The 57,671-nt window shown below is 45.3% G+C and carries 39 protein-coding genes, 2 pseudogenes and 1 other annotated feature (1 of these 42 running past the window's edge); of the genes and pseudogenes, 25 read left to right on the top strand and 16 right to left on the bottom strand.

The features are described from left to right. The 17 genes from murE to L3V35_RS20305 form a co-directional block, all read left to right on the top strand. Window positions 1–1,438, top strand: the 3' portion of a protein-coding gene (murE, locus tag L3V35_RS20385; protein WP_237300551.1) for a UDP-N-acetylmuramoyl-L-alanyl-D-glutamate--2,6-diaminopimelate ligase. The gene continues 47 nt to the left of window position 1, outside the view; 1,438 of the gene's 1,485 nt are visible here — the last part of the coding sequence; its start codon lies beyond the left edge, outside the window; it ends in the stop codon at window positions 1,436–1,438. Further along, a complete protein-coding gene (murF, locus tag L3V35_RS20380) occupies window positions 1,438–2,811 on the top strand; it encodes a UDP-N-acetylmuramoyl-tripeptide--D-alanyl-D-alanine ligase (RefSeq protein WP_054547820.1) in 1,374 nt (457 codons plus the stop codon). The genes murE and murF overlap by 1 nt, the downstream gene beginning before the upstream one ends. Continuing rightward, entirely contained in the window at window positions 2,808–3,890 is a 1,083-nt protein-coding gene (gene mraY, locus L3V35_RS20375; protein ID WP_054547819.1) for a phospho-N-acetylmuramoyl-pentapeptide-transferase, read from the top strand. Before murF ends, mraY begins: the two co-directional genes overlap by 4 nt. 57 nt (window positions 3,891–3,947) lie before the next feature. Further along, on the top strand, window positions 3,948–5,264 hold the full coding sequence (murD, locus tag L3V35_RS20370) for a UDP-N-acetylmuramoyl-L-alanine--D-glutamate ligase (protein WP_237300550.1): 1,317 nt from the start codon (window positions 3,948–3,950) through the stop codon (window positions 5,262–5,264). Between the two features lie 22 nt (window positions 5,265–5,286). Next, window positions 5,287–6,483, top strand: a complete 1,197-nt coding sequence (gene ftsW, locus L3V35_RS20365) for a cell division protein FtsW (protein WP_102462685.1) — start codon at window positions 5,287–5,289, stop codon at window positions 6,481–6,483. A gap of 12 nt (window positions 6,484–6,495) precedes the next feature. Next, the gene (murG, locus tag L3V35_RS20360; protein WP_237300585.1) at window positions 6,496–7,557 is read left to right on the top strand and encodes an undecaprenyldiphospho-muramoylpentapeptide beta-N-acetylglucosaminyltransferase; all 1,062 of its coding nucleotides are present in this window, start codon (window positions 6,496–6,498) and stop codon (window positions 7,555–7,557) included. 13 nt (window positions 7,558–7,570) lie between these two features. Beyond that, complete coding sequence (gene murC, locus L3V35_RS20355; protein ID WP_017084769.1) at window positions 7,571–9,031, top strand: UDP-N-acetylmuramate--L-alanine ligase; 1,461 nt, start codon at window positions 7,571–7,573, stop codon at window positions 9,029–9,031. Between the two features lie 191 nt (window positions 9,032–9,222). After that, the gene (locus tag L3V35_RS20350; RefSeq protein ID WP_017087509.1) at window positions 9,223–10,002 is read left to right on the top strand and encodes a cell division protein FtsQ/DivIB; all 780 of its coding nucleotides are present in this window, start codon (window positions 9,223–9,225) and stop codon (window positions 10,000–10,002) included. Continuing rightward, the gene (gene ftsA, locus L3V35_RS20345) at window positions 9,995–11,263 is read left to right on the top strand and encodes a cell division protein FtsA (RefSeq protein ID WP_004729844.1); all 1,269 of its coding nucleotides are present in this window, start codon (window positions 9,995–9,997) and stop codon (window positions 11,261–11,263) included. The genes L3V35_RS20350 and ftsA overlap by 8 nt, the downstream gene beginning before the upstream one ends. Before the next feature lie 31 nt (window positions 11,264–11,294). Further along, on the top strand, window positions 11,295–12,524 hold the full coding sequence (ftsZ, locus tag L3V35_RS20340; protein ID WP_017084771.1) for a cell division protein FtsZ: 1,230 nt from the start codon (window positions 11,295–11,297) through the stop codon (window positions 12,522–12,524). Between the two features lie 96 nt (window positions 12,525–12,620). Beyond that, entirely contained in the window at window positions 12,621–13,538 is a 918-nt protein-coding gene (gene lpxC, locus L3V35_RS20335) for a UDP-3-O-acyl-N-acetylglucosamine deacetylase (RefSeq protein ID WP_017080243.1), read from the top strand. A 388-nt stretch (window positions 13,539–13,926) separates the two neighbouring features. Then, window positions 13,927–16,653: a preprotein translocase subunit SecA gene (gene secA, locus L3V35_RS20330; protein WP_171308558.1), complete on the top strand. Its 2,727-nt coding sequence runs from the start codon at window positions 13,927–13,929 to the stop codon at window positions 16,651–16,653. Window positions 16,654–17,027: 374 nt separating this feature from the next. Beyond that, window positions 17,028–17,426, top strand: a complete 399-nt coding sequence (gene mutT, locus L3V35_RS20325) for an 8-oxo-dGTP diphosphatase MutT (protein WP_061024525.1) — start codon at window positions 17,028–17,030, stop codon at window positions 17,424–17,426. 92 nt (window positions 17,427–17,518) lie between these two features. Continuing rightward, window positions 17,519–18,343 carry a 4-hydroxy-tetrahydrodipicolinate reductase gene (gene dapB, locus L3V35_RS20320; protein WP_081009011.1) on the top strand — a complete coding sequence of 275 codons (825 nt, stop codon included), beginning with the start codon at window positions 17,519–17,521 and terminating at the stop codon, window positions 18,341–18,343. Between the two features lie 503 nt (window positions 18,344–18,846). Continuing rightward, on the top strand, window positions 18,847–20,004 hold the full coding sequence (gene carA, locus L3V35_RS20315) for a glutamine-hydrolyzing carbamoyl-phosphate synthase small subunit (protein ID WP_017072829.1): 1,158 nt from the start codon (window positions 18,847–18,849) through the stop codon (window positions 20,002–20,004). A gap of 16 nt (window positions 20,005–20,020) precedes the next feature. Further along, entirely contained in the window at window positions 20,021–23,251 is a 3,231-nt protein-coding gene (gene carB, locus L3V35_RS20310) for a carbamoyl-phosphate synthase large subunit (protein WP_017077692.1), read from the top strand. Between the two features lie 206 nt (window positions 23,252–23,457). Further along, entirely contained in the window at window positions 23,458–24,237 is a 780-nt protein-coding gene (locus tag L3V35_RS20305; RefSeq protein ID WP_017080245.1) for a TSUP family transporter, read from the top strand. Here the strand turns inward: L3V35_RS20305 and L3V35_RS20300 are convergent. The 11 genes from L3V35_RS20300 to gltB (L3V35_RS20250) all read right to left on the bottom strand — a co-directional run bounded on the left by L3V35_RS20300 (window position 24,188) and on the right by gltB (L3V35_RS20250) (window position 42,283). Then, window positions 24,188–25,033 (bottom strand): LysR family transcriptional regulator, encoded by an 846-nt coding sequence (locus tag L3V35_RS20300; RefSeq protein ID WP_017080246.1) that lies wholly within the window; start codon window positions 25,031–25,033, stop codon window positions 24,188–24,190. The genes L3V35_RS20305 and L3V35_RS20300 overlap by 50 nt on opposite strands. Window positions 25,034–25,167: 134 nt before the next feature. Further along, window positions 25,168–25,749 carry a flavodoxin family protein gene (locus tag L3V35_RS20295; RefSeq protein WP_237300549.1) on the bottom strand — a complete coding sequence of 194 codons (582 nt, stop codon included), beginning with the start codon at window positions 25,747–25,749 and terminating at the stop codon, window positions 25,168–25,170. A 244-nt stretch (window positions 25,750–25,993) separates the two neighbouring features. Then, window positions 25,994–26,611 carry a TRIC cation channel family protein gene (locus tag L3V35_RS20290; protein ID WP_004734978.1) on the bottom strand — a complete coding sequence of 206 codons (618 nt, stop codon included), beginning with the start codon at window positions 26,609–26,611 and terminating at the stop codon, window positions 25,994–25,996. A gap of 74 nt (window positions 26,612–26,685) precedes the next feature. Next, window positions 26,686–27,555, bottom strand: coding sequence for a vitamin B12 ABC transporter substrate-binding protein BtuF (btuF, locus tag L3V35_RS20285; protein ID WP_017080248.1), 870 nt, complete (start codon window positions 27,553–27,555; stop codon window positions 26,686–26,688). 1 nt (window position 27,556) lies between these two features. Then, window positions 27,557–28,510 carry a cobalamin biosynthesis family protein gene (locus L3V35_RS20280; RefSeq protein ID WP_237300548.1) on the bottom strand — a complete coding sequence of 318 codons (954 nt, stop codon included), beginning with the start codon at window positions 28,508–28,510 and terminating at the stop codon, window positions 27,557–27,559. A 10-nt stretch (window positions 28,511–28,520) separates the two neighbouring features. Further along, on the bottom strand, window positions 28,521–29,216 hold the full coding sequence (gene mtnN, locus L3V35_RS20275) for a 5'-methylthioadenosine/S-adenosylhomocysteine nucleosidase (protein WP_017072837.1): 696 nt from the start codon (window positions 29,214–29,216) through the stop codon (window positions 28,521–28,523). A 127-nt stretch (window positions 29,217–29,343) separates the two neighbouring features. Next, window positions 29,344–29,772 (bottom strand): DUF1499 domain-containing protein, encoded by a 429-nt coding sequence (locus tag L3V35_RS20270; RefSeq protein ID WP_054547811.1) that lies wholly within the window; start codon window positions 29,770–29,772, stop codon window positions 29,344–29,346. A 171-nt stretch (window positions 29,773–29,943) separates the two neighbouring features. Further along, entirely contained in the window at window positions 29,944–31,356 is a 1,413-nt protein-coding gene (locus L3V35_RS20265) for an FAD-dependent oxidoreductase (RefSeq protein ID WP_171314933.1), read from the bottom strand. Between the two features lie 16 nt (window positions 31,357–31,372). Continuing rightward, entirely contained in the window at window positions 31,373–35,836 is a 4,464-nt protein-coding gene (gltB, locus tag L3V35_RS20260) for a glutamate synthase large subunit (protein WP_171314935.1), read from the bottom strand. Window positions 35,837–36,266: 430 nt separating this feature from the next. After that, window positions 36,267–37,736 carry a glutamate synthase subunit beta gene (locus L3V35_RS20255; RefSeq protein WP_004734985.1) on the bottom strand — a complete coding sequence of 490 codons (1,470 nt, stop codon included), beginning with the start codon at window positions 37,734–37,736 and terminating at the stop codon, window positions 36,267–36,269. Beyond that, complete coding sequence (gltB, locus tag L3V35_RS20250; RefSeq protein WP_237300547.1) at window positions 37,736–42,283, bottom strand: glutamate synthase large subunit; 4,548 nt, start codon at window positions 42,281–42,283, stop codon at window positions 37,736–37,738. The genes L3V35_RS20255 and gltB (L3V35_RS20250) overlap by 1 nt, the downstream gene beginning before the upstream one ends. A gap of 530 nt (window positions 42,284–42,813) precedes the next feature. On the opposite strand from gltB (L3V35_RS20250), the gene L3V35_RS20245 reads away from it, so the two are divergent. The 4 genes from L3V35_RS20245 to L3V35_RS20230 all read left to right on the top strand — a co-directional run bounded on the left by L3V35_RS20245 (window position 42,814) and on the right by L3V35_RS20230 (window position 48,636). Beyond that, on the top strand, window positions 42,814–43,767 hold the full coding sequence (locus tag L3V35_RS20245; RefSeq protein WP_017087516.1) for a TIGR01212 family radical SAM protein: 954 nt from the start codon (window positions 42,814–42,816) through the stop codon (window positions 43,765–43,767). A gap of 91 nt (window positions 43,768–43,858) precedes the next feature. After that, on the top strand, window positions 43,859–45,610 hold the full coding sequence (locus L3V35_RS20240; protein ID WP_017077703.1) for a diguanylate cyclase: 1,752 nt from the start codon (window positions 43,859–43,861) through the stop codon (window positions 45,608–45,610). Window positions 45,611–45,761: 151 nt separating this feature from the next. Further along, a complete protein-coding gene (gene arcB / locus L3V35_RS20235; RefSeq protein ID WP_054547807.1) occupies window positions 45,762–48,185 on the top strand; it encodes an aerobic respiration two-component sensor histidine kinase ArcB in 2,424 nt (807 codons plus the stop codon). Between the two features lie 7 nt (window positions 48,186–48,192). Next, window positions 48,193–48,636, top strand: a complete 444-nt coding sequence (locus tag L3V35_RS20230) for a hypothetical protein (protein ID WP_004734990.1) — start codon at window positions 48,193–48,195, stop codon at window positions 48,634–48,636. A gap of 204 nt (window positions 48,637–48,840) precedes the next feature. On the opposite strand, the gene arcA is transcribed toward L3V35_RS20230, so the two are convergent. Together arcA and L3V35_RS20220 are read right to left on the bottom strand one after the other, a co-directional pair. Further along, window positions 48,841–49,557, bottom strand: coding sequence for a two-component system response regulator ArcA (gene arcA, locus L3V35_RS20225; protein ID WP_004741534.1), 717 nt, complete (start codon window positions 49,555–49,557; stop codon window positions 48,841–48,843). A gap of 372 nt (window positions 49,558–49,929) precedes the next feature. Next, window positions 49,930–50,088, bottom strand: a pseudogene (locus L3V35_RS20220) (ribonuclease activity regulator protein RraA). Window positions 50,089–50,135: 47 nt separating this feature from the next. Between L3V35_RS20220 and L3V35_RS20215 the strand changes: the two are divergent. Continuing rightward, window positions 50,136–50,621, top strand: a complete 486-nt coding sequence (locus tag L3V35_RS20215) for a putative 4-hydroxy-4-methyl-2-oxoglutarate aldolase (protein WP_004734993.1) — start codon at window positions 50,136–50,138, stop codon at window positions 50,619–50,621. A gap of 29 nt (window positions 50,622–50,650) precedes the next feature. Here L3V35_RS20215 and L3V35_RS20210 read toward each other — a convergent pair whose 3' ends face one another. Continuing rightward, complete coding sequence (locus L3V35_RS20210; RefSeq protein WP_237300546.1) at window positions 50,651–51,127, bottom strand: ribonuclease regulator; 477 nt, start codon at window positions 51,125–51,127, stop codon at window positions 50,651–50,653. A gap of 316 nt (window positions 51,128–51,443) precedes the next feature. Then, window positions 51,444–51,562 (top strand) — a sequence feature (Thr leader region). Between the two features lie 29 nt (window positions 51,563–51,591). Between L3V35_RS20210 and thrA the strand changes: the two genes are divergently transcribed. Genes thrA through thrC form a run of 3 tightly spaced genes read left to right on the top strand, consistent with a single transcriptional unit; the run spans window position 51,592 to window position 56,305 of the window. Further along, a complete protein-coding gene (thrA, locus tag L3V35_RS20205; RefSeq protein ID WP_054547806.1) occupies window positions 51,592–54,051 on the top strand; it encodes a bifunctional aspartate kinase/homoserine dehydrogenase I in 2,460 nt (819 codons plus the stop codon). Between the two features lie 17 nt (window positions 54,052–54,068). Beyond that, complete coding sequence (gene thrB, locus L3V35_RS20200; RefSeq protein ID WP_237300584.1) at window positions 54,069–55,025, top strand: homoserine kinase; 957 nt, start codon at window positions 54,069–54,071, stop codon at window positions 55,023–55,025. Beyond that, the gene (gene thrC / locus L3V35_RS20195) at window positions 55,022–56,305 is read left to right on the top strand and encodes a threonine synthase (RefSeq protein WP_004734997.1); all 1,284 of its coding nucleotides are present in this window, start codon (window positions 55,022–55,024) and stop codon (window positions 56,303–56,305) included. Before thrB ends, thrC begins: the two co-directional genes overlap by 4 nt. Before the next feature lie 78 nt (window positions 56,306–56,383). On the opposite strand, the pseudogene L3V35_RS20190 reads toward thrC, so the two are convergent. Both L3V35_RS20190 and L3V35_RS20185 read right to left on the bottom strand, forming a co-directional pair. Further along, a pseudogene (locus L3V35_RS20190) lies at window positions 56,384–56,554 on the bottom strand (autonomous glycyl radical cofactor GrcA); the annotation flags it as partial. Between the two features lie 109 nt (window positions 56,555–56,663). Further along, window positions 56,664–57,482: a hypothetical protein gene (locus tag L3V35_RS20185; RefSeq protein WP_237300545.1), complete on the bottom strand. Its 819-nt coding sequence runs from the start codon at window positions 57,480–57,482 to the stop codon at window positions 56,664–56,666. Between the last annotated feature and the right edge of the window lie 189 nt (window positions 57,483–57,671).

Here is a 57,671-nt window from a genome sequence, read left to right as displayed (position 1 = left end):
CTTTGGTTCACCTGAACTGGAGTCGATTGCTGTTGAGCAATTGGAGCTAGATAGCCGAGCCATCAAGGAAGGTGATATTTTTGTTGCCGTAGTCGGACATGCTGTTGATGGCCGTCGTTTTATCGACAAAGCGGTCGCACTGGGAACTCATGCTGTTATTGCACAGGCCGATGCTGAAAAGCCTCATGGTCTGATTGAATGGTTGGATACTGTCCCTGTTATTTACATTAACAACCTTAACTTGGTGCTATCTGAGTTAGCTGGTCGTGTTTACTCGTCTCAAGCGACTAAGTTGATTGGTGTTACCGGCACCAATGGCAAAACCACCATCACCCAATTGATTGCTCAATGGCTTGATCTCGTCGGGCAACGTTCTGCGGTAATGGGCACGACAGGTAATGGTTTCTTAGACAAATTAAAAACCGCAGCGAATACCACAGGCAGTGCCATCGAAATACAGCGTACGCTGAGTGAATTAGCTGCAGAAAAAGCGGTGTATACCGCAATGGAAATATCTTCTCATGGTTTGGTGCAAGGTCGAGTAAAGGCTTTGGACTTTGAGGCTGGTGTATTTACTAACTTGAGTCGTGATCATCTTGATTACCATGGCACGATGGAAGAGTACGCTCTGGCTAAGAAGAGCTTGTTTACTCAACACAAATGTAAGCACGTAGTGATCAATGTGGATGACGAAGTGGGTAAAGCTTGGATGCCGGACTTATCCAATGCCATTGCAGTCTCACTGTTACCGCTAACGGGCTATCAACAGTCGGTGTGGGCATCTGATGTCGCTTATGCAGAAACCGGTATCAAGCTCTCTTTCGATGGTAGTTGGGGACAAGGGAAGCTTTCTGTTCCACTGATTGGTCAGTTCAACGCATCAAACGTACTGGTTGCTTTTGCTACTTTGCTTTCTTTGGGTATCGAAAAGCAAATCTTGGTCGACACTGCGCCTCAGCTTCAACCTGTGATTGGCCGTATGGAGCTTTTCCAAACTCCGAACAAGGCAAAAGTGGTTGTCGATTACGCTCATACGCCCGATGCGTTAGAGAAAGCATTGGCAGCACTGCGCGTGCATTGCTCCGGTAAACTTTGGGCAATCTTTGGTTGTGGTGGAGATCGCGACACTGGTAAGCGCCCAATGATGTCTGCGACCGCAGAGCAGTTCGCCGATAAAATCATTATTTCAGATGATAACCCTCGTAGCGAAGAACCGGCACTGATTGTCAAAGACATGCTTGGTGGCTTAAGTAAACCTGAAGCTGCGTTTGTCGAACACGATCGCTATCAAGCCGTTAAGTTTGCGCTTGAGCAGGCAGGCAGCGATGACATTATTCTTCTGGCTGGTAAAGGCCATGAGGATTACCAAGTATTGAAAGATAAAACGGTACATTACTCAGACCGAGAGTCTGCGCTTCAACTTTTAGGTATTTCATAATGATTGATGTATCACTTGAGCAAATCTGCTCCGTGGTCAGTGGTGAGCTGATCAAAGCGGGCAACTCGAACAATAACGTAATCAATGCAGTTTCAACGGATACTCGTACCGTTGAAGAAGGCGCCTTGTTTGTCGCTATCGTTGGAGAGCGTTTCGACGCGCATGACTTTTGCCATCAAGCCGTTGAGGCAAACGCGAGCGCGTTGTTAGTCGAACGAAAACTTGACCTAAATATTACTCAAGTTGTTGTCGAAGACACTAAACTTGCTTTAGGTGAACTAAGTGCTTGGATTCACAAACAATGTGACGTGCCAACGATGGCGATTACAGGCAGCTGTGGCAAAACGACCGTTAAAGAGATGGTGGCGAGCATTTTACAGCAGCGTGGCAAGGTGCTGTTTACGGCGGGTAACTTCAATAATGATATTGGTGTGCCTTTGACCTTGTTACGCAGTGAACCCAATGATGACTATGCAGTGATCGAATTAGGCGCTAACCATATTGGTGAAATTGCCTACACCACTCAGCTAGTGAAGCCACAAGTTGCCTTAGTTAATAATGTAGCCGCGGCTCATTTAGAAGGCTTTGGTTCGATTGATGGTGTGAAGCAAGCGAAAGGTGAAATTTTTCAGGGGCTTGCTGCTGGTGATACTGCTATTGTTAATTTAGAGAGCAACGGTGGTGACTTTTGGAATGAAGTACTTGCGGATAAAACGGTTCTGACATTTTCTGAAAGTAACCATGAAGCTGATTATTTTGCTGAAAATATCGAAATCAACGACCAAGGCGAAGCTTGCTTTGATATGCAAACGCCACTAGGTGTTACAGCTGTTGAACTTGGTATTATTGGTCAGCATAACGTGGCGAACGCGTTGGCAGCTGCAGCGTTGAGCATCCAATTTGGTGCAACGCTTGATGAAATAAAAAGTGGTTTAGCGAATCTTATCTCGGTTAAAGGGCGAGTTGAGGTTCAACAATTAAGTCAGAATATCAAGCTGATAGATGACAGTTATAATGCCAGCGTACCCGCGATGAAGGCGGCAGCCAAACTGCTGTCGAGCTTCAAAGGTCAACGTTGGTTGATTTTAGGTAATATGGCTGAATTAGGCGACGAAAGTCTTGCACTTCACCGTCAAGTCGGTGAATATGCTGCCCCATTCGCTTTTGAGCATGTACTCACTTACGGTGATGATACCAAGGTGATTAGTGAGGTCTGTAACGGTACCCACTTTGCAACGCATCAAGCGATGATCGCGCACATAGAGCAGCACTTACGCTTGCCAGAAAACGCGTCACATACCTTGTTGGTAAAAGGCGCGAATAGTGCAGGAATGAGTAAAATAGCCGCTGCTTTAAAGGAGAACTTTTCATGATAATTTGGCTTGCAGAGCTACTACAGCCACACCTTTCTTTTTTCCGTTTGTTCGAATACCTATCGTTTCGTGCAATCGCGAGTATTTTGACGGCGTTATGCCTGTCGCTGTGGATGGGACCTCGTTTAATTGAGCGTCTGCAAATGCTACAAATTGGCCAAGTTGTTCGTAATGACGGCCCTGAATCTCACTTTAGCAAACGTGGTACACCAACCATGGGTGGCGTGATGATCCTAGCTGCCATTATTATTACAGTATTAATGTGGTCTGATCTTTCTAACCCTTACGTTTGGGCGGTATTAGTGGTACTTGCTGGTTATGGCGCGGTCGGTTTTGTTGATGACTACCGTAAAGTGGTTCGTAAAAACACCGATGGCTTGATTGCTCGCTGGAAGTACTTCTGGCAATCTGCGATTGCATTGGTTGTGGCATTTGCTCTGTATGCTCACGGGCACGATACTGCAGCAACTCAATTAGTGGTTCCTTTCTTTAAAGATGTGATGCCACAGCTTGGTTTATTGTACATCGTACTGACTTATTTTGTTATTGTGGGTACCAGTAACGCGGTAAACCTAACAGACGGCCTAGATGGTTTGGCAATTATGCCAACGGTGATGGTTGCTGCTGGTTTTGCTGTAATTGCATGGGCAACAGGTAATGTTAACTTTGCAGCATATCTACACATTCCATACATCCCATACACTTCTGAGCTTGTGGTTGTATGTACTGCTATCGTCGGTGCCGGACTTGGCTTCCTATGGTTCAACACTTACCCAGCGCAAGTATTCATGGGCGATGTTGGCTCACTAGCGCTTGGTGGTGCACTGGGTGTGATCGCGGTGTTAGTTCGCCAAGAGTTGGTACTGGTTATCATGGGCGGTGTGTTTGTAATGGAGACCTTGTCAGTTATTCTGCAGGTGGGCTCTTACAAATTGCGTGGTCAGCGTATTTTCCGCATGGCTCCGATTCACCACCACTATGAACTGAAAGGTTGGCCAGAGCCGCGCGTAATCGTGCGCTTTTGGATCATCTCAATGGTATTAGTACTGGTTGGCCTAGCGACACTGAAAGTTCGTTAATCTTATGTGAGCCTCTGATTAGAGGCTCTTTAAAACTATTAAGAGCATCTTGTTTAAATGGAACGTTGGCAAAATATTCAAAATGTAGTGGTTGTGGGGCTCGGTATTACCGGGCTCTCTGTCGTTAAACATCTCGTAAAATATCAGCCTCATACTCATGTGAAGGTGATTGATACTCGAGAGCTACCACCAGGAAAGGAATCTTTACCTGAATCGGTAGAACTGCATTCTGGAAGTTGGAATAGCCAATGGTTAGCGGAAGCTGATTTGGTGATTGCTAACCCAGGTATCGCCTTAGCGACGCCTGAAATACAAGATGTTATTCAAGCGGGAACTCCGGTTGTTGGCGATATTGAACTGTTTGGCTGGGCGGTAGACAAACCTGTTGTGGCTATCACAGGTTCCAATGGCAAGAGCACAGTGACCGATCTAACGGGTGTACTTGCAAAGGCTGCTGGTCTTAACGTTGGTGTTGGTGGCAACATCGGTATTCCTGCCTTAGACCTTCTTGAGCTTGATGCTGATTTATATGTCCTTGAGCTTTCAAGCTTTCAGCTAGAGACAACATCCAGTCTAAACCTTGCAGCGGCGGCCTTTTTGAACTTGTCAGAAGATCATATGGATCGCTATCAAGGCATGGCCGATTACCGTGACGCCAAATTAAGAATTTTTAACAACGCTCAGTACGCGATTGTAAACCGCGAAGACAAAGAGACTTATCCAGATCACGAGATGCAGGTAGTGACATTTGGTCTCGATGACCAAGAGTTTGGTGTGGCAACAATTGATGGCACTGAATGGCTAATCGATAACGCTAAGCCAGTACTTCCTACCCAAGATTTGACATTGGTTGGACGTCACAATGTGGCAAATGCGCTAGTCTCGCTAGCACTGCTTAAACAAGTCGGTATTGATTACAGCAAAAGCCTTGAAGCTCTGAAGGCCTACAACGGTTTAACGCATCGTTGCCAAGTGGTGGCTGATAAGCGTTCTATTAAGTGGGTTAACGACTCGAAAGCAACCAACGTAGCCAGTACATTAGCGGCTCTGTCGGGGTTAGAGTACCAAGGTACTTTGTATCTTCTGGTTGGTGGTGTAGGTAAGGGCGCTGATTTTAGTGAGCTTGAACCTGTGTTGTCACAGCTAGAGCGTGTTCAACTGTGTTGCTTCGGTGAAGATGCCGCGCAATTTATGCCATTGCACCCATCGGCTAAGACGTTTGATACCATGCGTGACATTATCGAGAGTGTCTCGAAGCAGTTAGTTACCGGTGATATGGTGATGTTGTCTCCAGCGTGTGCGAGCTTCGATCAATTTAATAACTTCATGGCGAGAGGTGATGCGTTCACTGACCTTGCCCATGAGTATGCCTAACGTGTTGAAGGACTAACATTCAGTGCAAAGAGTGAAAGAGATTAATCAATCCATTTGGCAATGGCTAAACCGTGCCACACCAGAGGCGCTCTACGATCGTCAGTTGGTATGGATTGCTCTTGGACTGATGCTGACCGGATTGGTGATGGTAACGTCTGCTTCGTTCCCAATCAGTGCTCGTTTAACCGATCAGCCGTTTCACTTTATGTTCCGTCATGCCATTTTCCTTGTGTTGGCGTTAATTGTATCCAGCGTCATATTGCAAATTCCAATGAAACGTTGGTTTCAATACAGTATGTACTTATTGGGTTTATCCTTTTTTTTGCTGGTCGTGGTATTGGCTGTCGGTAAGTCAGTTAATGGTGCATCACGCTGGATCCCTCTTGGATTATTTAACTTACAACCCGCTGAAGTCGCTAAGTTGTCGCTGTTTATCTTTATGGCGGGTTATTTAGTTCGTAAACAAGACGAAGTGAGAAAAACCTTCTTCGGTGGCTTTGGTAAACCGATCATGGTATTCGGTGCTTTTGCTGTGTTACTACTTGGCCAGCCCGATTTAGGTACAGTAGTTGTAATGCTGGTGACCTTGTTCGGAATGTTATTTATCGCAGGAGCCAAGCTTTCACAGTTTATTGCCTTGATGGTGGCGGGTATTGCCGCAGTCGTCGGCTTGATTGTTATTGAGCCCTATCGTGTTCGACGTGTTACCTCATTTTGGGAACCGTGGAATGACCCGTTTGGCAGTGGCTACCAGTTAACTCAATCGCTAATGGCATTTGGTCGTGGTGATTGGATGGGGCAAGGCCTTGGAAACTCGGTTCAGAAGTTAGAATATTTACCAGAAGCACATACCGATTTTGTTTTTGCGGTATTGGCTGAAGAGTTGGGTTTTGTTGGCGTGACCTTAGTGCTGATCCTTATTTTTAGTTTGGTGCTTAAAGCCATTTTAATTGGCAAAAAAGCCTTCGAGAGCGACCAGTTATTCAGTGGTTATCTTGCCTTTGGTATTGGTATTTGGTTTGCTTTTCAGACGCTTGTTAACGTAGGTGCTGCATCGGGTATTGTTCCGACCAAAGGTCTAACCCTGCCGCTTATCAGTTACGGTGGTTCAAGCCTTATCGTGATGTCAGTTGCGGTTTCTATGCTGCTGCGTATCGATCACGAATGCCGAATGCAACAAAAAGAACAAGCCGACAATCAAAACGAATTAGTAGAATAAGAATCTAACGTGATGAAACAAAACAAAAAACTTTTAGTGATGGCTGGTGGAACTGGCGGTCACGTTTTCCCAGGGTTAGCGGTGGCGAAAAAGCTTCAGCAACAAGGTTGGGAAATTCGCTGGTTAGGAACCGCAGACAGAATGGAAGCGGATTTAGTGCCAAAGCATGGTATTGAGATCGACTTCATCAAGGTGAAAGGCCTGCGTGGTCAAGGCATTAGCAAGTTAATTAAAGCGCCATTCCAGATTATTAATGCCATACTTCAAGCAAGACAGCACATCAAAGTATGGCAGCCAGATGTGGTGCTTGGAATGGGTGGTTACGTGAGTGGCCCCGGTGGCATTGCGGCATGGCTATCCGGTATTCCCGTGGTTCTTCATGAACAAAATGCCGTGGCGGGTTTAACCAACCAATGGCTATCTAAAATTGCGAAAAAGGTATTCCAAGCCTTTCCTGGTGCTTTCCCTGCCGCAGAAGTTGTGGGGAATCCAGTACGAGAAGATGTTGTTGGCTTAGCTGAACCCGAGCAACGCATGGCAGAGCGTGACGGCGATATTCGAATCCTAGTTATGGGTGGCAGCCAAGGTGCTAAAATTCTTAACGATACTCTGCCTGTAACATTGGCTCAGTTAGGCGCTGGTTTTACTGTGATGCACCAAGCCGGTAAAAACAATCAACAGCAAGTGATTGAACAATACAAATCACATTCTGTAGATAATGTTCAAGTGACTGAATTTATTGATGATGTGGCGCAAGCTTATGAGTGGGCAGATCTATTAGTGTGTCGCTCAGGTGCATTAACTGTATCAGAAGTGTCTGCAGCCGGTGTGGGTTCTATCTTCGTTCCGTTTATGCATAAAGACAGACAGCAAGCGTTGAATGCCGATCACCTAGTTGAATGTGGCGCAGCGTTAATGATTGAACAGCCTCAATTGACGGCTGATAAGCTAGCGAACACGATTGCTCAGCTTGATAGAAATGAATTAAAAATGATGGCAACAAAAGCTCGTCAAGCAGCCAAGCTTGATGCTGATGTGACCGTCGCTGAAGCGATTAAAGCTTTAGCAAAATAATGAGATTGAATTGATGACGATTGAACATACCCAAGACTTAGCGCAAATCCGTGCAATGGTGCCAGAGATGCGCCGTGTTAAATCTATCCACTTCATCGGTATTGGTGGCGCAGGAATGAGCGGGATTGCTGAAGTCTTGCTTAATGAAGGCTACCAGATCACGGGTTCTGATATTGCTCAAAACCCAGTGACCGATCGTTTAGTTAGCAAGGGTGCTACCGTTTACATCGGCCACCAAGCAAGTAACGTTGCTGATGCAAGTGTGGTGGTGGTTTCAACCGCTATCAACGAAGAAAACCCAGAGATTATTGCTGCTCGTGAAGCGCGTACACCTATCGTTCGTCGTGCAGAAATGCTGGCTGAGCTGATGCGTTTTCGTCATGGCATTGCTGTGGCAGGTACGCACGGTAAAACCACGACGACCGCGCTAGTGACACAAATATATTCGGAAGCGGGTTTAGATCCAACTTTCGTAAACGGTGGTTTGGTAAAAAGTGTGGGTACCAATGCTCGCCTAGGTTCGAGTCGTATTCTTATCGCTGAAGCCGATGAAAGTGACGCGTCATTCTTACACCTGCAACCAATGGTTAGTATTGTGACTAACATTGAAGCGGATCATATGGATACCTACGGCGGCGATTTTGAAACGCTAAAGCAGACGTTTATTGATTTCTTACACAATCTGCCATTCTACGGTCAGGCTGTGATGTGTGTGGATGATCCGGTAGTACGTGAGCTTATTCCTCAGGTTAGCCGTCAAGTGATTACCTACGGCTTCTCAGAAGACGCTGATATCCGCATTGAAAACTATGTACAACAAGGTCAGCAAGGCAAGTTTACGGTTGTTCGCAAAGGTAAAGCCAATCTAGATATTACGTTGAACATTCCCGGTCGCCATAACGCACTGAACGCATCAGCGGCGATTGCGGTTGCGACGGAAGATGACATCAGCGATGAAGCGATTCTAAAAGCGATGGCTGGAACGGAAGGCACTGGCCGTCGTTTCGATCACCTTGGTGAATATGAAACGGGTAAGGGTGTTGCAATGCTGGTCGATGATTACGGCCATCACCCAACCGAAGTTGATGTCACCATTCAAGCTGCACGAAGTGGTTGGACTGATAAACGTCTTGTGATGATCTTCCAACCGCATCGTTATAGCCGCACTCGCGATCTGTATGATGACTTCGCGAACGTTCTTGAGCAGGTTGATGTGCTTATTCTGTTAGATGTTTATTCTGCAGGTGAGAAACCTATTGCAGGGGCTGACGGACGCTCGTTAAGTCGAACTATTCGTGGGCGTGGTAAGATTGATCCCATCTTTGTTGCTGATATCAACACGCTGCCGTCGGTTTTAGCCAACGTTATTCAAGGCGGAGACCTTGTTTTAACACAGGGTGCTGGTGATGTTGGTCGTGTAGCGAAGCAACTTGAATCGCTACAATTAGACATTAATAAGATGCAAAACGCGTAACAGAATACTGTATACAGACTGTGGTTGATCGCTCACTTCTTACGATTGACCTAAAATTGACCAAAAATCTTATTATCAACGTTTGATAGTTTGATTTTGCTCAGTATAATTCATAGGTTAAAGTAAGTGCTTTTACCTCTATTACGAAGATAGGGAATAGAATTGCGAACCAACGACAGGGAATGCGGGCTTTGGTAGAAAGTACTTTTAGCGAAAACCGCCACCTATTCAGTTTACCATCGCTAAAGAAACACGCTGTAGGCGGGTCTTTTTTTGTCATGGTACTGCTATTCATTGGATTTCTTTTCTATACCACACTGACTTGGATGTGGGACGATCAGCGATTGCCTCTCTCCAAAATAGTACTTCAAGGCGACTTAACTTACGTAACTGCTGGTGATGTTCAACATGCCTTTGGTGAGCTAGAGCATATTGGAACGTTCATGTCGCAAGACATCGGTGTGTTGCAAGACAGTTTAGAAGCGTTACCTTGGGTTTCAGTGGTGTCAATTCGTAAGCAGTGGCCAGACACAATAAAAGTATTTTTGACTGAGTATCATGCAGCAGCAATCTGGAACGGTAACATGCTGTTGAATGATAATGGTCAGGTGTTTAATGGTGATATCGGTCTTTTGAAGGGCGATAGAGTCAAGCTTTACGGCCCAGACGGCACCAGCCAAAAAGTGATAGAAAAGTGGCGACAAATAACTCCTTTGATTAACAATCTAGGGTTAACCGTTACCTCGCTCGTTCTCAATGAGCGTCGCGCTTGGCAAATAATCCTAGATAACGGTATCCGTTTAGAACTAGGTAAAGATTCTTTAGATGAGCGTGTTGAACGCTTCATTTCGCTTTACAACGAACTTGGTAGTAAAGCGAATCAAGTGAGCTACATCGACCTCAGGTATGATACGGGAGCCGCTGTAGGCTGGTTTCCAGAGCAAGAGTTAGAAGAGAGCACAGATGACTAAGACCGCAGATGACAACATAATCGTTGGTCTTGATATAGGCACTGCGACCATATCAGCTCTAGTTGGTGAAATATTGCCTGATGGTCAAATCAATATCATTGGTTCAGGGCAAAGCCCATCCAGAGGTATGGATAAAGGTGGTGTAAACGACCTAGAGTCGGTAGTGAAGTCAGTTCAGCGAGCCATTGATCAAGCAGAGTTGATGGCGGAATGCCAAATCAGCAATGTGTTTATCTCGCTATCGGGCAAACATATCGCAAGCCGAATTGAAAAAGGCATGGGCACTATTTCTGATGAAGAGGTGTCTCAAGACGATATGGATCGAGCGATCCATACCGCGAAATCAATTAAAATAGGTGATGAGCAGAGAATTCTGCACGTGATTCCACAAGAATTTACCATCGATTATCAAGAGGGGATCAAGAATCCACTTGGTTTATCTGGTGTTCGAATGGAAGTCAGTGTTCATCTAATTTCTTGCCACAGCGACATGGCGAGAAACATTATTAAAGCTGTTGAACGATGTGGTCTCACTGTAGAACAAATCGTGTTTTCAGGACTTGCCTCAAGCAATGCGGTAATTACTGACGACGAGAGAGAGCTTGGAGTATGTGTTGTTGATATTGGTGCTGGTACGATGGATATTTCCATTTGGACTGGCGGCGCATTGCGACACACAGAAGTCTTTTCCTACGCAGGAAATGCAGTAACCAGTGATATTGCCTTCGCTTTCGGCACGCCAGTGAGCGATGCTGAAGAGATAAAAGTAAACCACGGTTGCGCTCTGAGTGAACTCGTAAGCAAGGATGATTCTGTTAACGTCCCTAGTGTAGGTGGCCGTCCATCGAGAAGTTTGCAAAGACAAACTTTGTCGGAAGTGATTGAACCACGTTACACTGAACTTATGGGTCTCGTTAACCAAACTATTGATACGGTTCAATTACAGCTACGAGATGAAGGTATTAAACACCACCTTGCAGCTGGCGTCGTTCTCACTGGTGGAGCGGCACAAATTGACGGATTGGTAGAGTGTGCGGAACGTGTTTTCCGCAATCAAGTTCGAGTTGGTAAGCCGTTAGAAGTTAGCGGCTTAACTGACTATGTTAAAGAGCCGTATCATTCTACGGCGGTTGGTTTACTTCATTACGCAAGAGATTGTCAGATAAGTGATGAGGGTGATTACAGCGAACCTAAGCGTTCAGCACCTTCTATGTCAGGCTTGTTTGGTAAATTGCGTAATTGGATACAAAAAGAGTTTTAACCTGAGTTGCAGGAAAAAACGGAGATAACACATGTTTGAACCGATGATGGAAATGTCTGACGATGCAGTAATTAAAGTCGTTGGAGTTGGTGGCGGTGGCGGTAATGCTGTTGAGCACATGGTACGTGAATCGATCGAAGGCGTAGAGTTCATCAGTGTTAATACTGATGCACAAGCCCTTCGTAAAACGAGCGTGAGCAGCGTGATCCAAATTGGTGGTGATATCACTAAAGGTTTGGGCGCTGGTGCAAATCCACAAGTAGGCCGTGATGCAGCTCTCGAAGATCGAGAAAGAATTAAAGAAGTTCTAACTGGCGCCGATATGGTATTTATCGCAGCTGGTATGGGCGGTGGTACAGGTACAGGTGCTGCTCCAGTTATTGCTGAAGTTGCGAAAGAGCTGGGTGTGCTAACGGTTGCTGTTGTAACTAAGCCATTTAGCTTTGAAGGCAAAAAGCGTTTAGCGTTTGCTGAGCAAGGTATCGAAGAGCTTTCTAAACATGTGGATTCTTTAATTACGATTCCAAATGAAAAGCTACTTAAAGTACTTGGCCGTGGCGTAACACTGCTAGAAGCTTTCGCAAGTGCAAATGATGTACTTAAAAACGCTGTACAAGGTATCGCTGAGCTAATTACTCGCCCTGGTATGATTAACGTCGATTTCGCGGATGTTCGCACTGTGATGTCGGAAATGGGTCATGCAATGATGGGTAGCGGTATCGCAAAAGGTGAAGACCGTGCTGAAGAAGCTGCTGAAACGGCAATTTCTAGCCCATTACTAGAAGACATCGACCTAGCTGGCGCGCGTGGCGTTCTTGTGAACATCACTGCAGGCCTAGATATGCGTTTAGATGAATTCGAGACTGTGGGTAATACAGTTAAGGCATTCGCTTCTGATAACGCAACGGTTGTTATTGGTACCTCTCTAGACCCTGATATGACGGATGAAATCCGTGTAACTGTTGTTGCAACAGGTATCGGCACAGAGAAAAAACCAGACATTACTCTAGTTGCTGGTGGTAAAGCAAAAGTAGCGCCAACGCCTCAACCTCAAGTTGCTGTTCAAACAGCAGCAAAAGTGGAAGAGAAAGTGGCACAACCATTGCAGGAAAAAACTGAGGTAAAACCTCAAGTTAAACCACAGCCAACAACGTCACCTGTTTCTTCGGGTACAGGCGCTAGCCAGAGTGCAGCACCTAAAGCTGAGAAAGAGAGCGGATATTTAGATATTCCAGCATTTTTACGACGTCAGGCTGATTAACAAATACCCAAAATTTGACTATCGTCGAATTAATGGTAAAATTCGCGGTTGGTAAATACTGACCGTGATTTGTAGCACTGATAACGAGGCAAGCAGATGATCAGACAACGTACTCTGAAAGAAATTGTGAAAACAACTGGTGTGGGTCTCCACTCTGGTCGTAAAGTCACACTTACTCTTCGCCCGGCAGCTGCAAATACAGGTATTGTTTATCGTCGTACAGATGTCAATCCACCTGTAGATTTCCCAGCTGATCCAGCATCAGTTCGTGACACTATGTTATGTACTGCTCTTGTTAATGACGAAGGCATACGTATCTCTACAGTGGAACACCTTAACGCAGCTCTAGCTGGAATGGGTATCGACAACATTATTGTTGAAGTCGATGCTCCAGAAATTCCAATTATGGATGGTAGCGCAAGCCCATTCGTATACTTGCTACAGCAAGCGGGTGTAGAAACACTGAATGCAGCGAAACGTTTTATTCGAATCAAAAAGCCTATCCGTTTTGAAGATGGCGATAAGTGGGCAGAGTTTGTTCCATTTAACGGCTTCCGTATGGACTTTGAGATCGACTTTAACCACCCTGCAATTGAATCCGATGAGCAACGTTTGTTGTTTGATTTCTCATCACAAGGTTTTGTGAAGCAGATTTCTCGCGCTCGTACTTTCGGTTTCATGCGCGATATTGAGTACCTTCAGTCTCAAAACCTAGTACTTGGCGGTAGCTTTGATAATGCTATCGTACTGGACGAATACCGAATTCTTAATGAAGAAGGCCTTCGTTTCGACAATGAGTTTGTAACTCATAAAGTATTGGATGCGATTGGTGACCTTTACATGTGTGGACACGCTATTATTGGTGAGTTCCGTGCATACAAATCAGGTCACGGCCTAAATAACCAACTTTTACGTGCAGTTCTTGCTGACGCAGAAGCTTGGGAGTGGGCAACATTCGAAGAAGAAGCTGGCTCTCCAGTTGCTTTCGCAGAACCGGGTATGGTTCTAGCGTAATTGTTGTTTACAACAATATAAGATTTCAAAAACCAGGCCATTGGCCTGGTTTTTTTGTATCTATTTTCCAGATACAGTGTCGTTAACCTCCGGAAATTGCTGGCTAATGGGCTGCTGTCTGCTTAATCCATCAGCAATTAGAAAGAAAAGTTCCAAGCACATCAAACAAATGGTGTTCTAAATGGTCGTTAGTGTGAAAATTACTTACACTAAAGGGCATTAATTTTAACTCAAGCCTTGAAAACTCTACTCTCAAGTACAATATCAAAGATACTAGATTTATCTCAGTATCCTTGGTTAGTAACTGAAGACTAGTTCATAGCTAGTAGAGACTGACGGCATTTAAAATAGATCGCGGACGATCTGAGAACGAAGAGATTCCAAGCACATGATTACTAAGCTGCTGACAAAGGTAATTGGCAGTCGCAATGACAGAACACTGCGCCGCCTTAGAAAAATTGTAAAAGAAATTAATAACTACGAACCAACGTTTGAAGCACTTTCTGATGAAGAGCTAAAAGCAAAAACGGTTGAGTTTCGTGAGCGCTTAGATAAAGGTGAATCGTTAGATCAACTTCTACCTGAAGCTTTCGCTACGGTACGTGAAGCGTCTAAGCGTGTTTACGGCATGCGTCACTTTGACGTGCAAATGATTGGTGGCATGGTTCTAAATGCTGGCCAAATTGCAGAGATGCGTACTGGTGAAGGTAAGACACTTACCGCAACCCTACCAGCTTATCTAAACGCGCTACCAAGCAAAGGTGTTCACGTAATAACGGTGAACGATTACCTAGCGAAGCGTGATGCGGAAACAAACCGTCCATTATTTGAATTCCTTGGCATGACTGTTGGCGTGAATGTGGCAAACATGGCTCCGCCAGAGAAAAAAGAAGCGTACCAAGCTGACATCCTATACGGAACAAACAACGAGTTTGGTTTTGATTACCTTCGTGACAACATGGCTTTCCGTGCTGAAGACCGAGTTCAACGTGAGCGCTTCTTCGCTGTAGTCGATGAGGTTGACTCAATCTTAATTGATGAAGCTCGTACTCCGTTAATTATCTCTGGCCCAGCTGAAGATAGTTCTGACCTTTATACGCGCATTAACACTCTAATTCCTTCTCTAGAGCGTCAAGATAAAGAAGATTCAGAAGAGTACCGTGGTGAAGGTCACTACACCATGGACGAAAAATCAAAACAGGTTCACCTGACTGAAAACGGTCAAGAATTTGTAGAAGAACTAATGGTCAAAAACGGCTTGATGGAAGAGGGTGACACACTTTACTCTCCAACCAATATCAGCCTATTGCACCATGTGAATGCTGCGCTTCGTGCACACGTATTGTTTGAGAAAAACGTCGACTACATCGTTACTGAAGAAGGCGAAGTGGTTATCGTTGATGAACATACTGGTCGTACTATGCCAGGTCGTCGTTGGTCTGAAGGTTTACACCAAGCTGTTGAAGCTAAAGAAGGTGTGAAGATTCAAAATGAAAACCAAACGCTAGCATCGATTACATTCCAGAACTTCTTCCGATTGTACGAAAAACTGTCAGGCATGACAGGTACTGCTGATACTGAAGCTTTCGAATTCCAGTCTATCTACGGCCTAGAAACGGTGGTTATCCCAACCAACAAGCCTATGGTTCGTAACGATATGCCAGATGTGGTTTATCGTACTGAAGAAGACAAGTTCAATGCGATCATTGAAGACATCAAAGACCGTGTTGCGGCTGGTCAGCCATCACTGGTTGGTACGGTTTCTATCGAGAAATCTGAACTGCTGTCTAACGCACTGAAAAAAGCAAAAATTAAGCACAACGTACTAAATGCTAAGTTCCACGAGATGGAAGCTGAGATCGTTGCGCAAGCTGGTATGCCGAGTGCGGTAACTATCGCAACTAACATGGCAGGTCGTGGTACCGATATCGTGTTAGGTGGTAGCTGGCAGGCACAAATTGAGAAGCTAGATAATCCAACGAAAGAGCAGATCGACAAGATCAAAGCTGACTGGAGAGTTGTCCACGATACAGTTCTTGAGTCAGGTGGTCTGCACATCATTGGTACTGAGCGTCATGAATCTCGCCGTATCGATAACCAGCTACGTGGTCGTTCTGGTCGTCAAGGTGATGCAGGTTCTTCTCGTTTCTACCTATCAATGGAAGATTCTCTGCTACGTATCTTTACGTCTGATCGTATGGCTGGTCTTATCCAAAGTGGTATGGACGAAGGCGAAGCGATTGAATCTAAGATGTTATCTCGCTCAATTGAAAAAGCTCAACGTAAAGTGGAAGGTCGTAACTTCGACATCCGTAAGCAGCTTCTTGAGTACGATGATGTAGCCAATGACCAACGTAAGGTTGTTTATGAGCTACGTGATGAACTGATGAGTTCTGATGACATCAGCGAGATGATCGAACACAACCGTGAAGATGTACTTGCGTCAGTCATTGATGAATACATCGCTCCTCAATCTCTTGAAGACATGTGGGATATCGCGGGTCTGCAAGATCGTCTGAAGAATGACTTCGACCTAGACTTTGATATTCAAGGTTGGTTAGACGAAGACGACAAGCTTTATGAAGAAGCATTGCGTGAGCGTATTCTTGGTATGGCGGTAGATTCGTACAAACAGAAAGAAGAAGTGGTTGGTGCTCAAGTACTGCGTAACTTCGAGAAGTCTGTGATGCTACAAACGCTAGACGGTCTTTGGAAAGAGCACTTGGCTGCGATGGATCACCTTCGTCAAGGTATCCACTTGCGTGGTTATGCTCAGAAGAACCCGAAACAAGAGTACAAGCGCGAGTCGTTTGAACTGTTTGAAGGCCTACTAGATGTACTGAAAACAGACGTTGTGACCATCCTTTCTAAAGTTCGCGTTCAGCAACAAGAAGAAGTTGAAAAGATGGAAGCTCAGCGTCAAGCTCAAGCTGAACAAGCGGCGCGTCGTGCACAGGCACAACACGCAACGGCTGAAAACCAGCTAGGCGGCGATGAAACTGATGCAGTATCTCCACAAACGGTAGTACGCGATGAGCGTAAAGTGGGTCGTAACGAACCATGCCCATGTGGAAGTGGTAAAAAGTATAAGCAGTGTCACGGCAAAATTGACTAAGTTTGGTGAATCGTCGCTGTAACGGATGATTGCAGTGTCGGACGTGCTCACTTACTAACGGTATTCACTTACTAACGTAAGCTCCGCGCCTCCTCCTTGCACTCACCACGTTACAACTTAGCTTCATAAAAACTTACTGCTATTAAAAAGAGTCGCTTAGGCGGCTCTTTTTGTATGTAAATTTCATGACTTATCTTTTTGTCGAAAGGAAAGTCGTCATTCCCTATAGCGAGGAACGAGCGCAGTAGGGAATCTTGTTTGATAGTTTGGCTTAAGGTTGTTGTATGAGCTTCCCAACTCAGTCGTTACTCCTCTGGAGAATGACGTATTCAGGGGCAGCTTGAGCGAAGCGTTTTATTAAGGAACATCATCATATGAAAAGAATCCATATTGTCGCGGGCATTATCTTCAACCAAGATAAATCACAGGTCTTTATCACTAAACGCCCAGACGACAAGCACAAAGGCGGTTTCTGGGAATTCCCTGGTGGTAAAGTAGAAGCGGGCGAAACCATTGAGCAAGCGATGGCTCGTGAACTTGATGAAGAGATTGGCATCAAGGTGACAGAGCAGTCTCTGTTTGAGCACCTTGAATTTGATTACAGTGACAAGTCGCTTAAGTTTGATTTCATTCTTGTGACTGATTTCGAGCAACAGCCTTATGGTAAAGAAGGGCAACAAGGTGAATGGGTCGATCTTGAATCATTGAGCCAATACGCATTCCCTGAAGCGAATTTGCCCATTTTAGAGCGAGTAATAAAAGAGTTTTCGTAATTGCTAGCCTGAGTTTGAGATTGTTGTTAGTTTAAAGAGATTAATCGAATGAACGTTGCTGCGACAGATGAGCAGTGACGGTAACCAAAACAATGGAGATATTCGCAGTGGTAAGAATTGCAATTGCAGGAGCAGCTGGCCGTATGGGTCGTAACTTGGTGAAAGCCGCTCACCAAAATTCAGAAGCAAGCGTTGGCGCTGGTTCAGAGCGCCCAGAGTCATCTTTGGTCGGTGTTGATGTTGGCGAGTTATGCGGTGAAGGCCGTTTTGATGTAGCTCTAGTCGATGACCTTTCGAAAGCGATTGAAGAGTTTGACGTGATCGTCGACTTTACCGCACCTGTGAGCACATTAGCGAATATTGAACTTTGTAAACGTCACGGAAAGAAGCTAATTATCGGTACGACAGGTTTCTCTGAAGAAGAGAAACAGGTCATCGATGCAGCATCAAAAGAGATGTCTATTGTAATGGCACCAAACTACAGCGTTGGTGTGAACCTAGTATTTAAGCTGCTAGAAAAGGCCGCTAAAGTGATGGGCGATTACTGTGATGTTGAAATCGTAGAGGCTCACCACCGTCATAAAGTCGATGCGCCTTCTGGTACTGCGATTGGCATGGGCGAAGCGATAGCCGGAGCGATGGGCAACGAGCTAAACGATGTCGCTGTATGGTCGCGCGAAGGCATTACGGGTGAGCGTACAAAAGATGAGATCGGTTTTGCGACCATTCGTGCCGGTGACATCATTGGTGAGCATACCGCTATGTTTGCTGATATTGGCGAGCGCGTTGAAATTACCCATAAAGCAACGGATAGAATGACCTTTGCCAATGGTGCGATCAAGGCGGCTGTTTGGCTAAATGACAAGCCAGCAGGCTTTTATACCATGACGGATGTCCTTGGTTTGAATGACCTTTAAATAGATATTTATGCGCTGGCAATTGCCGGCGCTTTCTTTATTTGGTGGCTTTTCCTTAATAATCTCTCTTCTACGATCTTCCTTCTACTTTCTTTTTATCGCCATTTTTTCTCTATTTTTGTGCTATTTATGCGGTCTTTAGTGTGTTTTTTGTTTTAGGTCTTTAAATTACTATGTTTTCTCTTGGTATTTATCGATTGCGTTTTGTTGCTGATATTTTTGGCACTCTATGGTTAGCTAAAATGACGGGTTAAAATTAGAAAATCGTAATATTCCTATTAATAGAGTATAAAAGTTGAACTTTTGAAGCTTTGATGGGGGAAATTGAATTAGTTCTTACAAATGTTTAATTTCTTTCTCGTTAAATGTTGACACGTATCACGCAGATCACTAGAATATCGCCAATTTGTCTAATTTCCATAAACACGCAGTTTTTGGTGTTACAGGAAGGTAGATTTGCAAATTAAATCAATTTTAATGCATTTTTATTTCTGGAGGTTGTCTTGAAGAAGTCAGCACTACTCGTCCTAGAAGATGGGACAGTATTTCACGGTGAAGCCATTGGCGCTGTAGGTTCTGCAGTTGGTGAAGTCGTTTTTAATACCTCGATGACGGGGTACCAAGAAATCCTCACTGATCCTTCCTATTCTCAACAAATCGTTACCCTTACTTACCCTCACATTGGCAATACCGGAACCAATTCCGAAGACGAAGAATCTTCTTCAATCCATGCTCAAGGCCTTGTGATTCGCGATCTCCCTCTAATCGCTTCTAACTTCCGTAATGAACAATCCCTTTCTGATTACCTTAAGTCGCAAAACGTTGTTGGTATCGCTGATATCGATACTCGTAAGCTGACGCGTATTCTTCGTGAAAAAGGCGCACAGAACGGTTGTATCGTAGCGGGTAACAATTTAGATGAAGCTTTGGCTCTAGCTAAAGCAAAAGAATTCCCTGGCCTGAAAGGTATGGACCTTGCGAAAGAAGTTACAACAAAAGAAGCGTATCAATGGAAACAAGGTTCGTGGACGCTTACGGGTGGACTTCCTGAAGCGAAAGCAGACTCTGAATTGCCATACCACGTTGTTGCTTATGACTTCGGTGCAAAACGAAACATCTTACGAATGCTTGTTGACCGCGGCTGCCGCCTAACGGTTGTTCCTGCTGAAACTTCAGCAGAAGAAGTACTCGCTCTGAACCCAGACGGTGTTTTCCTTTCAAATGGCCCTGGTGACCCAGAACCATGTACTTACGCAATTGAAGCAACAAAAGTGTTCCTAGAAAAAGGTTTACCAATCTTTGGTATCTGTCTAGGTCACCAGATTCTTGCTCTTGCGTCAGGCGCTAAGACAGTGAAGATGAAGTTTGGTCACCACGGTGCAAACCACCCGGTTAAAGATTTAGATCGTGATGTTGTGATGATTACTTCACAAAACCATGGCTTTGCTGCTGACGAAGATACGCTTCCAGAGACATTACGAGCGACTCATAAGTCTCTATTTGATGGTTCTCTACAAGGTATCCACCGTACAGATAAGCCAGCATTTAGCTTCCAAGGTCACCCAGAAGCAAGCCCAGGTCCAGAAGATGCGGCACCGCTATTCGACCACTTCATTGAATTAATTAACCAGTCTGTTGCAAATAAACAAGACAAAGCGTAATCCGGAGTAGTAGATAATGCCAAAACGTACTGACATTAAAAGTGTTCTAATTCTAGGTGCTGGTCCGATTGTTATCGGTCAAGCATGTGAGTTTGATTACTCTGGTGCTCAAGCTTGTAAAGCACTTCGCGAAGAAGGTTACCGAGTTATTCTTGTAAACTCGAACCCAGCGACAATCATGACTGACCCAGACATGGCTGATGCGACTTACATCGAACCTATCCAATGGGAAGTGGTTCGTAACATCATCGCTAAAGAGAAGCCAGATGCAGTTCTACCTACAATGGGCGGCCAAACTGCACTTAACTGTGCGTTAGATTTAGAAAAATACGGCGTACTTGAAGAGTTCGGCGTAGAGATGATTGGCGCAACTGCTGACGCTATCGATAAAGCTGAAGACCGCTCTCGTTTTGATAAAGCAATGAAATCGATTGGTCTTGAGTGCCCAACGGCTGATACAGCGAAAACGATGGAAGAAGCTTACAAAGTTCAAGAAATGGTTGGTTTCCCTTGTATCATTCGTCCATCGTTTACGATGGGTGGTACAGGCGGTGGTATCGCTTATAACAAAGAAGAATTTGAAGAAATCTGTCGTCGTGGTTTGGACCTATCTCCAACCAACGAACTTCTTATCGATGAATCACTTATCGGTTGGAAAGAGTACGAAATGGAAGTGGTTCGCGACAAGAACGACAACTGTATCATCGTATGTGCGATTGAAAACTTTGACCCAATGGGTATTCACACTGGTGACTCGATCACAGTGGCTCCGGCTCAAACGCTAACAGACAAAGAATACCAACTAATGCGTAACGCATCTCTAGCAGTACTGCGTGAGATTGGTGTTGAAACAGGTGGTTCAAACGTACAGTTTGGTATCAACCCGAAAGATGGCCGTATGGTTATCATCGAGATGAATCCACGTGTATCTCGTTCTTCTGCACTTGCTTCTAAAGCAACAGGTTTCCCAATCGCTAAGATTGCAGCGAAACTGGCTGTTGGCTTTACGCTAGACGAGCTAATGAATGACATCACTGGCGGCGCAACGCCAGCATCATTCGAACCAACAATCGACTACGTAGTAACTAAGATTCCTCGTTTTAACTTCGAGAAGTTTGCAGGTGCTAACGACCGTCTAACGACTCAAATGAAGTCGGTTGGTGAAGTTATGGCTATCGGCCGTAACCAACAAGAATCTCTACAGAAAGCACTTCGCGGTCTAGAAGTTGGCGCAACTGGTTTCGACGAAATGGTCGACCTAGACGCACCTGATGCTCTAACGACGATTCGTCATGAGCTTAAAGAAGCTGGTTCTGACCGTATTTGGTACATCGCAGACGCTTTCCGTGCTGGTATGTCAGTTGATGGTGTATTCAACCTAACGCAAATTGACCGCTGGTTCCTAGTTCAAATCGAAGACATCGTAAAACTAGAGCAAGAACTTAAAGCGAAAGGCTTTGCTGGTCTGAATAAAGACGAGCTAATGAAGCTTAAGCGTAAAGGTTTTGCTGATGCTCGCCTGTCTAAGATTCTAGGTGTGGCTGAAAGTGAAATTCGTCGCCTACGTGACCAATACGATATTCACCCAGTCTACAAGCGCGTAGATACGTGTGCGGCTGAGTTCTCTTCTGATACGGCTTACATGTACTCATCTTACGATGACGAATGTGAATCGAACCCAACAGACAAAGAGAAAATCATGATCTTAGGCGGCGGTCCAAACCGTATCGGCCAAGGTATTGAATTCGATTACTGTTGTGTACACGCATCTTTAGCACTACGTGAAGATGGCTACGAAACAATCATGGTTAACTGTAACCCTGAGACAGTTTCGACTGACTACGATACGTCTGACCGTCTGTATTTTGAACCAGTAACTCTGGAAGACGTACTAGCAATCGTTCGTGTTGAGAAGCCAAAAGGCGTTATCGTTCAGTACGGTGGCCAAACACCACTGAAACTGGCTCGTGAGCTTGAAGCTGCTGGCGTACCAATCATTGGTACTAGCCCAGACGCAATCGACCGTGCAGAAGACCGTGAGCGTTTCCAAGTTGCTGTTGACCGTCTTGGTCTTCTACAACCAGAAAACGCGACAGTAACAACAATGGAGCAAGCGGTAGAGAAATCTCGCGAAATCGGCTTCCCATTGGTTGTTCGTCCTTCTTATGTTCTTGGTGGTCGTGCGATGGAAATCGTATACGACGAGCAAGACTTACGTCGCTACTTCAACGAAGCAGTAAGTGTTTCAAACGAATCTCCAGTACTGCTTGATAGCTTCCTAGATGATGCAATTGAAGTCGACGTTGATGCGATTTGTGACGGTGAGCGCGTTGTTATTGCGGGTATCATGGAGCATATCGAACAAGCGGGTGTTCACTCAGGTGACTCAGCATGTTCTCTTCCTGCTTACACGCTAAGCCAAGAAATCCAAGACGTAATGCGTGAGCAAGTTGAAAAGCTAGCGTTCGAGTTGGGTGTTCGTGGTCTAATGAATACGCAGTTTGCTGTTAAGAACAACGAAGTGTACCTAATCGAGGTTAACCCTCGTGCAGCACGTACAGTACCGTTCGTATCGAAAGCAACAGGCGCAGCAGTCGCTAAGATTGCAGCTCGTGTTATGGCGGGTCAATCGCTAGAGTCTCAAGGCTTTACGAAAGAAATCATCCCACCATACTACTCAGTGAAAGAAGTTGTTCTTCCGTTCAACAAATTCCCTGGTGTTGACCCACTATTAGGCCCAGAAATGCGCTCTACTGGTGAAGTTATGGGTGTTGGTGCAACGTTTGCTGAAGCATACTCTAAAGCTGAATTGGGTTGTGGCAACATCTACCCAGAAGGCGGCCGTGCACTTCTTTCTGTTCGCGAAGGCGACAAAGAGCGTGTTGTTGACCTAGCATCTAAGCTATCTAAGCTTGGCTACCAGCTAGACGCAACACACGGTACTGCAGTTATCCTTGGCGAAGCGGGTATCAACCCACGTCTAGTAAACAAGGTACACGAAGGTCGTCCTCATATTCTTGACCGTATCAAGAACAATGAGTACACGTACATCGTGAACACTGCGGCTGGCCGTCAAGCGATTGAAGATTCTAAAGTTCTTCGTCGTGGCGCATTGGCTGAGAAAGTGAACTACACGACGACGCTAAATGCTGCATTTGCGACTTGTATGGCGCACACTGCAGACGCGAAAACGTCAGTAACTTCAGTTCAAGAACTGCACGCACAGGTTAAAGCTTCTCTAGCTTAATTGACTAACGTGTATCGCTGTTAAGCGGATATAAATGCTCAAAGCCCACTCTTCGGAGTGGGCTTTTTTATGCCTGTCATCTGGTGAAAATCTGGTAATGGCTAAATGATGAAAATTTGGAATAGGTTACAATCTTGTGTTTCGTTGTTGATTGTTTGCTCACGGTGGTAAGTTGTCGCTACACGAAAATTTAAGGCGTTGGGTATATGGAAATCACTCTAGAAATATTGGCTATCTTGTTTGTAGTTGCAACGGCGGCAGGCTTTATTGATGCAATGGCTGGCGGCGGTGGATTATTGACTCTACCAGCATTGCTAGCGGCTGGAGTACCACCAACGCAGGCACTGGCAACCAACAAACTTCAAAGTTCTTTTGGCAGCTTCTCCGCTAGTTGGTATTTCGTACGCAATGGTATCGTGAACATAAAAGAAATGCGTCTTGCCATTCTCTGTACCTTTATCGGTTCTGCGATTGGTGCTGAGTTAGTGCAGCATATTGATGCGAGCTTATTGACGAGCATGATCCCCTTACTGCTTATCGCCATCTCTCTCTATTTCCTATTAGCACCCCAAACTAGAGCGTCTGAAGGTAAGCAAAAGATGTCTGAAGCCGTGTTTGCTTTGTGTATTGGTGGCGGTGTTGGTTTCTATGATGGCTTCTTTGGCCCAGGAACGGGTTCTATTTTCACCGTCTGTTTTGTCGCTATCGGCCATTTCTCTTTAGTGGACGCAACGGCACGTACTAAGGTTCTTAATTTCACTTCGAATATCGCAGCTTTAATCTTCTTTATTTTGGCTGGTTTGCCAATTTGGGAATTAGGCTTAGTGATGGCGGTTGGTGGCTTTATGGGCGCTCAGCTTGGCGCTAAAGTCGTGGTGACAAAAGGGCAGAAATGGATTCGCCCCCTTGTGATCGTGATGTCTATGTTAATGGCGTCTAAACTGCTTTGGGAACAGCATCAACAATGGATTCTATCAGTATTTTAACTCGTGGAGACTGATAGCTGTTCGGCCTTACACAGATATGAATCGGTCGAATCAATCCCTTCAATTCGGCAAAACTAAACAGGTATTGAGGCTCAATATTGAGTGTTTTTACGATAGATAGCGGGATCAACGCTGGCCCTGTCCCACCCAGTGCTAACTGGGCTGCTGCGGTGTAGGCATCCATCTCCATCAAGGGTTTGATGCCGAACTTTTCAAGCACAGATAACTGATATGAGTTTGCCGGATTGGTCATGTCGTTAGTGATGACCATTGGAGGAAGCTCCGTTAACGGCGACTTACTCACTATGTAAAAAGGCTCATCAAACAGGTGGAATGTCATCAACCCATGATGCGGTGGCAGTAAACCAGCACACAACCCTAAGGTCGCTTTGCCAGATTGTACTCGCTCTATGATTCTTGGGGTATGGTTCGTGGTAATAGTGATGTATTTATCTTGCTGGATAAATTGGCCCATCATCTCACCTAGATAACCCGCGATCAGCGACTTAGAGCTATCTAAAGTGATGAGAGTGGTATCTTCCAACTCTTGCTGTTCATAAATAAGACCACGAAGCTCATTGAATGCAGGGCCGATACTCTCGATTAATGCAATCGCATCTGGCGTCAGTTTGATCTGTCGACCACTCGGTTCTATGAGTTTTTTGCCTAACTTCTTCTCTAAATTAGCAATCCGTTTGCTGACCGCTGATTGGCTGATATAAAGCAAACTGCCGGTGCGGCTCATGGTTTTTGCTTTACTTAAAACCAATAGAGTTTCGATTCCTTCGAGTAGCATTGAGTTATATTCATGAAAGTTGGGAATGATTAAACCAAGTTACCTCAAACGCCATTCATTCTCTAGTCTGAGCACATAGATATCAGACAAGCTAGGGGTTTTGACGCTAGCTCGTTAATTAGGAAATTAGCTCGTTAGGTTTTCTTAACTAGACTCGCGATGCGTTGGCCAAAATAGAAAGCGGTTTTAAGATCATTACTATTGATGTGATTATCGGTGCTCTCAGCCGTCTGATCATCACTGGCGACCAAACCTATACTTGAACCTGTGCGATTCAAACCTAAATCATCAATATGCTTTGAGATATCAAGCCCGGCCCAAATCATGCCATGCTGACAAGCCAGAGTGAAAAAGCTCAGTAGGGTTTGCTGTTGTTCACCGTTAAGGCTACCACCAGTGGTAAAGCCTGCTGCGAGCTTAGTTCGCCACGCTTTCTTACAGTAGCTATCACTGCTCGCATCCATGAAGCTCTTAAATTGAGCGGCTGGTGAGCCCATGTAGGTTGGCGCGCCAAAGATAATCGCATCACAATTGTCTAATGCGCTGAGCTTATCGTCATTGTCATATCTTCCTTCGACTATTTCAGAAGAGAGCACCTCGATGAGCAGTGCTGAGTTAGATTGTTGAGTGTTAATGCCTTCAGCGATTGTCTCTGCGACTTGCTTAGTCGCTCCATTCTTAGAGAAGAAAACAATGCCCACTTTATTGATACTCATCTTGAACTCCCTTTTGCCAATGTTAGTAAACAAATAAGTTTATAAAGTTATTTGTTTATTAATATAGCCTGTGAACTGGATAAGTAAACAGGCTATATTACTAACCTAGTGATGAATGAGTTAATGAGCTAACTAGAGTGTTAGGAAAGGAGGGGATCTTTGAATAATGGAAATAGAGGGGATAAGTACTTTGAAAGCGAATTAAAAAAGGCTCCTTTGCGGAGCCTCTAAGTCATCGTTCTATCTATTTGATAGCGAAGGTAGGCAATGACAAGTGCCAGCGAATAGCGCCAAGCCTAATCAATAGTGTTGTGAACACACCGGCTAAAAATGCGGTTTCTGAATCGTGCCCCATGAGAATCGCCATGGTATGGAAAGCACCACCAATGATACAAGCCGTGGCGTAGACTTCACTTCTTAAGATCATTGGCACTTCACGGGCAAGCACGTCACGGATAATACCGCCACCGCAGCCTGTGATAACACCCATGATAATAGCCACTAATGCCGAGTCTTGATAATTCAGCGCTTTCTCAACACCAATGCCAACAAATACCGCTAAGCCGATCGCATCACATACTGGCAGGATCCACCAAGCCAGACGCTTTGGACGTCTTACTATAATCATGGTCAGCAAACAGGTGGTGATGATGACCCAAAGGTAGGTGGTATCGGTGATCCAAAACACGGGAGTTGCACCCAGTGCCATGTCACGAATCGTACCGCCGCCAATCGCGGTTACGCTACCTAAAACGGCGACACCAAAGGGATCCATCTTAAGACGGCCCGCGACAAATACGCCTGAGACAGCAAAAATGGCAGTGCCAAATAAATCGATAATATAAAGCAGCATGGAGTCCATGATACTGGTGCTCTTATAGTTAAAATTGTAGGGACAGGTCGGTGGCGAATTGTACGAAAAAACGCAGCAAATAGTTAGTGATTTTGCCTAGCTCTATCGAAGAAATCGCATACTTGTTGGATCGCTTTCAAAGTTCTTGTCGTCGGGCGATTAATCCAGTCAGAGTTGAGTGACCAAATCTGATTTTGAGCGACTGCCGGGATCTCATCTTCCCAAGTTTGCCACATGGTTCCATTCTCAATTGCATGCTGAGAAGTGAAGATCACTTGCGGTTTCCTTAATACAACTTGTTCAATACCAACTTGCGGATAAGGGGAAGCACTGTCTTCGAAAATATTCTGGCCGCCACAAAATTCAAACACCTCACTTGGCCAGTGCCCTTGAGCGACGGTGATGATCGGCTTCTCACTTAGCTGATAAAAGTAGTTTACGGGCTCAGCATCTTTATATTTTAGTCTCAATGCGTTGAGTTGTTCTTTGTATTGCTTGGCATTGTTTTTCCCAATACTCGGATCACTTGAGTATTGGCTGAGTTGTTCAATATTGGTCGCAATGCTGTCTAGGCTTTTAGTTTTCGAGTAGTAAATATTAAACCCAAATTGCTCTAGTTTCGCGAGTTCTCTGGGCGGGTTTCCCGCTGGCCACGCAAGAATCAAATCAGGTTGCAGTGCGATGATCTTCTCAACCTTGATGCCTTGATAGTTTGCCACTTTTTCAAGCTGGTCTGCTTGTGGTGGGTAATCACTCCGCTCACTTACCGCAACAAGGTTGTCACCTAAGCCAGCACTGTACGCGAGTTCAGTAGCATGAGGAGCAAGGCTGACCACCCGTTGAGCAGGTTGTACTTTTTCTGGAGTCAGTGATGTTTCTTCTGCAAATGATAAAGGTAGCCATAAGCTGGAAGACAAAAGAGTAAGGCTTGTAACAAGTGCTGAAGGTTTCACTCTAAATCCCTTGGTGAACAAATAGTAAGATTAGGCTTTGTAAAAATATCCAGATAGCGATGCGGCCAAATAATAGCTTCTGAACCTGCGATAAATGCAGGGCTGATGGGGCGATTCTGCCGCCTAATTTTGCACGAATGGCTTTGGTATTGTCGTAAATCGCAGGGCCGCCCAATGACAGCTCTAGCTTGTTACCTACAGCGGTGATTAACCATGCCGGGCCTGGTAGTGGCCAAGATGAGCTTTGGACCAACATCATTTTAAATGTGTGTGTGGCTTTATCACCACATACGATCATCAAAGCAAACAGACGCATCGGTATGAATTCTAGAATAGCGACTATCTTGATAGCCGTTGAGCCGAACGGAGAAAATTGCTTACGACTTGGCGACCAAGCTCGAGCTAACTCGACTACAAGGCGATACATTAAAGCCGCAATTCCACCACCAATGGCGTACCAGAATAAAACACATACCACATTGCGAGCGTAACCCATGATGATGGTTTCAGCAGCGGCTTTGCCAAGCCCAAGTGATGACAGTGATTCGGTTTGACGATTTACAACCGGAGCCAGTAACTGACGAGCAGCAGCTTTATCTTCTCGTCCAAGCGCTTTGATCAGCTGATTTGCTAGCTTTTCATTATTGCGCCAATCAATCGCCAGTAATAACAGCGCTAATTCAAACAGTTGAGATTGCCAAACCAGTGGTTGCAGTGCCAATAGAATAACCAGAGCCGGTACTACCATTAACCCCCAGGCTAAAGTGCCCGAGATTAAGCTTTGGGAATAATTTTGGTTGTTATTAACCTTGCTTGCTAAAAGCTCAGCAAACTTATGCCATAAGGTCGTGGGGTGTGCGGCATGGGGAATAGGTAAAATCAAATGAAAAAGCAGTGCTCCCCACATTACAAGGAGCACGCCATTTGCAAATACCTGATCAAACAGTGTTTGCATGTCTAGTCGCTTACTTTAGTAGGGCAACCATTTTGATAACCATTTCTGAAGAGCTTTGTGCTGCTAGTGGCAGGAACTCTTCGAAACTCATTGGTGATTCTTTGTCTGCAACGTCAGAGATTGCACGAACAACCACGAATGGTACTTGGAATTGGTGACAAGCTTGAGCGATAGCCGATGCTTCCATCTCTACAGCAACGACAGATGGGAAGTGCTTGCGGATGAACGCTTGGCGTTCTGCAGTGCATACAAACGCGTCGCCAGTACAGATAAGACCACGAACGGCGTGTTTGCCTTCCATTTGTGCGAGTGCTTGTTCTGCAACAGCCATCAGTTTGTCATCAGCTTTGAACGCTGCAGGTTGACCTGCCATTTGGCCGATTTCGTAACCGAAAGCCGTAACGTCTGCATCGTGGTGACGAACTTCAGTCGAGATAACCACATCGCCAAGGTTTAGCGTTGAATCAAAACCGCCAGCAGAGCCCGTGTTTAGTACTACGTCTGGCTGGTATTCGCTTAGTAGGATTGAAGTACCCACTGCAGCGGCTACTTTACCAATGCCTGATTGAAGCAAAACAACGTCAACACCATTTAGCTGACCAGAGAAAAAGGTACAACCGCCTTTATTAACTTCAGTAATGTCTGAAATTGCTGCCTTTAGGATCGCAACTTCTTGCTCCATTGCGCCAATGATGCCGATTTTCATGTGTAGTCTCTTAATAAATAATATTTAAACGGTAGAGCGAAATTGTAGCATGGATAAGAAGTGTCGAGCGACTGCCCAGAGGCACTTCTCATCCGAATAGCAGCGATTTATCTGCGTATTCTTTTATCTATTTGATCAGGCCTTCGCTTTTTAAGCTAGTGCGAAGTTGTTCAGCACGCTTTCGGTTTACGCCAAAATCAGAGTGACCAGTACGAGACTCTGAACGCACGATCAGTTTGCCATCAGTGATCTTAAGTTCTAAGTCATCGACAAAGCGCATGATGCGAGAAGTGCATTCAACACGCAGGTAATCTTCTGTTTTACTCGCGGTTTTCGATCCCGGTAAGGTTAGCGCAACCTGCTCAATGGCATCTAAGTTTGCTGAATCTGATAACTCAAACGCGGCCAATGTATGCTGTTCACGGTCATCTTGAGTTGATACGCAGTTTGGTTTGTCTCCACAAGGTGATGAAGTTCTGTCTTTCATGTCCGTGATTCCTTGGCTACAAGCGGTTAAGGTCAAAAGAGATAGAGAAAGGAGAGCGGCTTTTTTCATAGTGTTTCCTATGGCGTTGTTTTAATTGTAGTTATAGGTATTAGCTTGTTTGAGTTTGTTTTACGTATTTTCGTTATGCTTGTGATAAACGTATCTAATTCAAAAAAGGATCCATAACTGGATCCTTTTTTTATAGTAACGAACTGAGTAATAAAGGAAACCTTAGATTCGTCACACTTCTAGGTAATCCAATATTCCTTCCGCTGCTTTACGGCCTTCGTCGATAGCGGTCACGACTAAGTCAGATCCTCGAACCGCATCACCACCTGCAAAGATCTTACTGTTGGTGGTTTGGTATTGAAATTCTTGTTTACCGGGAGCCTTGATGCGACCCCATTGGTCGAGCTCTACACCAAATGGTTCTAGCCATTCCATCGCATGAGGTTGGAAACCAAATGCCATGATAACTGCGTCTGCTTCAAGAACATGCTCACTGCCTTCTACGGGTTCTGGGCGACGACGACCTGCGTCATCGGGTTCACCTAGCGCCGTTTTCACCACTTTTACGCCAGTCACATGGCCTGATGAATCGGTTTCCAGAGCTAATGGCTGAAGGTTGAACATGAACTTCACGCCTTCTTCTTTCGCATTCTTCACCTCGCGACGAGAGCCTGGCATGTTGGCTTCATCTCGGCGATAAGCACAAACAACGTTAGCTGCATGCTGGCGAATAGACGTTCGCACACAGTCCATCGCGGTATCACCGCCACCAAGCACAACCACTTTTTTGCCCTTCATGTCGATGAATGGTGCTGGGTTATCCAGCTCCATGACCTTGTAGGTATTGGAAACAAGGAAGGGTAGAGCATCATAAACGCCCGGTGCTTCTTCGTTGTCTAACCCAGCGCGCATGTTTTTATAAGTACCGACCCCTAAGAAAACAGCATCATAGTCATCGACAAGTTGTTGTAGTTGAACGTCTTTACCGACTTCGGTATTCATCTTAAATTCAACGCCCATCCCACTAAAGATACGGCGACGGTTTTCCATGATGCCTTTCTCGAGTTTGAACGATGGGATACCAAACGTTAGTAGGCCACCGATCTCCGGGTAGCGGTCAAATACCACGGCCTTCACACCGTTTCGAACTAAGATATCAGCTGCAGCAAGACCTGCGGGGCCAGCGCCAATGATCGCGACCTTTTTGTCGGTCCATTCAACGTGAGACATGTCTGGTTTCCAGCCCATCTCAAACGCTTTGTCATTGATGTATTTTTCAATGTTGCCGATGGTTACTGCGCCGAAATCGTCGTTGAGGGTACAAGAGCCTTCACATAGACGATCTTGAGGACAAACTCGGCCGCAAACCTCAGGCAAGCTGTTGGTTTGGTGGGACAGTTCAGCCGCTTCGATAATGCGTCCCTCATTGGCAAGTTTGAGCCATTGAGGGATGTAGTTATGGACTGGGCACTTCCATTCACAGTAGGGGTTACCACAGTCTAAACAGCGGTCGGCCTGTGCCTTAGCTTGTTGCTTCGTGAAAGGTTCGTAGATCTCTACAAACTCAATCTTACGTATCTTGATTGGTTTCTTCGCTGGGTCTACGCGATTCACATCAATAAATTGGTATACATTCTGGCTCATGATTGGCTCCTTCCAATTATTGCGCTTGAACACGAAGTTCAGCAGAGCTGCGGCTTTGGTGACCGAGCAAGGTGTTGAGATCCGCCGTCTTCGGCTTCACTAGGTAGAACTTTGGAATCCATTCATCAAAGTTCGCCAGAATAGCTTCAGCGTGTACTGAGCCAGTCTCTTCTAAGTGCTCCGCAATCAGGCCGCGTAGATGTTCTTGGTGGATAAATAGATCAGACAGAGAAAGTGCTTCGACCGATTCGTTGTTTACACGGCCTTGGAAGTCGTCATTCTTGTCCATCACATAAGCAAAACCACCTGTCATACCTGCGCCGAAGTTCACTCCGGTTGCGCCAAGAATGGCAACAATACCACCGGTCATGTATTCACAAGCATTGTCACCTGCACCTTCAATCACCGCAACGGTACCTGAGTTACGCACGCCAAATCGTTCGCCTGCAGTACCTGCTGCAAATAGCTTGCCTCCGGTCGCACCATACAAACAAGTGTTACCTATGATGGTCGCTTCGTTACAAACAAATGCAGTGCCTTGGTGAGGTTTGATAACCACCTTACCGCCCGCCATGCCTTTGCCGACATAGTCATTGGCATCACCCGTCAGATACAGCTCAACGCCGCCAGCGTTCCAAACCGCAAAGGATTGACCTGCTGTGCCATCGAGATACAACTTAATTGGTGACCCCGCCATACCTTGGTTCCCGTAACGTTTGGCAATTTCGCCAGAGATACGAGCGCCAATCGAGCGATCGGTGTTGATTACGTTGTAGTAAAGGCTGGTGGATTGACGTTTCTCAATCGCATCAATGGCATCATCAAGGATCTGTTGGTTGAGTTGCGCTTTATCAAATGGTGCGTTTGGCTCGGTCCAAAACAGTGGATGACCTTCAGTAGATACCGGAGCTTCCAATATCGATGAAAGATCCAACTTACTCTGCTTCGCCGTGAGACCTTGAACGGCTTCAAGCAAATCAGTACGGCCAATCAGGTCAGTAAGTTTTTCTACGCCAAGTTCTGCAAGGTACTGGCGAACTTCGTCGGCTAGGCCGGTAAAGTAGTTCACCACCATGTCTGGCAGGCCTTTGAAGTATTCACGGCGTAGTGTTTCATCTTGAGTCGCAACACCCGTTGCACAGTTGTTTAGGTGACAAATTCGTAAGAACTTACAACCCATCGCGACCATTGGCGCAGTACCAAAGCCAAAGCTTTCAGCACCGAGAATCGCACCTTTGATAACATCGAGTCCGGTTTTTAAACCACCATCGACTTGCAAGCGGATCTTATGGCGTAAGCCATTGGCCACCAGTGCTTGTTGAGTTTCCGCTAAGCCAAGCTCCCAAGGGCAACCTGCGTATTTTACCGAGGTCAATGGACTTGCCGCGGTACCACCGTCGTAGCCAGAAATAGTAATCAGGTCGGCATAGGCTTTCGCCACACCAGTAGCAATGGTGCCTACACCCGGTTCCGATACTAACTTCACTGAAACCAAGGCTTTAGGGTTCACTTGCTTAAGGTCGAAAATAAGCTGCGCCAGATCCTCGATAGAATAAATATCGTGGTGCGGAGGAGGGGAGATCAGTGTTACCCCTTGAACTGAGTATCTCAGTTTTGCGATTTCTGCGGTGACTTTATGCCCTGGCAGTTGGCCACCTTCGCCCGGCTTCGCACCTTGTGCGACTTTGATTTGCAAAACATCCGCATTGGTTAAGTAATGTGGCGTCACACCAAAACGACCGGAAGCTATCTGCTTGATTCGAGAGTTACGATCAGTACCAAAGCGTCGTGGATCTTCACCACCTTCACCAGAGTTGGAGTAGCCTCCTAATCGATTCATCGCCATGGCCAGTGCTTCATGAGCTTCAGGGCTTAAGGCACCAATCGACATCGCTGCAGAGTCGAAGCGCTTAAAGAGATCGCTACTCGGCTCGACTTGTTCTAGTGGCAGAGGTTGATCGGCTTTTTTGAGGCTCATTAAGTCGCGCAGCATAGCAGCAGGACGAGCATTAACTTGCTTCGCAAAAGATTGATAATCTGATGTTTCGCCTGTCTTTACGGCTGTTTGTAAGGTACTGACTACGTCTGGGTTGTAGGCGTGGTATTCACCGCCATGTACGTATTTGAGCAAGCCACCATGTTCCAGTGGTTTACGTTTAGTCCATGCTTTACGAGATAGGTTATAGATATCTTGTTGGAAGTCGCTAAAGCTAGCGCCTTGGATACGAGTCGTTACACCTCGGAAACACAAGTCAACGACATCGGTATGCAAACCGACCGCCTCAAATAACTGCGAGCAGCGATAAGAAGCAATCGTCGATATACCCATTTTCGACATGATCTTATACAGACCTTTGTTGATGCCGTTTTGGTAATTTTGCAATGCAGTGCGATAGTCTTTATTTAATGAACCGTCGTCCAACATTTTGCCCAATGCTTCATAAGCGAGATATGGATAAACTGCGGTTGCACCGAAGCCAAGCAGAACTGCAAATTGGTGCGGGTCACGTGCGGTTGCAGTCTCAACCACGATGTTAGCATCACAACGCAGGTTGTTGTCAGCAAGTCTGGTTTGCACCGCACCGACAGCCATCGCTGCTGGAACCGGGAGCTTGCCTTTCTCTAAGTGCTTGTCTGAAAGTACAATCAAAACAGCACCATTACGGACCTCTTGCACCGCACGATCACACAAGTCATTAATGGCTTGTTCGAGATCTTTATCAGCAGGATCATAGTGCATGCTAAGAATCGCGTGGCCATAGTGTTTTTGATTTAACTGCAGAAGTTGCTGCATGTCAGAGTAGACCAGTACGGGCGAATTAAATGTCACACGGTAGGCGTGACCGTCGGTTTCGCAGAACACGTTCATCTCTTGGCCGATACTGGTCGCCAAAGACATAACATGCTTTTCACGCAGTGGATCAATCGGTGGGTTGGTGACCTGTGCAAACATTTGACGGAAATAGTCAGTGACGAGACGCTCTTTCGAAGACAGTACAGCCATCGGCGTATCATCGCCCATCGAGCCTACTGCCTCTTGTCCCATATCACCAAGCACACGCAGTACTTGGTCCGACTCTTCGTTGCTCATCGCAAACTGTTTTTGGTAGGTCTTGAGCGTGTCATCGTCAAAGCTGCGCTTACCGACTTGCTCATCGGGCAGATCGGGAAACGGTGTGAGTTTGTGAACGTTCTTTTCCATCCACTCTTTATAAGGGTGGCGACCTTTAAGGTCATTGTCGATCTCGTTAGATTGCCACAGTTTACCGCGGCGCGTATCTATGACGAGTAGTTCACCCGGGCCGACACGCCCTTTCTCTGCCACTTCGTCTGGCGCGTAATTCCAGATGCCCACTTCAGAGGCCAGCGTGATCAGGTTGTCTTTGGTAATCACATAACGCGCAGGGCGTAAGCCGTTTCTATCTAGGTTACACGCAGCGTAACGACCATCAGAAAGGACGATACCTGCAGGGCCATCCCACGGTTCCATGTGCTTGGAGTTGAAGTCGTAGAATGCACGCAGATCGGGATCCATGTCTGGGTGGTTTTGCCAAGCGGGCGGCACGAGCATACGCATCGCTCGGAATACATCCATACCACCGGCAAGGAACAGGTCGAGCATGTTATCTAGGCTTGATGAATCTGAGCCTGTCTCATTCACAAAGGGTGCGGCCGTTTGTAAATCGGGCAGCAGTGGTGAAGAGAATTTATAGGCACGAGCTTTAGCCCACTGACGGTTACCTTCGATGGTATTGATCTCACCATTGTGCGCCAAATAGCGGAATGGCTGAGCCAGTGGCCAACGCGGCTGAGTATTGGTAGAGAAGCGCTGGTGGAACAGGCATATCGCCGATTCCATACGTAAGTCAGCAAGATCGAGGTAAAATCGCGGAAGATCGGCCGGCATACACAGACCTTTGTAAACCATGACTTGTGTCGAAAGGCTACAAATATAGAAATCTTTGTCTTCGGTGATCTGCTTTTCAATTCGACGACGAGCGATGTAAAGGCGTCGTTCAATATCGCGTTCACGCCACCCCGCAGGTGCTGAGATAAACACTTGCTGAATATTAGGAACGGAATCTTTGGCGATTGGGCCTAAAACATCGGTGTTGGTCGGCACGACACGCCAACCTGCAACGGTTAACGTTTCTTGAGCGAGTTCTTTATTGACGATGTCTTGCGCGGATTGCGCTTTGATTGGGTCTTGGCTGAAGAAAATCATGCCGACAGCGTATTGCTTGCCGAGCTTGAAGTTATTCTCTTCTGCAATAATTCTGAGATAAGAGTCTGGCTTCTGTAGCAATAAGCCACAGCCATCTCCTGTTTTACCATCCGCAGCAATACCACCACGGTGTGTCATGCGATCGAGGGCTGAAATAGCAGTTCGTACCAACTTATGACTCGGTTGGCCTTCCATTTGCGCTATTAAACCAAATCCACAGTTGTCTTTTTCAAGACTAGGATCATATAGAGCCATTGCAATTCTCCCTTTTGCTTCTCTGTCATCCAGACAGTAAATGACTAACTATTCATATACTTGTTATTTTTTATAAGCTTATAGTTTGTCTTTAGCTAGTTAAAACGTTATTGGTTGTGTTAACAAAACCGATTGGTTTTATTTTCACCAGCTTTACAACGTATAGCTAATTGTGTTTAAGGTCAAGTTCATGGTTAATTATCATGCGTAAACGCGATTAACCACGTAATAATCTAAAATAGTAGAATGATATCAAAGGGATATAAAAGGTAGATGTTAATGGGATTTAACATGTGCAACGAAGGGAATGTCGCAGGAGCCGTAAGGCAGATAGAAAAAAGGCTAGCATCGAGTGCTAGCCAAACATAAAAGTTAGGAAGGGTGTTGCTTTTCCTCTAGGCTAACGTCATCGACGTTAGCCCGAGAAATATTATGCGGAAAGCATGAGTGAATCAGCTTTCGCTTCTAAGTTTGAGTTACCCATTAAGAAGTCATCAATGGCAATTGCACATTCACGACCTTCATTAATACAACGTACAACCAGAGATTGGCCAGTACGCATATCACCAGCAGCGAAAACGCCTTTCTGGTTAGTCGCAAAACCTTCAGAAGCGACGTTACCGCGCTCGTCCAGTTTAATGTCTAGTTGAGCAAGCACGCCTGTTGGCTCTGGGTGTAAGAAGCCCATTGCAAGGAATGCCATGTCACATGGAATAACACGTTCAGAGTTCGCTACTTCATCAAAACCTGGACGTTCGCCTGGTTTTGCGTCTTGCCAAACGATGTCAGCGATACGTAGACCCGTTACTTGACCTTGATCGTCGCTAATGAACTCTTTGGTTAAGATGTTCCAATGACGTTCACAACCTTCTTCGTGAGAAGTGGTGGTTTTCATGATCATTGGGTATTGAGGCCAAGGCATATTTGCAGGGCGTTTCTCTGGTGGGATCGGCATGATCTCAACCTGAGTAATGCTTGCTGCTTTATGACGGTTTGATGTGCCTACACAGTCAGAGCCCGTATCACCACCACCGATAACCACAATGTGCTTATCTTTAGCGTGAAGCTCTTCTGTCTTAAGATCTAAGTCGTTTGCACGGCGATTATTTTGACCAAGGAATTCCATGGCAAAGTGAACGCCTTTCAGCTCACGACCTGGGATTGGCAAGTCACGTGGAACCGTAGAACCACCTGTTAGCAATACCACATCAAACTCTTGGCGTAGCTGTTGAGCATTAACATCAACACCGATGTGTTGGTTCACTTTAAACTCAACGCCAGCTTCAGCCATTAGGTTGATCTTACGATCAATCACGTCCATGCCCAGTTTGAAATCTGGGATACCGAAGCGAAGTAGACCACCCACTTTCTCGTCACGTTCAAATACCGTTACCGAGTGACCTGCACTGTTTAGCTGTTCAGCTGCGGCTAAGCCTGCTGGGCCTGAACCGATAACTGCGACAGTTTTCCCTGTGCGAGAGCGTGGTGTTTTAGGCTTTGCGTACCCTTCACGGTACGCAGTTTCTACAATCGTTTTCTCTATATTACAGATAGTGATTGGGTCTTGGTTGATGCCAAGAACACAGGCACTTTCACAAGGAGCAGGACAAACACGACCTGTAAACTCAGGGAAGTTATTGGTAGAGCTAAGAATGTTCCAAGCCTCTTCCCAGCTGTCGCGATAAACAGCGTCATTGAATTCTGGGATGATGTTACCAATCGGACAGCCGTTGTGACAGAAAGGTACGCCACAGTCCATACAACGAGATGCTTGAGTATTGATCTTTTCACCAAACTCTTCGTTAAGTACGAACTCTTTGTTGTCTTCAATTCGAACTGACGGGTCGAGCTTCTTTGGAAGCTCACGACCGTGTTCTAAAAATCCAGTAGGCTTACCCATTATACTGCCTCCACTTCTTCCGTTTGTGCCTGTTGTGCTTCAGCTTTACGCTTTTGAAGAACCGCTTTGTAGTCGCGTGGCATTACTTTAACTAGCGATGCAACACTTGCTTCAAAGTTGTCTAGGAAAGACTGAGCAACTTCACTTCCTGTGAATTCAACATGCTTAGTTAGCATATCTAGTAGAAGATCTTTATCTTCTTGTTCAATTGGATCTAGGTCTACAAGTTCTGCGTTGAGCTTAGTCTCGAAGTCACCTGCTTTATCCCAAACATAAGCGACACCGCCACTCATACCTGCAGCAAAGTTACGACCCGTTGAACCAAGGATAATTGCCGCGCCGCCAGTCATGTATTCACAACCGTGGTCACCAACACCCTCAACAACAACCTTCGCACCAGAGTTACGAACACAGAAACGTTCGCCAGCCATACCGCGAATGAAAGATTCACCAGAGGTTGCACCGTAGAAACATACGTTACCAACCACGATGTTATCTTCAGCAACGATAGTCGATCTTGCATCTGGGTACAGTACCAACGTACCGCCAGACAGACCTTTACCCCAGTAATCGTTCGCATCGCCTTCTACTTCGAACTTAACGCCTTTCGCAAGGAACGCACCGAAAGATTGACCTGCACTACCGTGGAACTTAACGTTCATTGGCTGTGGTAAACCTTGGTCTTTGTAAACCTTCGAGATTTCGTTCGACAGCATCGTGCCTGCTGAACGGTCCGTGTTGATGATAGGGAACTGAGCGGTAACCGCTTCACCTTTCTCAAGCGCTGGGATTGCAGCCTGAATCAACTTACGGTCTAGAACGTCTTCAAGATTATGATTCTGTGTTGTCTGGTTGTAGATACCATCTTCTGCACGAGCCTGCTCAATGTGCAGTACCGGTGTTAGATCTAGGTTCTTGTACTTCCAGTGACCGATGTCATCACGAACTTTAAGTTTGTGCGATTGACCTACCATCTCATCAATAGAGCGAAAGCCAAGTTCAGCCATTACTTCACGTAGACCTTCAGCCATGTATTGGAAGAACGTTACTACGTCTTCTACGCGGCCGTCGAAACGCTCACGAAGAGTTTTGTTTTGTGTTGCGATACCAACAGGACACGTATTCTTGTGACACTTACGCATCATGATACAGCCTTCAACAACTAGAGCAGCTGTTGCTACGCCCCATTCTTCAGCGCCAAGTAAGGTTGCGACTGCAAGGTCACGTGGTGTTTTCATCTGACCATCAGACTGAACAACGATACGGTTACGTAGGCCGTTTTTCAGTAGTGTTTGGTGCGTTTCCGCTAGACCCAGCTCCCAAGGCAGACCGGTGTGACGGATAGAAGACATCGGAGATGCACCCGTACCACCATCAAAACCTGCGATAAGTACCACGTCAGCTTTCGCTTTTGCTACACCTGATGCAATCGTACCTACGCCAGCTTCTGATACTAGCTTCACGTTGACACGGCCATTACGGTTCGCGTTTTTCAGATCGTAGATCAGCTGAGCCAAATCTTCGATTGAGTAGATATCGTGATGTGGCGGTGGAGAGATAAGACCTACGCCCGGAGTCGAGTGACGCGTTGCGCCGATCCAGTCATCAACCTTATCACCAGGTAGTTGACCACCTTCGCCAGGTTTCGCACCTTGAGCCATCTTGATTTGCAGCTCATCAGCGTTAGATAGGTAGTAAGACGTTACACCAAAGCGACCAGAAGCCACCTGTTTGATTGCTGAACGTTCCCAGTCGCCATTTTCTTTACGCTCGAAACGTGCTGGGTCTTCACCACCTTCACCTGAGTTCGACTTCGCGCCAATGCGGTTCATTGCAACAGCGAGTGTTGAGTGAGCCTCATGCGAGATTGAACCGAAGCTCATTGCGCCTGTTGCGAAACGCTTAAGGATTTTCTCAATAGGTTCTACTTCCGCTAGAGGAATAGAGCCTGCTGGGTTCTTGATGAAATCAAGTTGGCTACGTAGTGTTGCTGCGTTGTCGCCTTGAGCATCAACGGCGTTCGCGTACTTCTTGAATTGACCGTAATCTTTGTTACGCGTCGATTCTTGAAGTAGAGAAATGGTTTCTGGGTTGAATAAGTGCTTCTCACCACGTTGTTTCCACTGGTAAACACCGCCAACATCAAGAACTTGAGCTGGGATTTCACGAGCAGGGTAACCAACACGGTGACGAACTAATACTTCTCGTGCGATATCGTCGATCGTTAGACCTTGGATACGAGAAACAGTACCAGTGAAGTATTTTTCAACCACGGATTTGCTAACACCAAGTGCTTCAAAGATTTGAGCGCCGTGGTAAGACTGCAGCGTAGAGATGCCCATCTTCGAGAAAATCTTCAGTAGACCGCCGTTAACACCCTTACGGTAGTTATCGAATAACTCACGTGGATGAACGTTTGGATCTAGCTTCTTAGTACGTTGCAGTTCAACAATCGTTTCGATAACTAGGTATGGGTTAACTGCGTTTGCACCGTAACCAATTAAGGTTGCAAAGTGGTGTGTCTCACGAGCGTCGCCCGTTTCAACCACGATGTCACACTTAGCACGTAGCCCTTTACGGATTAGGTGGTGGTGAACCGCGCCAACCGCCAGCATTGCTGGGATAGCGGCATGGTTTGAGTTAACCGCACGGTCAGTCAGTAGAATGATAGAGTAACCATCAATAACCGCATCTTCCGCATATTGGCAGATACGTTTAAGTGCGCGCTCTAACTTACCTTGGTCTCCGTTCGCTTGGAATACGATATCCAGCGTCTTCGACTGAAGGTGCTCATTATCGATTGCACGCAGTTTTTCTAGCTCAGAGTTAGAAAGAACAGGAGACTCAAGTTCTACTTTTTGACAGTGTTCAGGTGTTTCAGCAAGTAGGTTCTGATCTTTACCTAGGTAAGTGTTCAGAGACATAACCATACGCTCACGAATCGGGTCGATCGGCGGGTTAGTTACTTGTGCAAACAGCTGTTTGAAGTAGTTTGAAAGGTGCTGCGATTGATGAGAAAGAATCGCGAGCGGCCAGTCAGCACCCATTGCAGAAAGTGGCTCGTAGCCTGTTTTTGCAAGAGGGAGAATGATTTCGTTTACTTCTTCAGAGCTCACACCAAACGATTGTTGTTTGTGTAGCAGTTTCTCTGGAGAAGGTTGGTTAAACTCGTTGCTCGCATCGGGTAGCTTTTTCAAGCTCAGAAGGTTCTCTTCAACCCATTTTTCGTAGGGTTGCGATTTAGCGATACCGTCTTTCACTTCTTCATCAGAAATGATGCGACCTTGTTCAAGGTCAGCAACGAAGATACGGCCAGGTTGCAAACGACCACGGTATTCAACGTTTTCTGGTGCGATTTCAACTACGCCAGATTCAGACGCCATTACTAGGAAGTCGTCTTTTGTCACTGTGTAGCGAGAAGGACGCAGACCGTTACGGTCAAGAGTTGCACCAACTTGAACACCATCGGTGAAACATACTGACGCTGGGCCATCCCATGGTTCCATTACGTTCGCGTGGTACTGGTAGAACGCACGACGAGTTGGATCCATATTTTTGTTTTCTTGCCATGCTTCCGGGATCATCATCATCAACGCATGTGGCAGAGTACGACCTGAAAGAACAAGTAGCTCAAGCGCCATATCGAAGTTTGATGAGTCTGAGCTACCTTCTTGACAGATAGGAAGCAGCATGTCGATTTCAGCTTGTGTAAACAGATCCGATTCTAGGATTGCTTCACGTGCTTTCATCCAGTTCAGGTTGCCGCGAACCGTATTGATTTCGCCATTATGCGCGATGTAACGGAAAGGCTGAGCTAGACGCCAACGAGGGAATGTATTGGTAGAAAAGCGAGAGTGTACCAGTGCTAGAGCTGTCACCATGGTTGGGTTTTGCAGATCTAGGAAGTACTGAGGAACTTGTTCAGTTGTTAGCTGACCTTTGTACACCAATGTCTTGTAAGACATAGAGTTGATGTAGAAGTCATCACCGATATTTGAAACGCTTTCTAGGCATACACGAACCGTGTAGTTACGTAGAACATACAGTTTACGCTCAAGCTCTTCTGGTGTGATACTAGGGCCGCCAGAAATAAATACGTGTTCAAATTGAGGTTCAGTGCTTAATGGGTCAGCACCAATCATTGAATTGTCAGTTGGAAGTTCACGGTAGCCGATAACTTCTAACTCAAGGCGTTGTGCATTGCGTTCTAGAATGTCACGACACTGTGCACGTTTGTATTCATCTTTAGGGAAAAGTACAACACCAACACCATATTTTTCAAAAGATGGCAGTTTAATTCCAAGCTTTACGGCTTCTTCTAGTAAGAATTCGTGCGGCTTCTGTAGCAGGATACCTGCACCATCACCAGAACACGGATCGCAGCCTTGGCCGCCACGGTGTTCCATACGTGCAAGCATATCGAGTGCTTGAGTTACTACATCATGAGATTTGCGATTCTTTAGATGCGCAACAAAACCGATACCACAAGCGTCATGCTCCAATTCAGGAGTATACAGACCCTGTGAGTTCTGCTCTTGATCTACCATAGATACATCCTTCCAGTTAAATCTAGGCGCAACTTATTTGTATTAAGTTAGCCTTGTCCTTTTATATTTATGGGTCTAAACCTGCCTATGCTGGCGGTTTGAATCCTTTCCGTATCTCGCAGGAAAAGTATTGCGAGAAAAACAATCCTTAGTGATATCCGTTTATTTTTAGCCACAAACTAGTGGTTTATATAGGTGGGATATGGGTATCACCGACTTATTGGCAAGTTTTAGGTGTAAGTAAATACTCAAAAATAGCCAATATGTGTAAGTATCCTACAATTTTGTCTAGGCGAATTGCAATGAAAGTTGGTCCATGTAGACCATTTTTTTCGTTTTATTTTGAATTTAATGTCTAACAAATGTGCAACATTAGGCAAATAGAGCCGATTTTTTGCATGTTTATTGATATTTGATAGGTTGCTCGCAAAAAGCCTTGCGTAAACTAATTGGTCGAATTTTGCAGGGATGTAATTTTTTTTCAGAAAAAGACTGAGATTCATTTTTATTTACTTGAGCGCTTTGAAAATATGCAATTACACGAGTTGGTTAATACTATCGGCCAAGACCTTCAACGTCGTTATGGCGAAAAGGTTCACAAGCTGACACTTCATGGTGGTTTTAGCTGCCCAAATCGAGACGGCACAATCGGTCGCGGTGGTTGCACTTTTTGCAATGTGGCGTCTTTTTCCGACGAACAAACTCAGATTCAAAGTATTGCCGATCAATTAAAAGACCGTGCGGGTGAGATTGCCCGTGCTAAGAAGTATCTTGCTTACTTTCAGGCATACACTAGCACTTATGCTGAAGTGCAGGTGCTCAAGAACATGTACGAAGAAGCCCTTAAAGCTCCGGGTGCCAATATTGTTGGCCTTTGCGTTGGTACAAGACCTGATTGCGTGCCTGATTCTGTATTGGAACTGCTGTCGGGTTACGTGAAACAAGGCTATGAGATTTGGCTAGAGCTCGGACTACAAACGGCCAATGATAAAACCCTCAAGCGAATTAACCGTGGCCACGATTTCGCGGTGTATGAAACGATCACTCGGCGCGCTCGTGCTTTGGGCATCAAGATATGTACCCACCTTATTGTCGGCCTGCCCAAAGAAACCAAAGCGGATAACCTTGAAACTTTAGATAAGGTATTAGCCGTTGGCACCGACGGTATTAAGCTGCACGGGCTCCATATAGTAGAGGGCAGTACCATGGCTAAGGCGTGGAAGGCCGGAAAGCTAGAAGCACCAAGCCTTGAGGAGTACATTGATATCGCGACTGAGGTGATTCAACGTACTCCAGCAAACGTGGTTTATCACCGAGTATCTTCTGCGGCGAGACGCCCAACGTTACTCTCTCCTTTGTGGTGTGAGAACCGTTGGTTAGCGATGACTGAGATTGGCCGTTCGCTTGATAAAACTGGCGCACAAGGCATCAAAACTGGCTCTGCATTCGAGTACACACTGCCCGTTTTAAACGCGGTCAATTGATAGAAAATGGTGACTGTCGGTAACAGCAGATAAAACCAACAAATAGTGGTAACATTTCCCTCACAGATTTTATGGTATAGATTGAGAGTAAATGGAACTGGTAATGACTTGGTTGTGGGACAGGGCGTATGGCTACGGTATTTATATCGTTGTTGTATTGCTGATTGCTCTCATCTGCTGGCATCTTTATTCACGTTATCAGTCGCATCTTGAAAAACTTCTACTCGCTACTCCATCGCCACTCTACTTTGTTGATGTTCGAAGTGGAGAGATCTTATATGCCAATCGCCAAGCTATGCAGCTGCTTGGTATTCGCCAAATTGGCGTTAACTTTCGATTTCCTACCGTTGAAAGCGAGAATAGCTTTCGTCATTACTTAACCAATCACATCAACTCTCGATCATTTGAGCAGGTCTCACTGTGGGCGCTGTCTGAATTTGAGTCCTTTAAGATCAATTTGGTTGGTCGCAGGATCCGTTTTAGAAGTAAGAAAGCGTGGATGATTCACGCATCACCGTATAAAAATACAGATGAAGAGGTGTCCCAAGAAGTTCGTGAGCTTAATGTCGCGCGTACCGCTTTGGATTCTTTATCTGAGCTGATCTATGTAAAAGATCAAAAGGGTGAGTTGGTGACGAGTAATCGCTCGTTTAAAAAGTTTTGGCATGGTCGCTCAGAAGAGGGCACTTTGAGTGTTTCTGGCGGGGCTTTAAAAGGTCGAGTCAGTGAACGTTCGTGGACAACGGATCAAGACGGTAAGGGTTGTTTGCTTGAAACCTATCAAAGTGTCTTGCTCTCGCAAGATGGATCAACCATAGGCACGCTCTCAATTAGCCATGATGTGACCGATTGGCACGACATGCAGCAAAAGCTGCGCGGCGAAATGGAAAAGCGAAAAGATACCGAAGTCGCGCTTGCCCAACGTGACACCATCCTCCAAAACATCTTGGAAGCGAGCCCTGACTCGATTGGTATCTTCAACGAAAATATGGTTTACCAAGCGTGTAATAAGCCATTTGTGGCAGCGCTGGGTATCTCGGAAGTGAGTGATTTGGTCGGTAAGCGCCTGCAAGATGTGGTGCCTAATAGTATGTATATGCGTATTTCAGACACCGACCACCAAGTGCTTCATCAAGGTAAGTCATTACGCTATATCGATAAGGTCGTCTCTAGTGATGGCGAATACACTTGGTATGATGTGGTGAAATCACCGTTTAGAGATCTGGCATCAAGCACTAATGGTGTGTTGATCATGGCGCGTGATATTACAGAACGTTACCTTGCGGAGCAGAAACTTGAAGAAGCTAACCTTGAGCTTGAGCGTCTTAGCTTTATGGATAGCTTGACTCAGGTTTCCAACCGCCGTCGCTTTGATGAGCAGCTTTCGACGCTGTGGCATTATCATGTGCGTGAGAAATTACCACTGACGATTATGCTGTGTGACATCGATTTCTTTAAAGGTTACAACGATTTTTACGGACATCAACAAGGTGATGATGCTCTGATCCAAGTCTCTCAGGCATTTAAGCAGGTGCTGAACCGTTCATCGGATTGTGTGGCTCGTTACGGCGGCGAAGAGTTCGGTTTTATTCTACCGAATACCACGGCTGAGGGTGCTCAGCTGGTGGCACAGCGTATCCATGATGGGATCCTTAAATTGGAACTGGCGCATGAGAAATCGAATGTCTCTGAATTCATCACGGTGAGTATTGGTATTATCTCTTACATTCCTACACCTGATGATGAAATGGATTCGGCGGTTGCCTTGGCTGACAGTGCGTTGTATCAAGCTAAATCCGATGGTCGAAACCGTTCGATGGTGCATCCTTCCTCAATTCGATAAGCGTATTTATCTCTTGCTGCACCTCTATTTATCCCACTTATCTGTTTTAAACAATATAACTGTAGCTCTCTTGCTGCGTGTGATGTAGCTAGCTTACCTCCTCTCTTTAAACAGGGTAGAATATTGCTAGTCTTATCGCATGGAGCGTTAAATGAAACCCATGAAAAATCTCGCTCAGTATTACGTGGATCTACTCGTAAAACTGGGGATTGTCCGCTTTTCTATCTTACTCGCCTTAGCGCTTGTAGCCCTCGCAGTTGTTGTGCAAGTGGGTATTACCCTCGCACTCAAAGGTAATGTTGATGATATCGACATTGTCCGTTCGGTTTTCTTCGGTTTAGTGATCACGCCTTGGGCGGTTTATTTCCTATCAGTGGTCGTAGACCAGCTGGAAGAGTCTCGTCAAAGGTTGGCGAAATTGGTCTCTAAGCTTGGTGACATGCGAGAGCGAGATCAAGAGCTCAACAATAAACTGCAACTCAATATCGAGAAGCTTAATCAAGAAATTGAAGAGCGTGAAAAAGCGGAAGAAGCGCGTGCAGAAGCAATGCACGATCTCGAAAATGAGGTGTTCCAGCGTGAGCGAACTCAGCTTGAACTCGCAGAGCGTACGGCACTGCTACGCTCGTTTATCGATGCCTCTCCTGATCTTATTTACTATCGCAATGAAGATGGTGTGTTCTCTGGTTGTAACCGTGCAGTTGAAGAGCTTACTGGCAAGACAGAAAAAGATCTCGTTGGCTTAACGCCTTGGGATGTTTATAGCAAAGAGATCGCTCAACAAGTTGTTGAAACTGACAAGAAAGTATTTGCTGACAACCAAGCGCTGACTTATGACCAATGGCTGGAATACCCTGATGGTCGTAAGAGCTACTTCGAACTGCGTAAGGTGCCTTTCTACAGTAAAGAAGGTCGTCACTTGGGCTTGGTCGGTTTTGGTCGTGATATTACCGAGCGTAAAGAGCACCAAGAGTCACTGGAGAAAGCCAGTCGCGATAAGACCACCTTTATCTCAACCATTAGCCACGAGTTAAGAACACCGCTCAATGGCATCATCGGCTTGAGTCGTATGTTGTTGGATAGCCAACTGACGACCGAGCAGCGCAAGCAGATGCAAACCATCAAGGTGAGCGCGGTGACATTGGGTAATATCTTTAACGATATTATCGATATGGATAAATTTGATCGTCGTAAACTTGAGTTATTCCCAACTCCGCTCAACTTTGAAGATTTCGTTGTTGAGATCGAGAGTATTTCTGCGTTAATGGCAGAGCAAAAAGGGTTAAGGTTTGATCTTGAAAGGTTATCGGATCTTCCTGCTGCGGTCGAAGTGGATGGTACTCGTCTTAGACAGGTGTTGTGGAACCTTGTTAGTAATGCCATGAAGTTCACCAAAGATGGTGGTGTGGTGATGACAGTCAGCGCTGAAGTTGATGGCGACTTTGCCAACATCACCATGGAAGTAGAAGACACCGGAATTGGTATTCCTGAAAGTGAAATTGAGAAGATCTTCGCGATGTACTACCAGGTGAAGTCGGGAACAGATAATCTACACGCTGTCGGTACCGGAATTGGTCTTGCCGTGTCTCAACAGCTGATCAATATGATGGATGGTCACATTGAAGTCACCAGTGAAGAGGGCTTTGGTAGTACCTTTACGGTTTCGATTCGAGTGCCTGTTAATCACGATACTCAGGCTCTGATCAAAACGCCAAGAAAGCAGTCCAATCTTAAGATCTTCATGGTCGAAGATATTGAGCTTAATATCACAGTAGCTCGCTCTCTACTTGAAAGCCTTGGTCATGAAGTGACAGTCGTAATGACGGGTAAAGAGGCGCAAATCGTTTTCAACCCGAAAGATTATGACTTGGTATTACTGGATATCCAGTTACCAGATATGACGGGCTTCGATATTGCTCAGTACTATCGAGAGAAATACAGCAAGCTGCCGCCTTTGGTGGCATTAACCGCAAACGTATTAAACAACAAGCAAGAATACTTCCAGAAAGGCATGGACGAAGCGATCAGTAAACCACTGTCGGTTCGTGCAATCCAGGATGTCATCAGCGATCTTATCGAGGATGCGCCAGAGGCTATTGAGAAAGCCAAGGGTATTGATACGGCAAAGGATGTTGGGAAAGTCACCAGTGTTGAAAAGGTAACAGGTGTTAAGAAAGTAATTGGTGTAGAGCAAGTAGTAGCGAGTAAGCCTGCTCTTTCAACGATTGATACCTCTTTGCTTGATATTGATATGCTAGAGTCTTATGTTGACATTGTCGGGTCGAAACCGGTTTTGGACAGCATCGTGATGTTTGAAGATATGATGCCGGAATATATGGAAATATTGAATTCCAACATGGTGGCGAAAGATCAAGACAGCATCGTTTCTGAAGCGCATAAGATTAAAGGTGCGGCAGGTTCAATTGGCCTGAAGCGCATACAGCAAGTTGCTCAGAAAGCTCAATCTCCAGATATGCCTGCGTGGTGGGAGAACATTTCAGATTGGGTTGATGAAATAAATAACGAATACCAGAATGACATTGAAGTCTTAAAGAGTTGGTTAAATCAAAGGTAGAAGAATAATGAAAAAATTAGCATTCGCCGCATGTGTCGTGGCATTAGCGGGTTGTTCTGCACCACAAGTAGAATGGCAGCAAGATAACCAAGTAGAAATATCTGCAGCGACAGTCACAATGAAAAGCAACCTGTGGCACAACAAGATGCCTACGATTGGAGAGGCTCAAGATAAGACTCTGCACGGTTCTATCTACCTAGAGTCTGACTCACAACTACCAGCAACGCTTGCGGTTGAGAGTGTGACGGTTAAACAGGGTGCGGATACCTTGTTGGTAACAGCTGACGATCTTGATTTAAGAACACACAGTGAAACTCAGTGGGAAGTCGCTTTTGTATGGCAGCTAGAGATCGATAGTGACAAGCCTGTTGATGTTGCGATTGAACTCAAAGACGGCGAAACCGTGAAGTGGCTGGTTGAGAAAGACGTTAAGGTTGATACGGTTTACTAAAACCTTAGCGATCAATGAACAATAAAAAAGGGAGAATGCGTTGGCATTCTCCCTTTTTAATCACTATTGATTACGCTTCGACTGTTAGAAGTACTATTGGTTTATAAGTACTATCAGTTTATAAGTGCTAACGGTTTAGAAGTGCTATCGGTTTAGAACAGCTAACCGATGACAAGAACTAAACGGCCCGAAGCGCGAATCGAATTAGTCTTCTAGGTCACCACAAAAGCGGTAGCCTTCACCGTGAATCGTTGCGATGATTTCTGGCGTACCAGAAACAGACTCAAAGTGTTTACGAATACGACGGATTGTTACGTCTACAGTACGATCGTGTGGCTTAAGCTCACGGCCAGTCATCTTCTTAAGAAGGTCTGCACGTGTTTGGATCTTACCTGGGTTCTCACAGAAGTGAAGTAGAGCACGGAACTCTGAACGAGGTAGCTTGTAGCCTTCGCCATCTGGGCTAACCAGAGAACGACTGTTGATGTCTAGTACCCAACCATTGAACTCGTACTTCTCAACGCTACGCTTTTCTTCTTGAACAGAGCTTGTGCTCATTGAACGGTTAAGAAGGTTGCGTGCACGGATAGTCAGTTCACGAGGGTTGAAAGGCTTAGTGATGTAGTCATCAGCGCCGATCTCTAGGCCAAGGATCTTATCAACTTCATTATCACGACCCGTTAAGAACATAAGCGCTACATTTGCTTGCTCACGTAGTTCACGCGCAAGTAGTAGGCCATTCTTACCAGGAAGGTTGATGTCCATAATTACAAGGTTAACTTGGTTGTCAGATAGCACTTGGTGCATCTCTTCACCGTCGCTAGCCTCAAAAACAGCATATCCCTCTGCTTCAAAAATACTCTTTAGAGTGTTACGAGTTACTTGCTCATCTTCAACGATAAGAATCTGCGGGGTTTGCATTTGGCGGTACCTAAATTTGTGACGAAACTGTGCTAATAGAATAAATTCTAGGCAAAAACATAACATACAGGTAATGTATTTTTGATGATAACTTAAAGTTTTCAAAAAAACACTTACTTCCAGCTATCTGCCTTCCTTGAAGTATTGCCCAATAACGTAGATCCAGTACGCCTTTTAATCATTCTTTTAGTGATTGCAGAGGATTCTATAATGTTAACAGCATGCTAACAACGCGAGAATGTTAATTCCATTCACTTTGTTGATTTACATCAATTGCCGTATCGCAACAAACTTTAATAGTATGGCTACAACTTAACCAATGTTATGGTGATTATTTAGCAGCAAAACCAGAATGATTATTCGAGATAGTTCTTACATCTCGCCTGCTAAAGACCAGATTATGAACCAAGGAAGCTGAAAGCTGTCCTTAGAGTCTAGTAGATAAATATGCTCAATCAACTTTTATTCAGTAATAAATTGAGCATAGAATGATGAAAACAAAGGATTAATTTTAATAACATATAAAAGCATAGAGGCTCGCCTGACTTAATAGGTAACGCCTTACTCACGGAGGATATATGCACGATATAACACCCGACTTGTGTGATGAATTTGAGAGCAAAGTCACCCAACTGAACATGCCATTGCAGAACTTCGGTCAACGTGGTGCGTTCTGGGGGAAAATTGTAACAGTTCGTTGTTATCACGATAATTCCAAGGTTCGCGAGGTTTTAGAGACTGACGGCAGTGGCAAAGTGCTCGTCGTAGACGGTAATGGCTCGTGTCAGAAAGCACTGCTTGGTGATCAATTGGCGATTCTAGCTATAGAAAACGGTTGGGAAGGCGTGATTGTGAATGGTGCGGTTCGTGATGTAGCGATGATGGCGCAGATGGATCTTGGTATTCAAGCGCTTGGGGCATCACCATTTAAAACCGAGAAGCACGGTGTTGGGCAAGTTAATGTCACGCTCACGGTACACAATCAACTGATTCAGCCTGGTGACTATATATATGCTGATTGGAATGGTGTGCTAATTTCAACGGAATTGTTGATTGAATCTTAACGGGCTTATCAATCACGAAATGAGATAGATTAGAAACGAAATCCTAATCCCACTTCAACACCTTGCTGCCACTCTTCATAATCAAGGGTGGCATGCAAATCTAGATTGTCGGTCAGTTGTACTCGGCTTGAAACCTCAGCGGCGACCGACTTTTCACTGTCCTCGGTTTCATCTTTATAAGTGTGTAGAGAACTGTTGAAAGAGACTCTCTCTGAGAATTGATAGCTGACACCACTCAATAATCCACTCTCATATTTTAGTGAATCACTATTAATACGTGTACCGACATAAAGATCTACATCAGCAAACAGACTATAAGAATAGCCACTATCGACTTTCCAAGTGTCAAAGCTTTCACTCGATGCATTTTGTGTTGAGATAAAAAACTTATGGGCAGAACGATCGATTTGACTGGGTAGCAAAGGCAAATTGTTTAACAGAGGTAGGCTGTTCGCTGAACAAACAACAGGCATAGCAAAGGCTAAAAGAATAAGTAATCTCTTCACTTCCCACTCCTGATGTCATTATTATTGTTCTTCGAACGTTATCGTTCAATTAAAGCACAAGATCTGTACGTTCGCTGCACAATCGATATAGCATTTTGTTATGGCTATATATGCAATGGGTTAACTTTGTTGTTCTGATATCAAACCCAATCTTTGAATTGTAGGCTTATAGCCGCTGTTTTATCCTTGAAATGGCGGTTTGCTCTGAAAAATGGTGTGAATGTAAAAAAAAATCAACTTTTCATTGACGTGTAGTGCTAAAAATTGATACACGTAGAGTAAAGCACAAGCAGAGAATTTGATATGCAGCACGTAAGCCACCTAGTAATGACCACCACCATTATTATTACCGACATTCACATTGTTGGGGCAGGCTGCTAAGTAACGGATTTTAAAAAAAAGGCCTGTATCCAACAAGATACAGGCCTTTTTTTGTACCATTTTTATGACTTATGGAGAAAGGGATGCGCGTTTTAAAGTTTGGAGGTTCATCATTAGCTGATGCAGATCGTTTTTTACGAGCAGCAGATATCATCGCTAATAATGCCCAGCAAGAAGAGCTAGCCGTTGTACTATCGGCTCCAGGAAAAACAACCAATAAGCTGGTTGCTGTAATTGAAGCAGCACTAAAAAATGGTGAAGCAGACGTACAGATCACCGAGATCGAATCATCATTCGCTGCATTGTTTGCAGAGATTCAAGCTGTATTGCCGTCAGTCGATGGCTCTGCATTTCAAGAGCAGGTCGATACCTCTCTTGCTCAACTTAAGCAGTTCGTGAATGGTATTAACCTACTGGGTATGTGTCCAAATCACGTAAATGCTCGCATCATCAGTAAAGGTGAGCGAATTTCAATCCAGTTGATGAAAGCGGTACTTGAAGCGAAAGGTCAACCGGCAAGCCTGATTGACCCAGTTCAATACCTATACGCTAAAGGTGACCACCTTGAAGCGATGGTCGATGTGGATGTTTCAACTCAGAACTTCCGTCAATCACCGCTTCCAGAAGGTCACGTAAACATCATGCCGGGCTTTACGGCTGGTAATGAAAAAGGTGAGTTAGTAACGCTTGGTCGCAATGGCTCTGATTATTCAGCAGCGGTTCTAGCGGCATGTCTACGCGCTGATTGTTGTGAGATCTGGACAGATGTCGATGGTGTTTACAACTGTGACCCGCGTTTAGTGGATGATGCTCGTCTTCTTAAATCGCTAAGCTATCAAGAAGCGATGGAGCTTTCTTACTTCGGCGCTTCGGTTCTACACCCGAAGACTATCGCTCCTATCGCGCAATTCCATATTCCTTGCCTAATCAAAAACAGCTTCAACCCACAGGGTGCAGGTACTTTGATCGGCCAAGACACTGGCGAAGATAACCTAGCAATCAAAGGCATCACTACGCTAAGTGACCTAACGATGGTTAACGTATCAGGCCCAGGTATGAAGGGCATGGTAGGTATGGCGAGTCGTGTATTCGGCGCAATGTCTTCTGCCGGCGTTTCTATCGTCCTTATTACTCAATCTTCTTCAGAGTACAGCATCAGCTTCTGTATTGAATCGGCTGACAAAGTGAAAGCGAAGCAAGTGCTGTCAGACGCGTTTGAACTTGAACTTAAAGATGGCCTATTAGAGCCTGTTGAGTTCATGGATGATGTTGCGATTGTGACGCTGGTGGGTGACGGTATGCGTACTTCACGTGGCGTTGCTTCTCAGTTCTTCTCTTCTTTAGCTGAAGTGAACGTCAACATCGTTGCTATCGCGCAAGGTTCTTCTGAGCGTGCGATCTCTGCGGTTATTCCTGAAGACAAAATCTCTGAAGCGATCAAAGCGTGTCACGAGAACCTATTTAACTCTAAGCACTTCCTTGACGTATTCGTTGTTGGTGTTGGTGGTGTTGGTGGTGAGCTTGTTGACCAGATCCAACGTCAACAAGGCAAACTGGCTGAAAAAGGCATCGTGATTCGCGTATGTGGTTTAGCAAACAGCAAAGGCTTGTTGCTAGATAGCGATGGTCTGCCGCTAGAGCAGTGGCGTGATCGCATGTCGAGCGCGACAGAAGAGTTTAGCTTAGCGCGCTTAAATGCACTTGTTCAACGTAACCACATTATCAATCCAGTATTGGTTGACTGTACGTCTAGCGAAGGCATTGCGGCGCAATACGCTGATTTCCTAGCGGCTGGTTTCCACGTGGTAACACCAAATAAGAAAGCAAATACAGCGAGCATGGCTTACTACCATCAGCTTCGTGAAGTTGCACGTAATTCACGTCGTAAGTTGATGTACGAGACAACAGTAGGCGCAGGTCTACCGGTCATCGAAAACCTACAGAACCTAATCTCTGCGGGTGATGAACTTGAGAAATTCAACGGCATTCTTTCTGGTTCACTGTCTTACATCTTCGGTAAGCTTGATGAAGGTATGACACTCAGTCAAGCAACCAATATTGCAAAAGATAACGGCTTTACTGAACCGGATCCTCGTGATGATTTATCGGGTATGGATGTGGCGCGTAAACTGCTTATTCTCGCTCGAGAAGCGGGCATGGCACTTGAGCTTGAAGATGTTGAAGTTGACCAAGCATTGCCACCGGGTTTTGATGATTCAGGCACGGTTGAAGAGTTTATGGCTCGCTTGCCAGAAGCGGATGCTTACTTCCAAGAACAGTCAGCGATCGCAGCAGAAGAAGGCAAAGTACTTCGTTATGTGGGTGAAATCGCCGATGGTAAGTGTAAAGTTCGTATCGCCGCTGTTGATGGCGACGACCCAATGTTCAAGATTAAAGATGGCGAGAACGCATTAGCATTCTACAGCCGTTACTACCAACCGATCCCTCTAGTATTACGTGGCTACGGTGCGGGTACTGAAGTTACAGCAGCAGGCGTATTCTCTGATGTGATGCGTACTCTTGGTTGGAAATTAGGAGTTTAGGAATGAGTTCAAGTGATATGGATGTTGTTGTTTATGCGCCTGCATCAATCGGCAATGTCAGTGTAGGGTTTGATGTGCTGGGGGCAGCTGTGTCTCCAGTGGATGGCACGCTGCTCGGTGACCAAGTTATGGTTAAAGCAGGTGATGAATCATTCACACTAAAAACAGCAGGCAGTTTTGTTTCTAAGCTGCCAACTGAAACCAAAGAAAACATTGTCTACGACTGCTGGGTTGTGTTCTCTAGAGAGCTTGATAAAAAAGGCGTTGCGGTTAAGCCTTTGGAAATGACACTAGAAAAGAACATGCCTATTGGTTCTGGTTTAGGTTCAAGTGCTTGTTCAATTGTTGCGGCACTGGATGCTTTAAACCGTTTTCATGGTCAGCCACTGAATGAAACTGAACTGCTTGCTCTGATGGGCGAAATGGAAGGTAAAATTTCAGGCGGCATCCACTACGATAACGTTGCACCCTGTTACCTTGGTGGTGTGCAATTAATGCTGGAAGAGTTAGGTATCATTAGTCAAGAAGTTCCATGTTTTGATGACTGGTACTGGGTAATGGCATATCCGGGCATTAAGGTTTCAACGGCAGAAGCTCGCGAGATTCTACCTTCTCAATATCGTCGCCAAGATGTCATTGCTCATGGTCGCCATTTAGCGGGTTTCATCCATGCTTGCCACTCTGGTCAGCCAGAGCTAGCAGCGAAGATGATCAAAGACGTGATTGCTGAACCATATCGTGAGAAACTGCTTCCAGGGTTTGCTGATGCGCGTAAATACGCAACCTCAGCTGGAGCGCTTGCTACTGGGATCTCCGGTAGTGGTCCAACTCTATTTAGCATTTGCAAAGAACAAGATGTCGCCGAGCGTGTTGCACGCTGGTTAGAACAAAATTACGTACAAAACGAAGAAGGATTCGTCCACGTTTGTCGCTTAGATAAGCAAGGTTCGATCGTTACAGGAAGTGAGTTATGAAGCTGTACAACATCAAAGAAAATGACGAGCAAGTCTCTTTTGGCCAAGCCGTTCGTCAAGGTCTAGGCCGCAATCAAGGTCTATTTTTCCCATCTGAACTGCCAAAGTTTGATGATATCGATGCGCTGCTAGCAGAGGACTTTGTCCCTCGTAGTTCAAAGATTCTTTCGGCTTTAATCGGCGATGAGCTACCAAAAGAACAGGTTGCTCAATTGGTAGATGCGGCGTTCCAGTTCCCTGCACCTATCAAGCAAGTAAAAGATGGTGTTTACGCGCTTGAGCTTTTCCACGGCCCAACACTCGCGTTTAAAGATTTTGGTGGCCGCTTTATGGCTCAATCTTTAGCAGCTGTTTCAGATGGTGGTCAAATCACTATTTTAACGGCAACATCAGGTGATACTGGTGCGGCGGTTGCGCACGCTTTCTACGGTATGGAAGACATCAATGTTGTGATCCTTTACCCGAAAGGCAAGATCAGCCCACTGCAAGAGAAGCTGTTTTGTACGCTAGGTAAGAACATCCATACTGTGGCGATCGATGGCGACTTTGATGCGTGTCAGGCGCTAGTGAAAGATGCATTTGACGATGCTGAGCTGCGTAAAGAGATTGGCCTTAACTCGGCAAACTCTATCAACATCAGCCGTTTAATGGCTCAGATCTGTTACTACTTTGAGGCGGCTTCTCAGCTGACTAAAGAGCAACGTGAGAACCTTGTTATCTCAGTACCAAGTGGTAACTTTGGTAACCTTACAGCAGGTCTACTTGCTAAAGCACTAGGCCTACCTGTGAAGCGTTTCATTGCTGCAACCAACGAAAATGACACGGTTCCTCGTTACCTAGAAACAGGGCAATGGGATCCAAAGCCAACGGTAGCAACAACATCAAACGCGATGGACGTGAGCCAACCAAACAACTGGCCTCGTATTGAAGAGCTTTGCCAACTGAAAGGTTGGGGCTTAGATACACTAGGTAAAGGTAAGGTATCTGACGAGCAAAGTGCTGAGTCAGTACGTGACCTAAAAGCACAGGGTTACCTATGTGAACCACATGGTGCGATTGCTTACCGTCTACTGGAAGAGCAACTGCAAGAGAACGAAACTGGTCTGTTCTTGTGTACAGCACACCCAGCGAAATTCAAAGAAGTGGTTGATGATATTTTAGGTACGGATATTGAACTGCCAGGCCCGCTAGCAAAACACGCGGCGATGGAGTTGTTATCTGAAGATCTTGATAATGATTTTGAAGCGCTAAAAGTAGTGCTTCGTCGAGTTCAACCGTAACGTACATCTGTATTGTTGAACAAATAAAAACGGCGCTCAATGAGCGCCGTTTTTATATTCTAATTCAAGCTCTAAAAATTATAGAGACTCAGTGAACGTACGTGCGATAACGTCACGTTGCTGTTCAGTCGTTAGAGAGTTGAAACGTACAGCGTAACCCGATACACGGATAGTTAGCTGTGGGTAGTTCTCTGGGTTAGCAACTGCATCTTCTAACGTTTCACGCTTAAGAACGTTAACGTTTAGGTGTAATGTTGCGAACCTAGTATGACTTATAATGTTGCAGCTATAGTTGTGTGAAATTATGACTTTAAATGCCATTGAAAATGTTAATAACGTGAGTTGGAGTTCTATTCATCTAATCACATTTGGCTGCAAATTTATTCCAAAATGCTGATGTTGAATGGTTATTTTGTCGTAGAGCTTTTGAAATACAGTCAGTGTACTTTGTTGTGATATCGAAAAGTGCTTGTCGCACTAACTTTAAGTCTCCATGATGTTTTTCCTGCCCATAATGGTCAAGAAAAAGAGGTACAGGTAATAAATCAATTAGGTTGTCAGTAGTCGTATCTGTGACTGATTCACCATTGGTTAGCATTACAAGTAAACTGATGAGTAGCTGTTCAGCAACATCTGATTTATCAGTAACAAGCTCTCCAATAACCATTTTTTTCAAACACGAAATGATTAAACGGAGTATATTATTTTCCCCCCACTCGCCCTCACTGTGAGATTGAAAAAATTTCACCAGTATTGTTAATTTCTCGTCTCTACTATTCTTTATCAACTCATCCATGCTATCGAATGACATTGAACTAATGTTTGAGTGACAATTTAACCAAAGCAAGTTGTTGATAATTTGATGATCTTTATTTGAAACAATAACCTCTAGGAAGTCTTCTGGCATCAATGCCTCTATGTTATGTGCAAAGTGCTTTAGGATGTTCCTTGTGCCTGCATCTATACAGAAGCAGCCTATCTCAAGCTGTTCAGCCAATGCAATGCTTAGCAGGAAGCTTTCGGTACATATACCTCTAAATTTGAGTTTTAAGTTGAGAGGTATATCCAAGTTGCTATCACTATGTATTTCTGTCTTTTGAAGGATATTTGACAGGTTCTCAATGACGTTTGTCGGTACGACACTATTTTCTCGCTCTCCTTCTTTTTCAAAGTACACTGTGTCATGTGATTCATGATAAAACGGCCATTGATCTTTGTAGAAGTCACAATACCGTGATAATGATCTGCACCAGAAGTTTTGGACACTGAGTTAAGTGAGTACAATCACTAACGAGGTGAACAATGACAATTAAGAAAACACGAATCAAACATGCTCCTGAATTCAAAGCCGAAGCGCTTAAGTTAG

Origin of the sequence: Vibrio sp. L5-1 (assembly GCF_021728315.1) — a bacterium.
Lineage (GTDB): Bacteria > Pseudomonadota > Gammaproteobacteria > Enterobacterales > Vibrionaceae > Vibrio > Vibrio splendidus_K.
Note: the sequence above shows the minus strand (reverse complement) of the source record. Positions and strands in the feature narration are given on the sequence as shown.

Coding starts and splice junctions, on each gene's coding strand:
- murF (WP_054547820.1), top strand. CDS start 1,438: ATGATTGATGTATCACTTGAGCAAATCTGCTCCGTGGTCAGTGGTGAG.
- gltB (WP_237300547.1), bottom strand. CDS start 42,283: ATGGTAGATCAAGAGCAGAACTCACAGGGTCTGTATACTCCTGAATTG.
- gltB (WP_171314935.1), bottom strand. CDS start 35,836: ATGGCTCTATATGATCCTAGTCTTGAAAAAGACAACTGTGGATTTGGT.
- L3V35_RS20280 (WP_237300548.1), bottom strand. CDS start 28,510: ATGCAAACACTGTTTGATCAGGTATTTGCAAATGGCGTGCTCCTTGTA.
- murD (WP_237300550.1), top strand. CDS start 3,948: ATGGAACGTTGGCAAAATATTCAAAATGTAGTGGTTGTGGGGCTCGGT.
- arcA (WP_004741534.1), bottom strand. CDS start 49,557: ATGCAAACCCCGCAGATTCTTATCGTTGAAGATGAGCAAGTAACTCGT.
- L3V35_RS20215 (WP_004734993.1), top strand. CDS start 50,136: ATGCACGATATAACACCCGACTTGTGTGATGAATTTGAGAGCAAAGTC.
- murG (WP_237300585.1), top strand. CDS start 6,496: ATGAAACAAAACAAAAAACTTTTAGTGATGGCTGGTGGAACTGGCGGT.
- L3V35_RS20255 (WP_004734985.1), bottom strand. CDS start 37,736: ATGGGTAAGCCTACTGGATTTTTAGAACACGGTCGTGAGCTTCCAAAG.
- thrC (WP_004734997.1), top strand. CDS start 55,022: ATGAAGCTGTACAACATCAAAGAAAATGACGAGCAAGTCTCTTTTGGC.
- L3V35_RS20295 (WP_237300549.1), bottom strand. CDS start 25,749: ATGAGTATCAATAAAGTGGGCATTGTTTTCTTCTCTAAGAATGGAGCG.
- dapB (WP_081009011.1), top strand. CDS start 17,519: ATGGAGATATTCGCAGTGGTAAGAATTGCAATTGCAGGAGCAGCTGGC.
- ftsZ (WP_017084771.1), top strand. CDS start 11,295: ATGTTTGAACCGATGATGGAAATGTCTGACGATGCAGTAATTAAAGTC.
- L3V35_RS20240 (WP_017077703.1), top strand. CDS start 43,859: ATGGAACTGGTAATGACTTGGTTGTGGGACAGGGCGTATGGCTACGGT.
- mraY (WP_054547819.1), top strand. CDS start 2,808: ATGATAATTTGGCTTGCAGAGCTACTACAGCCACACCTTTCTTTTTTC.
- thrB (WP_237300584.1), top strand. CDS start 54,069: ATGGATGTTGTTGTTTATGCGCCTGCATCAATCGGCAATGTCAGTGTA.
- carB (WP_017077692.1), top strand. CDS start 20,021: ATGCCAAAACGTACTGACATTAAAAGTGTTCTAATTCTAGGTGCTGGT.
- L3V35_RS20265 (WP_171314933.1), bottom strand. CDS start 31,356: ATGAGCCAGAATGTATACCAATTTATTGATGTGAATCGCGTAGACCCA.
- mtnN (WP_017072837.1), bottom strand. CDS start 29,216: ATGAAAATCGGCATCATTGGCGCAATGGAGCAAGAAGTTGCGATCCTA.
- mutT (WP_061024525.1), top strand. CDS start 17,028: ATGAAAAGAATCCATATTGTCGCGGGCATTATCTTCAACCAAGATAAA.
- L3V35_RS20290 (WP_004734978.1), bottom strand. CDS start 26,611: ATGGACTCCATGCTGCTTTATATTATCGATTTATTTGGCACTGCCATT.
- L3V35_RS20305 (WP_017080245.1), top strand. CDS start 23,458: ATGGAAATCACTCTAGAAATATTGGCTATCTTGTTTGTAGTTGCAACG.
- lpxC (WP_017080243.1), top strand. CDS start 12,621: ATGATCAGACAACGTACTCTGAAAGAAATTGTGAAAACAACTGGTGTG.
- thrA (WP_054547806.1), top strand. CDS start 51,592: ATGCGCGTTTTAAAGTTTGGAGGTTCATCATTAGCTGATGCAGATCGT.
- arcB (WP_054547807.1), top strand. CDS start 45,762: ATGAAACCCATGAAAAATCTCGCTCAGTATTACGTGGATCTACTCGTA.
- L3V35_RS20245 (WP_017087516.1), top strand. CDS start 42,814: ATGCAATTACACGAGTTGGTTAATACTATCGGCCAAGACCTTCAACGT.
- L3V35_RS20270 (WP_054547811.1), bottom strand. CDS start 29,772: ATGAAAAAAGCCGCTCTCCTTTCTCTATCTCTTTTGACCTTAACCGCT.
- L3V35_RS20300 (WP_017080246.1), bottom strand. CDS start 25,033: ATGCTACTCGAAGGAATCGAAACTCTATTGGTTTTAAGTAAAGCAAAA.
- ftsA (WP_004729844.1), top strand. CDS start 9,995: ATGACTAAGACCGCAGATGACAACATAATCGTTGGTCTTGATATAGGC.
- secA (WP_171308558.1), top strand. CDS start 13,927: ATGATTACTAAGCTGCTGACAAAGGTAATTGGCAGTCGCAATGACAGA.
- murC (WP_017084769.1), top strand. CDS start 7,571: ATGACGATTGAACATACCCAAGACTTAGCGCAAATCCGTGCAATGGTG.
- L3V35_RS20230 (WP_004734990.1), top strand. CDS start 48,193: ATGAAAAAATTAGCATTCGCCGCATGTGTCGTGGCATTAGCGGGTTGT.